Origin of the sequence: Spirosoma sp. KCTC 42546, assembly GCF_006965485.1 — a bacterium.
Taxonomy (GTDB): domain Bacteria; phylum Bacteroidota; class Bacteroidia; order Cytophagales; family Spirosomataceae; genus Spirosoma.
Window position 1 is genome coordinate 4,627,571 of sequence record NZ_CP041360.1, and the last position, 57,671, is coordinate 4,685,241.

A 57,671-nucleotide genomic window follows, 5' to 3' on the forward strand; every position below is an offset into this window, starting at 1 on the left:
GTAAATCGTCATCAGGTTAATGGCGTTTTTGTTGTTCTTTTTCTCATCCCAATTCCATTTTTCAGAACCGGGTGCCGGGCCATCGTAAATCCGAATTTCTTTTTGCTGTGCCTGGGCGACGCTCGACAAAAGGACTAAAAAGATGAGGGCTTTTTTCATGGATGGTTTGTTTTTGATAGTATTAAAAACTACCTAAAATTGGATTTCTGTTCGCTTGCCTCACCCCTAAATCCCCTAAAGAGCAGGGCTGTTAAGTTCTGAATTTTCTTTACTTAACCAGCCTCTTTTGTTAGCTTATTTTACCCCCCACCCCCTAAAGGGGGAGAAAATCCACTTCGGAGTACTCCCCCTTTAGGGGGTGGGGGGTAAAGACGATAGCACTTAACAGCCCTGCCCTTTAGGGGATTTAGGGGTGAATTAATGTGAATAAACCTCCCACCCCATGTAGTTCTCCATTGCTTCTTTCAGAATACCCGCGGTTTTCGAGGCATTCATCACCACATGGTGCTCGAAGCCATTCCGACACACATATTGCATCAGCCCCTGAAGATTATCGATCTGAGCAACAGCCCGGTTACCGAAGGTATTCAGGGCATCGTCGGTCAACGCGCCTTCGCCCACGTAGGCTTTTATGATGCCTTTGGGATCGTCGGTGCTGATGCGCCCGAAGGTAAGTGGAGACGCTGGCGTACGACCGGCTAATGCGCCATACGTATTCTCTTCACCCACCGAAGTTCCTAAAATCGGAGCTGTGCTGATTTCAATATCGGGTAAGAACGATTTAGCCCAGTTGCCGCAGTGGAACAGAACGCACTTGCTTTCGTCGTCGGCGTAGTTGTTGTTCCAGTCGACCAGTGCACTTGGCGAACCTGATGCCAATTGCATGGCGTACATGCTCAGGGTGCCCGTTACATCCACTTCGCAGGCGCTGGGGAGCATGTTCTCACTCATGATGCTCATGCTCGTGCAGACGTTACAGCCGTAATTTTGCTGAAGCGATGTCCAGCACTGAATGGCCGTAGCGTCCAGCGAATGCTCAGCCATAAAGTCATTCAGCACTACATCTAACTTGGCAATCTGAACGAGCTTATCATCCGGTGTCCGGCCCGTTGGCGTATACGCCTTGATGGCATCGAGCCGATCTTTTACCGATTGATCGGCTGCGGTCAGTTTATTGGCATTACCCAGAATCTGCGATAAATCGACGGTTACGACCGAAATCCCGTTACGCTGGAGGATTTTCTCACTGTAGCGAACCGTATTGAACCCGCCCGGACGAGCCCCGATTGCCCCAATCCGAACGTTCCGCAAGCCTTTCACAACACGGCAGGTGGCCATGAAGTTGAGCAGATCGGTATGGAAGCTCGGGTCTGACGGATGCACCACATGCTTGGTGGTCAGCGAGTACTTAATCCCGAACTGATAGAAGTTATTGCAAACCGAGATTTTGCCACACCACGCATCCCGCCGACGAGCCACATCCAGTCGATTCAAATCATCGGGATAGGCCTGAACAAGAACCGGTACATCCAGACGAGCCCATTTCAGCGTTTCGGCAATCCCCTTTTCATCTCCGAAGTTGGGTAGAACGACCAGAATGCCCATAATCTCATCGGCATGTTTCCGGAACAGTTCAGCGCATTTCTGGGCTTCCTGAAACGTTTCAACACCGCCGAGCTTGGTTGTCGATTCATCGAGCATAATGGGTTTAACACCCGCTTTCTGAAAGGCTTCCAGCAGATCGGCTCGGCACTCGCCAACTAATTTATCGGGAAAGAAGTCCCGGTTACCAATAATAACGCCTAAGGTAATGGGGGTACTTGGCTTTACGCTCATGGTTTAGAAGATCGCTATACGTCAATTCAATAGCTAGCTGAACAGAAGCTCATCTGGCTATCCAGACAAAGGTAAAAACAATAAATAGAAAACAAAAGAAAGAAAAAGTAAATATATAACGTTCATCCATTCCCTGTGAACGCTGAACTTTCGGAAAATTGACCAGATTGTATCGGGCAAATGTGGTACAAATCTAAGCTAAATACATTACGAATGAAGCCATTTTAGTGTTATACACAGCTCCAATTTAAAAATAACGCGAATACTTTCGTTTACTTTCTAAATGGTCGCTACTTTTGCGTTTTGGTATCATACTCCAACTCCTACACATGAAAAAAGCCTTTTCGTTCGTCTGCCTACTCTTCGTGTTTGTTTCGCCTGGCTTTGCCCAGAAACAGGCGACCTGGATCTGGTATCCGGGCGATTTTGAGATCTGGTTAGGCAACAACATGCAGAACCGACGCACGGAACGGGGTACGTTCCTCCCTCCTTTCTGGAAGCTGGACAGCCACTATAACCTGATCGATTTTCACAAGGACTTCGACCTGGCGCAAGCCGAGGAAGTTGACCTGTTTGTGGAAGGTAAGTACAATGTCAAGATCGATGGAAAGGCGTTTTCGGGTTATCCGAAGCGGATTACGGTACCGGCCGGAAAGCATAAAGTAAGCCTGAAAGTCTTCTGCCAGGATCGGGTTCCGTCTATTTATGTACGAGGCCAAAACGTGGTTTCAGACAATAGCTGGTTAGTGACATTTGAGGACAAAGAATGGATTGACGAAACCGGCAAAGCCTCCGATCAGTCGGGAACAACCTGGCTCAAAGCGGGTTCCTGGAATTTTACTGATCCGCAACTGCCTCCGTCCAAATTCAAACTGAATACCAAAGAGTTAGAAGCCGTAAAGGTGGACAAAAAAGCGGGCTCCCTCCTACTTGATTTCGGCAAAGAGACCTTTGGGTTTATCAGGCTGAAAGGCTTGTCGGGTAAGGGCAACGTCATGATTTACTACGGCGAATCGCAGGAAGAAGCGCTGGCCACGGCAACCTGCGAAACGACTGATAATCTGCAAATTGACCAGACGCAGAAGCGCGATTCGACCATGGAACTGACCAAAGCGTTTCGGTATGTGAATATCCAGTTCGATGGGAGTGTCTCGATGGATGGCGTTTCCATGCTGTACGAGTTTCTGCCCGTTGCCGATCGGGGCAGTTTCCGGTGTTCCGACGAGCAGATCAACAAAATATATGACGTTGCGGCTTATACGCTTCACCTGAATACCCGCGAGTTTTTCATCGACGGGATCAAACGCGACCGCTGGATATGGTCGGGCGATGCCGCGCAGAGTTACCTGATGAATTACTACCTGCTATTCGACTCGCCTTCGGTAACGCGGACGTTGTTGGCACTACGTGGCAAAGACCCCGTTACGAGCCATATCAATACCATTATGGACTATACTTTTTACTGGTTTATAGGCATTTACGACTACTACCAATACACGGGAGACAAAACCTTTATCCAGCAGTTTTACCCACGCATGCAAAGTCTGATGGACTACTGCCTGTCGCGTCGGAATAAAAATGGCCTGCTGGAAGGGCTCGCGGGCGACTGGGTATTTATCGACTGGGCGGATGGGCTGAGCAAGAAAGGCGAGGTCAGTTTTGAGCAGTTGCTGTTTGCCCGAAGTCTGGAAACAATGGCCCTCTGCGCCAACATTGTGAACGATACCCCCAACGCGACAAAGTACAATCAGTTAGCTACCGACGTAAAGGGGAAGCTCTTCAATGCTTATTGGAACGAGAGCAAACACGCGCTCGTACACAGCCGGATTGACGGCATGCCTACCGACAACGTAACGCGCTACGCCAACATGTTTGCTATCTTCTTCAATTACCTGGATGAATCTCAAAAACAGGCCGTTAAGCAACATGTTCTACTGAATCCCAACATTCCAAAAATAACCACCCCCTACATGCGTTTCTACGAGCTCGAAGCTCTCTGCGCCCTCGGTGAGCAAACGTATGTGACCAAAGAAATCAAGGATTACTGGGGCGGCATGCTTAATCTGGGAGCGACTTCCTTCTGGGAAGAATACAATCCCTCGAAAAAGGGCGCTGAACACTATGCGATGTACGGCCGCGACTTCGGGAAAAGCCTTTGCCACGCCTGGGGCGCCAGCCCCATTTATCTATTGGGCAAATACTACCTGGGCGTAAAACCAACCTCCCCCGCCTACGCGACCTATTTAATTGAGCCCCAGCTCGGTGGTCTACAATGGATTGACGGTAAAGTGCCGACTCCAGACGGTGACGTCAGCGTGTATTGCAGTGCTAAAGAAATCAAAGTAACGGGTGCTGCCGGCATTGGGACGCTCCGGTTTAAAAGCAAAACCAAACCCGTTTGCAAACAGGGTGACGTGCGGGCGGTGAGTGCCGGGCTGTATGAGCTGATGGTGGAGAAAGGGAAAAGTTACGTGGTGAGTTATCAGCTGTAACGCTATTACTTACTGGCAGCAAGTTTTTGTTGAATACCGTTTACAAATTCAACAGGAACACCCGCAATGTCAGCGATTTGCTCGGCACTCAACGATAGCTTTGTCAGTAAGTTTTTCACAATCCGTTCTTCTGCTTTCTCGGCTCCCCGTAAGTAGAGAACATCCCTTTCTTCGCTAATATATTTGGCAATACTGTCCATAGTGTCCTTTAATGTCAGTTCTAAGTTACGCAAAGGTCAGTAACATTATATCCAATTTTATGTCCCAGCCCAAAACAGATGAACGGAATCAAAAAACAGAGAGGACTTAGACGATATTATAAAAGTCTTGCGTCAGAAAATGATCTTGACAAAGCAAAGTGGCTTGACTTTGACAATCCTGAAACTTGGTTTGACAATTGGCATTTACACTTTGACTGGAAAGGCTATGGTAACGATAGCTTTAAAAGACGAAGACCACATTTAGATAAGCTGTTTAGGCACTTTGACTTACTCGTTGAAAAAACTAAAATACTAAAAAAGGGCTTTCAGTTATACGCTATAGTACTCGATTTTGATAGCCACAGCGACGCATTATTTTTACACACACCAAATCCCAATAACAGTCAATTCCCGTTCAAAGTCTCAGACCTTCAATTGACAACGACATTGACTAATAAACAACTGAATGACTATATAAATAATTTAGGCGGCTATGAAAAGCTATATGGGCAAGCTGGCGAAGCCTTCTGCTTATTATACAGAAAACATGCTGGACAATCTTTTTGAAGAAAAACCGGCTATATACGAATTTTATATCAGGCAGTTTGGCACGAAAATTACAAAGCCCATACCAGCCCTACCCTCCTAATACCTCCACTTACCAAAATAATTCTGTAGTAAACGACCGGCAAACGCAAAGAGTACTCCACTCAGGATTGAAGCAAGCACGACTATTCCCGGAGCGAGTTCGTCCTCAGGGGAGGTATGATCAAGGACGATTAGTTTAAACAGGAAGAGAAAGCCTGTTAGACCTACGACAAAACCAATCAGTATACCTGCTTTGCTTTTCATAGATGTTAACGTTTATGTTTTAACCTAACTTCCGGCAATTGGAGACCCGAAAATACCGACCGCCAGTTCTATCCAGATAAGGAGCAGGGCTACCAGAATAACTGCACACAGCGCGATGCGGTGCTTCGCGGTGGTTACTGTTCTCAAAACAAGCTCAATCAGGAGACCCGTGCCAAATAGCAGGACACCCGCAACGACAAAATCAGATAGTGTCCAGTTCACTTCATTCGTGAACTGCATCGCGATGAATGGAATGAGCAAAAGCGTTGCTATTGCTAACAAAATACCCGTAAGGCGTTGGTTCTTAATAGCCATGTCTGTTCTGTTTTATAGTATGCGAGCAAAATTACCAAAGAACTTTGTATTTCAAAGTGAATGAGCAAAAAAACTCAAAACTTTAGACTTCCTCTGCATTCTTTGCGCTTACCCTTGCGCCCTTTGCGGTTAAAAACAATGCTAACATCCTACAATCACCGGCGAAAATAGCATAGTTCAAAGGGGATTATTCCTATTAATTTTGATTTTTATGCTATTCACTTATCATGCCTCTTAGCCATATCCGAATTCGATACCCATTGCTGGCTTTTGCTCTTACCGCGCTTACAACAGCCTGGGGGCAAACAAACGCGCTGGTCAATACGTCGCAGAGCAAGTTTGCGAAGCTGGAAAGTACGGATCTGAACGCGGTGAAATGGACAACCGGATTCTGGGCAGATCGCTTTGCCGTTTGCCGGGATTCGATGGTGCCGCACTTGTGGAATACGTATACCGATGCCAACATCAGCCATGCGTTTCGGAATTTCGAGATAGCGGCTGGTCTGGAAACGGGCAATTTCAAAGGGCCTTCTTTTCACGATGGCGATTTCTACAAAACGCTGGAATCGGTGGCGAGTATGTACGCGCTTACCAAAGATAAAAAGCTGGACGCCCTGATGGACAAAGCCATTGCGGTCATCGGCAAAGCGCAGGCACCCGATGGCTACGTCTATACCAAAGCCATTATCCAGCAGAAGAAAACGGGCGAAACCAAGATGTTCGATGATAAGCTCAGTTTTGAGGCTTATAATTTCGGACACCTGATGACGGCCGCTTGCGTGCATTACCGGGCAACGGGCAAAACCTCCCTCCTGAACATCGCGAAAAAAGCCACCGATTTTCTGATCGGCTTTTATACCAATGCCAGTCCCGAGCAGGCCCGTAATGCCATCTGTCCGTCGCATTACATGGGCATCACCGAAATGTACCGCACCACCCGCGATCCGAAATACCTGGCCTTAGCGCAAAAGCTAATCGACATTCGGGGACTTTCAGAAGGAACCGATGACAACTCCGACCGGGTGCCGTTTCGGAAGATGAAAAAGGTAATCGGCCATGCTGTGCGGGCGAATTACCTGTTTGCCGGAGCCGCTGATGTGTTTGCCGAAACCGGCGATAGTACGCTACTTTCCACGCTGGACTTACTGTGGGACGATGTCGTCAATCATAAAATGTACGTTACCGGCGGTTGTGGTGCGCTCTACGATGGTGTCTCGCCCGAAGGAACCGCCTATAAACCCGATACGGTGCAGAAAATCCATCAGGCGTACGGCAAAGCGTATCAGTTACCGAATCATTCGGCCCACAACGAGACTTGTGCCAACATCGGCAACCTGCTCTGGAATTACCGGATGCTGCAAATCACGGGCGACGCCAAGTATGCCGACGTGATGGAATTGGCCCTGTACAATAGTATTCTGTCGGGGATCAGTCTGGATGGCAACAAGTTTTTCTACACCAATCCATTGAGTGCGTCGGATGATTATCCGTACCAGATGCGCTGGATGGGTGGCCGTCAGAATTACATTCGCTTATCAAACTGCTGCCCACCCAATACCGTCCGCACGATTTCGGAAGTGAGCAACTACGCCTACAGCATTTCAGATAAAGGACTGTGGCTGAATCTATTCGGTAGCAATCAGTTGAACACCACACTCAAAGATGGGTCGGCTATTCGACTGATCCAAACGACAAACTACCCCTGGGATGGCGCGATTAGTCTTCAACTGGAGCAAGCTCCCGCCAAGCCCTTTTCGGTCTTTGTCCGGATTCCCGGCTGGTGTCAGGGGGCAACGATCACCATAAACGGAAAGCCAGTAACGAGCCGTCTTCAGGCAGGCACCTACGCCGAACTCAACCGAACCTGGGCTGCTGGTGATAAAGTAGCGATCAATCTGCCGATGCCGGTTAAACTCATCGAAGCGAATCCATTGGTGGAAGAAAACCGTAATCAGGTAGCCGTCAAACGCGGTCCAATTGTGTATTGTGTAGAATCGGTAGACAATCAAACGACGAAACTGAACAACATCGCCTTATCAGCCAAAGTCAATCTTAAACCAACCCTCGTCAAGATCGATAACAGCGATGTGATGGCCTTGGAAGGCGACGCCAAGCTGATTAACGAAGGCAACTGGACGAATCAATTGTACCGTGAGGTATCCGACAAAGCACCCCAACCAACGCCCATTCGATTGATTCCGTACTACGCCTGGGCCAACCGCGGTCATTCCGAAATGGAAGTCTGGATTCCGCTGATTCGGTGAAATACTTGATCCGTTTGTCTTTTTTTGTCATTCCGACGCAGGAGGAATCTCAAGCCTACTAATCAGTCAAGCTTGAGATTCCTCCTGACGTCGGAATGACAAAAAAAGACAAACCCAATTGCCGGTAGTCTAAGACTACTCCCGTTCTCGCTTGGCTTTGCCGAGTGAGGACTATTTTTTAACGGCCTCTGGCCGGTGAATTACATCAAAAACGGACCAGAGGCCCTTGAAATAATAGCCCTCACTCGGCAAAGCCAAGCGAGAACGGTGAACGGCGTGACCAACTTCCCAACATGAGCCACTATAAACTCCTCTACTTCATCTTATTCATTTTCTCCGTTCAGCCATCAGCCGCGCAGGGGAAAAAGAATCCAGCCGTTACCATCGTCGTTCCGATAGCGACCCATACCCGAATTACCTTCGGAGCGGAGAAACTGAAACAGGCGTTAACAAAGGCGGGTTATCAAACAACGATAACACAGAATATAAAGGCACGAGACAAGCAGCAGATTGTGATTGGATTATGGACAGATAATACGATCAAACAGGTGGCTTCAATTTATGCGCTTACCATCCCTACCGATACGATCAAAGAAGGCTTTATGATCCGAAAAGATGGATCAAAACCGTTTCTCCTTGCCGGAACTGATCCATCTGGCGCGTTGTACGGCTGCCTGGAGCTGGCTACTCAGATCACCGAAACAGGCAAGCTTCCTGAACAAATCAGTCTGACTGATAAGCCCGAAATGGTGCTTCGGGGGACGTGTGTGGGTGTCCAGAAGCCTACGTATTTGCCCGGCCGGGATGTGTACGAGTACCCCTATACGCCCGAAACGTTTCCGTGGCTATATGACAAAGCGCTCTGGATTCGGTATCTGGATATGATGGTCGAAAATCGCTACAACTCGCTGTATTTGTGGAATGGGCATCCCTTTGCGTCGCTGGTTCGGCTGAAAGACTATCCCTATGCGGTTGAAGTGGACGATGCAACCTTCAAAAAGAACGAGGACATGTTCCGTTTTTTGACCGAAGAAGCCGACAAACGGGGCATCTGGGTCATTCAGATGTTCTACAATATCATCGTCTCGAAACCCTTTGCCGAACACCACCACATCAAAACCCAGGATCGAAACCGTCCGATCATTCCCCTCATCGCCGATTATACCCGCAAGTCAATTGCTGCCTTTGTTGAAAAATACCCCAATGTGGGGCTGCTCATTGCATTGGGCGAAGCCATGGAAGGCGTTGGGCAGGACGATGTGGACTGGTTTACGAAAACGATTATTCCGGGTGTAAAGGATGGATTGAAAGCTCTCGGCAAAACCACCGAACCGCCCATTGTACTCCGCGCCCACGACACCGATGCGCCCCGTGTCATGAAAGCCGCGTTGCCCTTATACAAGAATCTGTACACCGAAGCCAAATTCAACGGCGAAGCCCTGACCACCTATACGCCACGCGGCAAATGGGCCGAACTTCACCGGACATTGAGCAATATCGGTACGGTTCAAATTGAAAATGTGCACATCCTGGCGAATCTGGAACCGTTTCGCTACGGTTCCTCCGATTTTATTCAGAAGTCGGTGCAGGCGATGCATAGTGTGTACGGTGCCAACGGCTTGCATCTGTATCCGCAGGCGTCGTACTGGGATTGGCCGTACACGGCCGACAAAACAACCCCTCGCCTGCTCCAGCTCGACCGTGACTGGATCTGGTACAAAACCTGGGGGCGCTATGCCTGGAAATCAGGCCGAAACCGCCCGGCCGAGGTTACCTATTGGGGCAATCAACTGGCCGAGAAATACGGCTTACCGCTCGACAAAGGCAAAGACGTACTGGAAGCCTACGAACAAACGGGCGAGATTTCGCCGAAACTACTACGTCGATACGGCATCACCGATGGCAACCGCCAGACGTTGACGTTAGGCATGTTGATGACCCAGCTTATCAATCCGTTTCGCTACGGACTACTTACATTACTCTATGAATCAGAAGCTCCTGAAGGTGAGATGATTATCGACTACGCCGAGAAGGATTGGAAACACGAAAAACACATTGGCGAAACGCCCGTTCAGATAGCTGATGAGGTTATCGAGCATGGTAAAAAAGCTGTAGAAGCCATCGACAAAGCGGCTGGTGCAGTCACCAAAGACAAAGCCGAGTTTGACCGCCTGAAGAACGATGTCTATTGCCAAAACGCCATGGCGAATTTCTACGCTCAGAAAGCACGTGCGGCATTGTCCATTCTTCGATACAAGTATTCCAATGACGTTCGCGACCTCGACAAGGCACTGCCGCTATTGGAAAGCAGCGTCAATCACTACGCTGATTTAGTGAAGCTAACGAAAGACACTTATCTGTATGCCAACAGCATGCAGACGAAACAACGCAAAATTCCCATGCGGGGCGTCGATGCTACGTACATAACCTGGGAAGAAATGCTGCCGGTTTATCAGAAAGAGTTGGCCCATTTCAAACATTCCATTGATTCGCTGAAATCAACCAACAAAGCAGTCGTCAAAGCGCCCATTCTACTAAAACCAGTAACGGTTACGATACAAAGCCCTCAGGTTGAGACCTATTCCCTAGAAAAAGGCCAGCGCGTATTTACCGATACCGCTGCTACTATCAGTGGCTTTGCGCCAGAACTAAAGAACCTGAAAGGCCTTAAATTAGCCAAAGCGAAAATGCAATCGGAGCGAACCAGCCTGACCTTTACAGCCACAGAACCCGTGAAGCTTTTGGTAGGCTTTTTCAACGAAAAGAATCCCAACTACCTGCCAACGCCTGAACTCGAAACCGATGCCAGCGCCAATGATTACGGCCAATCGGAAATCAAGATCTCGAACGCGATTCTGGTCGATGGGCTCCCCCCCGTGAACGTTCACGCCTATTCCTTCAAAGCGGGTAAACACACCCTGAACCTGGGCAAAGGTGCTTGTTTACTACTGGGTTTTATGGACGGCAATCAGGAGATTCCAATTTTCGATGCGGCCGGGGTCGCGCCCGACCTTGCGGGGAATAAGAAGAACATCGATTGGCTATTTGAATAGGCCTTTTTTTGTGGCGTCGGTTATTAGTAACCGACGCCACATCAAACCGTTTCCCTGTTCAAGTAAACACCCTTTATGCGTGTTACGTTTTGGTTGTTACCTTGCGCCTTATTTGCAACAGGGTAAATCCAACGTATGACGACTGGCCCAAGCGCACATTTGCTACTGGTTGAAGATGAACCCAAGGTAGCCACGTTCATTAAAAAAGGGCTCCAAACCCAGGCCTACACTGTAGAGGTGGCCTTAACGGGAGAAGAAGGCAAACAACTCTTCGACACTACGGCGTTCGATCTGGTCATTCTGGACGTTAATCTGCCTGACATGAACGGCCTTGAACTGGCCGAATATATTCGCGGCAAGAACGCCAAGCTGCCTATTCTCATGTTGACCGCCCTGGATACAACGGCCGATAAACTGCTGGGTTTCGAAGCCGGAGCCGATGATTACTTGGCCAAACCGTTTGATTTTCTGGAATTACTGGCCCGACTGAAAGCCCTGCTCCGTCGGTCGGTTCCTGCCGAAGAAGTGGGTCGGGTTATGCGTGTTGCCGATCTGGAACTTGATCTTCACGAACGGGTAGCCCGCCGAAGAGGGCAAACCATCGAACTGACCGCCCGCGAATTTGCCCTGCTGGAATACCTGATGCGGAATGCCGGACGGGTTGTGTCTCGGGTGGATATAGCCGAGCAGGTTTGGGATATTGGTTTCGACACAGGGACGAACGTAATTGACGTTTACGTTAGTTATCTGCGCGCTAAAATCGATAAAGATTCGCCCACCAAACTGATTCACACGCTGATTGGGATGGGGTATGTGCTAAAAGAAAAATGAGCCTCCGTAACCGACTAACCCTTTTATTCACGGCTATTGTCTCGGTCTTACTGGCCCTGTTTTGTCTCCTCCTCTACGTGGTAGCCAGGCAGTATGTATCGAACGAATTTCAGACCCGGCTACAGTCAGAAGCACTAACGGCGGGTCATTTATTAGTCGGTCGCGAACCGGTTGGGCCTACGCTGTTCAAACTGATAGACAAAAACCAGTTGACGGTTTTACCCCAGGAAGAGATCATTATTTACGATGCAAAAAACAAGTTAGTTTACGAAAGCGGTACCGATTACCTAACCGTTACCCCCGGAATACTAAAGCGGGTTCGGCAAGTACGAACGCTCCACTGGCGCGATAACGAACGCGATGTAGTGGGTATTTTTTTTACTGAGAATCAAACTCCTTCGGTCATTTTTGCGTCGGCCGTCGATACGTTTGGGGGTCGTACGATCCAGAATCTAGCCTACATTCTGGCCATTGGCTGGTTTTTGATGACTGCCCTGATGGTAGTTGCCGGACGATTTTATGCGGGTCGAACACTGCAACCTATTAACCAGATCAATCGACGGATGGATGAGATTACCGCGTCGAATCTATCGCTACGATTACCCGAAGGAGCTAGCGGAGACGAACTAACCCAACTAGCCCAGCGATTCAACCGAATGCTGACCCGGCTGGAAGAAGCCTTTAGTCTACAGCGGTCGTTTGTATCGCATGCCTCGCACGAGTTACGCACCCCACTAACGGCCATTACGGGCCAGTTGGAAGTTTCGTTATTGGCAGAAGATGAGCCTGATGAACTTCGAGCTACCCTACACTCGGTACTGGACGATGTACGGGGGTTAAACCGAATGGTCAACGGATTGCTGTCGCTGGCTAAAGCGAACATGGACGAATCGTCGGTACCGATGGGGCGTGTGCAACTTGATACCCTTTTAGATCAGGTTCAGCTTGACTTCCAGCGTCTTCAGCCAAATTACATAATTCATGTACAGATTATCCCGCCCGATGCGCCTGATCACCTTTGGCAACTAACCGGCAATGAACCCTTACTACGAACGGCTTTTTTCAATCTGATTGACAACGGAGGCAAATTTTCGCCAGCTCATACAGTATCCGTAACCTTATCTTCGAACAGTAAATCTGTACAATTGAGCGTTCATAACGCCGGTTCAACCATTCCCGCCGACCAATTAACAGCCATCTTTATTCCCTTCCAGCGGGGTCGTAATGCCAGTGGGCAACCGGGTTATGGCATCGGCCTTCCGCTCGCCGAACGAATCATTCGGTTACACCAAGGCAGTATTCAGGTCGACTCATCGGCTACCTCAGGGACCACATTTACGGTCACCCTGCCTCGTTAATTTCCCCTCACCCCGGCCCCTCCCGCAACGGCGGACCGCCCAAAACCCCCGTTCTCGCTTGGCAAAGCCAAGCGAGAACGTTAAGGCTAAATACATTTCTAATGCCGTTCTAATGCGGCTCTAACACGAGCCTAACGCTGGGGTATGACCTTTGTAAAGTCAATCAGGCAGCGCTTTTCCAATGGCTTGCCTCTAGCATTGACGAATACTTAAACAACAAGAGAAATCATGAAAACATACCTGTTTATACTAGCCTTCAGTGGCCTTTCGATCCTGACAGCCTCCGCCCAGGACGATTCTAAATTACGGAAAGACGTTACCTATTCGGCCAACAATTACAAGCATCCGAATAAAGCCGCAACTGCCCGAAAATGGGAAACGAAACAGGGAATTGAAGTTAACGCGCCCGGTCTTACCACCGGTCCAATGACCAGCTATAAACAGCCAATTCCCAATGCCGTACCAGTTGGTGGCGTTGAGGTAGCTCATACACCTGATATGGACGTCGCCAAACATAATTATAAACATAACTATAAGATTCAGCGCGTTAGCATAGGCAATCCAGAAAATCAGTCTGCTTCGGAAGTTGCGAATAAGGTGCAAGCCAAATCCACAACGGAAGGCAATTAATGGGTGGTCATTCGTAGTCAATAAGGATGTTTATTTCAACTACCACGATTGGTCAAAACGCCTGGAGCAATAGCAGACCGCTTCTGGTTCATGGGTTGGTTTACGACCTCAAAACCGGTCTGCCTTATGAACTGATAACTTATGTACTCTCCCGATTTATCAATGAGCCTGGGCAGTATAGTCTATGCTTTGTCCAAATTAGATGGTCGCCTTCATAAACAGGAGCAGTGGGCAGTTCGGGAGCTCCTGGCAAAAGGGCCTTACGGTGATTTGGCTCTTTCCGCTTTCTTTTTACGCGAAAATACCGATCAACCAGGAGCCGATGCGTATGCATTTGGTATGCGTCGGCTCGTTGCGAAACGACTCGAGCTTACGGAACATATCAAGAAGCGGTTCGTTCGTATCCTATTACGCGTTGCTGGAGCACATAACGGTATCTCGCAACAGGAACGATTGTTCATCCAACAGTTTTGGCAGGAAATTCGGGTGCTTTGAAATCCTCAATCCACCCTACCCTTCTCGGCATCGGCGGCATTGTCGGTATGTCGGCGTTTACGCGCAAAGGTGTCCTTGCCAAACTGATACGTAAATGCCAGACCAATTCTACGGGTATCGGTTTCGTTGGTGTGAAACGCTTCGGCCTGTTTTAGGCTAACCGTTTGGTCGGTTGGTGTCCAGGAATGAAAAATATCTTCCAGCGTAAGCCGGAGACTCCCTTTATTCTGCAAGATTTTCTTCTGGACAGCGGCAGCCAGCCGAAAGCGCGGATTGGCAATGGTTTGCCCGGAAATGTTTTTACCTGAATAAAAACTGCTCAACTCACCAGCCCAGCCTTTCTCGAATTTGAATTGATTGAACACGTCCATTCGTACGCTGAACAAACCTGGGGTAAGCGTTTCAGAATAGGCAGTGCCATTCAGCGCCATCCGTCCCATCATTCCATTGGCGTTAATAGTCCACCATTTTGTCGGCGACACCGATACATTCGTAGCAAGCGCCAGAATATAACCACTGGCCACATTGTCGGGGCGGTAATAAAACACATCGCCAACGGCCTGGGTGAGCTGAAAAATTATATCCGAAAAACGACCATATTGGATTGAGACACCAATGTATTGTTTGTGCTGGTATTTGAGTTCGTACTGATAATTGTACTGGGGTTTCAAATACGGGTTACCAGTCGTAAAAGAATATTGATCCCGATAAAACAGAAAAGGGTTAAGTGACTGGTAATTAGGCCTGTTTATCCGCCGGGTAACGCTGGCAGTCAGGGTATTATTCCCGGCGCTATCGACTTTATAGCTCAAAAAAGCAGTTGGGAATAAGCTTGTATAAGTCCGACTGAACGACGTTTCAGAAACCTCAGGATTACCCAACTGGCGTCCGGCTATCTGGGTATGTTCGAGTCGAAAACCAGCCTGTGCCGCCAATCGCTTCCACTCTTTTCGGAGATTGGTATAGGCCGCATGAATGGTTTCGTGGTAGGTAAAGTGGTTGGATTTGCTGAAATCGGGTGTTTTGATCGCACCCAGTACGGTGTAATACTGCGAATTGTTGTCATTATTGACCACGCTCGATTTGATACCGGCTTCCAGTTTCGCCTTGTCACGTAGCGGGTGCACATAATCGGCTTTGGCCGAGTAAATCGTAATATCCGATGGTAAACTATACACGAACTGATTGCTGTTGACGAGCGTACCATCAGGCTGATTTACAGCCGTTTTCAGCACCTGATCGCCCGTCGAATTATAGGTGATATAATTCAGATCAGCACTTAACTCACGACCCGTATTTTTGAATTTATGCTGAACATTGGCATTGACGCTGGGATTCACCCACGGGTAATTACCGTTGGTACTGCCCGTCCCAATTGAATTGAGTTCCGAACGCAACCCATAGGTTTTGCTGACGTAATCGAGCCCATCCTGCCGGGATCGATTCTGAATGGCCAGGAGGAATCCATAGGTCGTATTCGCTGAAGCCGCATAATCCATACCCAGCCTGGCCATCACGCCGTGGCTGGAATAAGTATATTTATTCTGTAACTGCACCGACGAATTTAGGACTCCATTGGCGTCATAAAATGTCCGATCATACCCATCATTCGAATAGTTGCCGTCTTTGTTATAGCCGATACTCCCGAACAAATTGAGTTTTTTGTGATTGTAATTCAGGTTGATCACATCATTACTTCGACTTGTAACACCCTGGCTGTAAGCGCCCGAGACACTCCCCGTAAATCCCTGTACACGAGTCCGTTTCAATCGGATGTTAATGATCGAACTCCCGGCCGCGTCATATTTGGCGGGCGGGTTGGTCATTAGTTCCAGTTTATCCAGTGAGCCGCCCGGCAGGGATTTCAAATAAGCCGCCAAATCCTGTCCCGACATATAGGTAGGCCGACCATCGATCAGGACCAGTACACCCGTTTTTCCGTTCAGGCTGATTGATCCGTCGGTGTCTATCGTTACGCCGGGCGTTTTTTCCAGTACTTCCAGCGTATTGCTACCGGCGCTGCCAATCATCGCATCTACATTCACAATTGTTTTATCAATATCCTGCTCGATCATCGGACGTTTGGCCACTACAGTTACCTCTTTCAGTGTTGTTTTTGACGGACTTAGGATAAATACAGGCAAGTCGATAACCATATGCTGATCGTCAATGGTTATCGTTCCGCTTCGGTAGTCGTTATTCCCAACGCTTGTTATCTGTATCCGATAGTTGCTGTTTATGAGGTTTTTAAAGGAAAATTTCCCGCTGCTGTTGGTTAGCTCACCCAGTACCTGCGTCGAGTCAGTCAGGCTGATCAGGCGAACGGTGGCACCCGGCACGGGTTCATTCTGGAGATCTTTGACTAGCCCGTTGATGAGCTTAGTTTGTGCTTGGGCGGATAATGAAATCGCCACAATAAAGAAGAGAATAAGTAGCAAAACAGGTCGCATGGTGTAACGTTTAAGAGCCCGGCTCCATAAGATGATGAGCAAATATTGGCGGGTTGGGTGGGCTCAAAAACTAATTATGTTGAACAACAGGCTTGACCTGACAGAATAAGGATTTGGGATGTCGAACCGATTCGTAATCGTTTACCGGGATTTCGTCAGCTATTTTTACGTGTCCGTCCTGGACGTTTAGTGGTATCGATTTGTGTGCTCAGCTTTGTACCTCCCAATCCAGACAGTGATCGTGAAAAAACAACAAACCACCGGTATAAACGAGCTAACCGAATTACAGAAGCATGCGCTCATCTGGGTGCTTTCTGCTGTTCCAATCTATCTGATCATCAATTTGTATACCGAAACGGTGGTAGAGAGAGACGATGAAGAAGCGGCCCTGGCGGGCACATTTCTTTGCCTGATTGGCATTTACTTTGGTCGATACCTGGCGTACTTGTGGATACCCGCCAATAAAAAGGTTCCCAGTTGGCTATTAGTCTTTTTACCTCTACTTCTGACAGGCTTCGCGTTTGTGGTTGCGCAGTTTGCCAACAGTTTACGTAATCATTCGGACCAGTTAATGTTTGTCATCTTTCTGATCATACCGTTCTTTCTCTTTTGCGTGCTAAGCGGACTTTTCATTAAACTAATCCGAACCCGAATAAACAGTCAGTTATACGAAGCCAAAGCCCAGGCCGAACAAAGTCAGAGTGAACTCCATTTATTGCAATCGCAGTTGAGCCCTCATTTTCTGTTCAATACGTTGAATAATCTGTACGGTCTTTCGATTTCGCAACCGGATAAAACGCCAACGCTTTTATTGAAACTCGCCGACTTATTACGGTACTCTGTCTACGACGCCAAAGGTTTGTTCGTCTCTTTAACTGACGAACTGGCGTATATTAACAATTACATCGAATTTGAGAAAATACGCATTGGCAATCGGCTGGACTTAATAACGTCGATAGAAAATGGGATCGACCCGACTTTCAAGATTGCCCCAATGCTCTTGATCGTCTTTATTGAAAATGCGTTTAAGCATTCGAAGAATACGCTCGATCAGAAAATAATAGTTGATATTCAGGTAAAAGTATGGGCAAATTCAATTCTGTTTTCCGTAAAAAACTCATTTGGCCCTGCCGATACCAAACAGGATGCGCTGGAAAAAAGCAGTGGCCTTGGGCTTGCTAACGTGAAAAAGCGACTTGATCTATTATATCCCACTATGCATGACCTGACCATTCAGGAGAAGGATGGATTTTATACGGTGTTATTGCAACTTCAGGCAAAGTGATTTTTTTTGTCCACAGAGGCACAGAGAACACGGATTTATGCAAAAAAACTGATTTAACTCTGTGTTCTCTGTGCCTCTGTGGACAAAAAAATCTTTCACACTAATATGAAGACTGTCAACTGTTTAATTGTCGATGACGAGCCCATTGCGCGGGAAATTATACAAACGTATTGCAATCATCTGCCCATTCTGAACGTGGTTGCCTCCTGCGATAATGCCATAGCCGCCAAAGCTGAATTACAGAAGCAGCCCGTCGATATTCTATTTCTAGACATCAACATGCCCATTCTGAACGGCATCGCTTTTTTAAAAACGCTCAAAAATCAACCGCAGGTAATTTTCACGACTGCATACAAGGAATACGCACTAGACGCTTTCGACTTAGCCGCCTGTGATTATTTACTAAAACCCTTTTCGCTGGAGCGCTTTATTGTCGCCGTCGATAAGGCACTGGATCGTTTGCAAGCTAGTTCACCACCCAGTCCGGCAACTATTTCAGAGAAGTCCGAAGCCTACACATTTATTAAAACCGACGGCAAAATCTATAAACTAGTACATGAGGATTTACTATTTGCGGAAGCCAATGGGAATTACACAAAAATCAGTACCACGCAGACTACATTCATGCCAAGCATGACGTTTTCGAGTTTTGTCAATCTGCTTCCCAGTAGCCTGTTCCTTCGTGTACATCGCTCGTTTATCGTCAATAAATCAAAGATCACCCACATTGAAGGCAACCGAATTTTTATCGACAAAACCGAAATTCCGATTGGCAGTAATTATAGAGAGGAGTTTCTGAAGGAGCTGGGACTGTAGATGGACTCCCTTTTAACCGCAAAGGGCGCAAAGGTGAGCGCAAAGAACGCAGAGTTTTCATCTTTATACTTAGCGTTCTTTGCGTTCACCTTTGCGCCCTTTACGGTTAAAACTCTTAATTGGCGATGATCAACTCGATTTCGTTATCATGAAACACCTGCTTGTGCTTCTCCTCAATGCCCGCATCGGTGATGATGTAATCGATCAATGATAAAGCACCTAAACTGGCGAATGCGCTCTTGCCCATTTTGGTCGAATCGGCGACTAAATAAGTCGTGTCGGCGGCATCGATCATCGCTTTCTTAACAACTAAATCGCTGAGGCTTGGGTAGGTTAGACCAGCCTTGAGTGAAATCCCCGCCGTAGCCAGAAACAGCTTCTGCACGTTAATACCTTTAAAGAAATCGGCGGCTTTTTGACCGGTCAGCGATAAGGTTGGTGGTTTAAACTCACCACCGGTCACAATCAGCTCGATACCTGGCTCAGCCCCCAAAATCAGGGCAATGTTCAGCGCATTAGTAATAACCGTGAGGTTCTTGTAACCGCGGAGTTTCTTGGCTATTTCGGTTGTTGTCGAGCCCGAATCCAGAATGATACTATCACCGCTCTCAATGTATTCCAGGCACTTAGCGGCAATCAGCTCTTTTTTGTCGATATTTTCCTGGTTACCAAGGGATACCGTTCTAACCTGATCTTCAACGTTTTTCAGGTAGGCACCCCCATGTTCTTTGGTCACCAGCCCATCCTTTTCCAGTTTTTCGAGGTCCTGACGTATCGTCACTTCCGTTACCTTAAAGATTCTCGCCAAATCAACTACCTTGGCTGAGCCATCCTCCTTCAATAATTCGAGTATTTTATCCCGACGCTGATTCGGTAGCATACTATTTTTCTTTTCTGAATCAGCCAAAAGTAAGTAAAAGTATAATCTTCGTTGCTATAGATACTAAACGAAAGCAATCGATAAGAAGCAAAAATGGACTCGGTATCTGCTTAAGCCATTCAACTAAGTAGCTAATTCACTCAACATCAGCCAGCTCGAACAAGTGTAATTATATCCCAGAAAACTAATATCGCTAAGAGTGTGGGGTAAAATATCAAAACTTTGTCTTAGAATCAGCACATTTCAAAACGCACCCTATCCATCGATCAATTAGCAGCTAAACAGTTCTGAAACTACCTTGCCAATAGCGCAGTTTCGGACCAAACCAAGCTGGTAATTGTCTACTTAAGGCCCAATACGCTTACGTTAGTTCGGTTTTCATTTAGGTACAAAAAGCTTTAGCATCCGTAACAATGGTACATGAACAGGAAGAGAAAGACGAGTTTTCTTTCGAAAAAGAGCCCATAAGTATCTCAAAAGATCTGCCAGAAGCCAAAGTTTTTTCTGATGAGTATTTTATAAAGGCCTGTTTCACCAATTCACCCAAAGAAGGGTTTGAGCTACTTTTTCGAAAGTACTATACGAACCTGTGTAACCATGCTATCCGCTATGTCTATTCAAAAGAAATCGCCGAAGATATTGTCGCTGAAGTATTTACAAATTTCTGGAACAACAAAATCCATGAGAATATAACGACTTCCTTCAGATCATACTTATACATTTCAGTAAAAAACAGAGCGAATAATTATATAAAGCTGGAATTAAATCGTAACACAAATTTTGATAATTATTCGGTCGATAGTCAAACCAGCAACACGGTTCCTGTACTACAACCGGATGAAATTACCCATTTCCATGAGCTTAGTCAAAAATTGGACATAGCTATTCAACACCTTCCCCAACAAGCAAGGCGTGCTTTTCAATTAAACAGACTGGAAGGAAAAAAATATAGCGAAGTTGCAACAGAAATGGAACTCACAGTAAGCGCTGTAGAGCGGCTTATTAGTAGAGCTTTAGCAAAGATCCGAGAAGAATTAAAATCACAATATATATTAAATATTGTTTTAGTCTATTTATTTTATTAACGCACCAATCAACCTGAATTTTAAATAAGCTTATCATGAAACCAATCTTAACAAAAAAAATAATATTCGATTATTTTGATGGAAAGACAACATCCATACAGCATAAATTTATTGAAGAATGGCTTAGTGATCCAGAAAATAAAGAGTTATTTTTTCAATATTTAGATGAATGGGAACAGACGCACCCTCAGTACATTTTTAACATTGATAGCGGCTTAAAAAAAGTATATCAGAATATAGCAAATCCAGTAAACGAAACCAGAGAAGTTGATATACCTGCAAAAAGTAGGACCTTCTACGTCTATTTCCAATGGGTAGCGGCTGCAGCCATTGTCATGACGTTTATTTGGGTAGGTTGGTTACGGCTCAACAGGCCGGATTTTATTTCGTATAACCAGCTCGTAAAAAATACCAAAGCACAAACGGGTGAAATTTATGAAAAAGAAAATTTCACGGCTAAACCCATGCTGATCAACCTACCCGATAAGAGTTCAATAATTTTACAGCCAAAAAGTAAAATTTGCTACTCACCCAAACAGTATAATAAAACAAAACGAGAAGTTATTCTATCAGGCGAGGCATTTTTTGAGGTACAGAAAAATTCAAAGATTCCTTTTTTTGTATATGCTAATGAATTAATAACTAAAGTTTTAGGCACTAGCTTTTCGGTTAAAACGCAGCCTAAAACATCTGAAATCGAAGTAATTGTTAAGACGGGAAAAGTTGCCGTCTTCCTGCAATACGATCGGGATAAAGATCAAAAATTAGAAAGTAATACGCTCAATGGATTCATTCTGAATCCAAACGAAAAAGTAAAAGTAAATCGTAATAAGTATAAAATCGACAAACCAGTCATTGTCGATCAATCCCAGCTTGAACTTCCCATTCAACGGTTTACATTCAATTTCGATGATACACCAGCTATCGAAGTGTTGAAGGTGCTAGAAAAAGCCTATAGCATCGACATTGTTTATAACAAAGAAAAACTGGCTCATTGTCGGCTAACGGCGCACCTGTCGGATGAGCCTCTTTCAGAAAAATTAGAATTAATCTGCACGGCTTTAGAGGCAAGTTATCAGGAACTTGACAATCAAATAATTTTAAAATCAAATGGGTGCAGGTAAGTGCTCGAAGCCTGCATTATCCTTCCTCTTTTTTCCGCCAAAGCTTATATTTTCCTAAAGTTACTGTACTCACTCCTACTCCCACTTAAACAAAAAAGTACAAATCCATGAAAAACCCGCTACGGATTTTTAGGGCAAAAAGTAAATTTCTGCGAATCGTATTCTCGCAGCTTATGCTATCGATTATATTTTTTAGTATATCCATCGCGAGTGGTGGCTATGCCCAGGAATTACTCAATAAGCGAATTAGTTTAAAAGTAGAAAATCGATCAATTAAACAGGTATTGAATGAGATTGAAAAATCAGCTGAAATTCGGTTTATCTACAGTTCAAGCCTTATTCGGTCAGAGCGAAAAATAACCCTTTCGCTCGACAATTCAACACTCGGTGAAGTCCTGGAAAATATCCTAAAGCCGCTCCAATTAGAATATAAGGTATTAGGTAAACAGATCGTATTAAATCGGGCTGAAGTAAAGACAAGTTCAATCCAGCATCAGTCGACAGAATTAGTAGCCGAAATTCCGGCCGATATCCCCATTAAAGGTTCTGTAAAAGATGATAAAGGCGAGCCAATTATTGGTGCCAGTATTATCATTAAAGGCCTGACTAAGGGTACGACGACGGATGTTGATGGAAAATTTTCTCTTTCCGTTGGCAATCAAAACGCCGAGTTGATTTTCAGTTTTATCGGCTATGAATCTCAGAGCATCGTTATTGGCAATAGAACGGGCTTCGATATTGTGTTGAAGCCTGATTTAAAGCAACTGGACGAAATTGTTGTAGTAGGTTATGGCGAAATAAAAAAGACAGATTTAACGGGTGCGGTTGCCTCGATTCAGTCGAAAGATATCATCCGGGCAAATCCAGTTGTGGCTGCCAGGGCTATTCAGGGGCAAGTGGCAGGGGCTACGGTAACCAAATCGAGTAACAAACCAGGGGCGGGTTATAGCATTACCATCCGGGGTGAAAACACGATCAATAACTCAACCGAGCCGTTGATCGTGATTGATGGGCTGATTGGTGGAGACCTTAACAACCTGAATCCCAATGATATTCAGTCGATGGACGTATTGAAAGATGCTTCCTCAACCGCTATTTATGGAGCACGGGGCGCTAACGGTGTTGTGATTGTCACGACGAAAAAAGGACTTTCGGGCAAGCCGAGAGTGAGCTATGATAGCTACGTTGGCCTGAAAACACCGGCGCACATCCCCCGTTTAATGAATGCCCAGGAATTTTATAAGGCGACGTATACAGATAGGGTTCTGGAAGGTTCTACAGGAGCAACGTTTACGGCTGCTGAACTGGACGTCATAAATAGTGGGAAATCGACCGATTGGGTGGGCTTAATTACGCGACAGGCGCTTCAAATGAGCCATAATTTGAGCGTATCGGGCGGTAGTGATAAAACGACCTATCGATTCTCGGGTGGGTATTTAAATGAAAATGGCAATGTGCTCTCTACAGGCTTTAAGCGGTATAACTTAAATGCAGGTTTAGATAGCAAGTTGGGCAATCGCTTCAAAGTAGGCTTCACCTCTTATCTGACCTACAGCAACCAGGATGTGGGTTCTCAGGAATCACTACGGGGTGCTTACCGGGCCCGGCCAACGGGCGTGGCCTATTATAATGACCTCGCCAATCCATCCGAAAATGGAGATATCAACGTGGATGGACTTGCTTTCTGGATGGGGATAAACGACAAACAGGTGCCAAACCCATTGGCCGATGTTGATCCAAAAAACTCGAAGCTTCAAACGACCGTGATGACCGCTTTGGGCAATGCCTATGCCGAGGTTGCCTTAGTCAAAGGATTAACCTTTCGCACATCGCTTTCGGCGTCCTATAGTGCTACTAAAATTGGTGATTTTAGAGGGGCATGGACAAAATCGCAGATTGGCGCCAAGCCAAGAGCCCAATATGATAACAGAACCATGGGCAACTATACGATCGATAATATCCTGAACTATAATCTGGAATTAGGAAAGCATAAAATTACGGTAACGGGCTTGCAAAGTGCCTTTTATCAACGCAATGAAACCTATACGATAGCCGCCAAAGACTTGCCCTTTGCGTCTGATTGGTACGCGCTGTCGACAGGAACGGTTACGTCCTATGCCAGCTCGCTTACCGAAAAGTCGCTTCTGTCTTTTATGGGACGGGTTAATTATGGGTACAACGACAAATATCTGCTGACCCTAACGGGCCGTTCAGATGCGGCCTCGCAACTGGCAGAAGGCAACAAATGGGCATTTTTCCCGTCGGTTGCGCTAGCCTGGCGAATGGGCGATGAGCCATTTATCAGTAAGCTAAATGTGTTCTCCAACCTCAAAATGCGGCTTAGCTATGGCCAGGTGGGGAACTCAACCGTCAACCCATATAGTACCCAGGCAACGCTGCTGAACACAGGTTATGATTTTGATGGCACTGCTGCGTATGGATTTGCACCAGCCACGTTAGCCAACAAAGATTTGCGCTGGGAACGAAGTAAGGAATTTAACCTGGGGATCGACTTCGGCTTCTTTAAAAACCGGATTGCAGCCTCGCTCGAATTATACAATCGAAAAACGGTCGATTTGATTCTGAACCAGAAAATCCCAACCGTAACCGGCTTCAGCCAGGTGGTCGCCAATGTGGGTACTATTGAGAATAAGGGTATCGAACTTACGCTCAATACGGTTAACATTGCCAAGGACAATTTCTCCTGGAACAGTACGTTTGCCTTCACCCTAAATAGAAACAAACTACTATCCTTATACGGTGATGGTCAGACTGTTGACAAAGGAAACAAACTCTTTGTGGGCTCCCCGATCCGCTCGAACTTCGATTATCAGTTTGCGGGCATCTGGCAAACGGCCGACAAAGATTTAGCGGTTAAATACAAGCAGGAGCCCGGTTCGGTACGGGTAGTCGATCAGAACAACGATGGCCAGATTTCGTCGACCGACGCCATCGACGACCGGGTTGTGCTTGGCACCCAACTCCCCAACTGGATTTTGGGGGTTACCAACCGGTTCAAATACAAAAACCTGGACTTCTCCTTCTTTACGTACTACCGAAATGGCGTGCAATACAGCAACAATACGCTCGCGGGGACTTTCGGCGAAATGAACAGCACGCGGTATAATAAGCTAGCGTCGCTGGATTACTGGCGGAGTGATAACCCATCCAACACCTATTTTGGCGTTGTGGCGGCCAATCCCTATCGGAGCGCGATCAATTATCAGGATGCCAGCTTTCTACGAATTTCAGACATTACGCTGGGCTATACCTTGCCCAGAAAAGCGCTCGATGGCCTGAAAATTTCAAATGCACGTTTTTATACCCAGATCCTGAATCCGTTTGTGTTCACCAAATTCACCGGCTTCGACCCAGAATTCAATTCATCGATCTATCAGGATGATGTACCGTCGGCCGTGTACTCGTTGGGCGTAAACGTCAGCTTCTAACCTCGAACCCACTAACAGAACGACAATGAAATCAACACGATATATACGGTTTACTACATTCACCATTGCCCTGATAGGGATGGTTGTAGCCGGTTGTAAAGAGGATTTTCTAACTGAAAAACCACTGACTACCCTCACAACCGACGTTTATTATTCAACAGAGGCTGGCTTCGAGGATCTGGTCAGATCCTGTTATCCGTTGCTGCGAAATATTCACCAGGCTCGCACGCTTGTTTTAAATGGCACGGATATTTTCTCCCAGACTGGCTTTAGTGATCCCAAGTTTGCAACCCTATCAACCAGTGCGCTGGAACACTACGATGTTCGCCTGAATGCTACGTTACCCGATTTGCAAACCCTCTGGACGTTGCTCTATGCCGAAATTGCCCGCACGAATACCGTTGTCAGTCGCGCAGATGGGATCACAACCATGACGGCTGATGCCAAAGCGGTGCGCGTGTCTGAAGCCAAGTTTTTGCGGGCGTTAGCTTATTTCTACCTGGTTCAGCAATGGGGCGATGTGCCCATGCCGCTCACCGAAACAGTCAGCCCGAGCAAAGACGCAAAGCGGGTCGCTTCGGCCGATGTCTACAAACAGATTCTTGCCGACCTAGTCGACGCCGAAGCGAAACTGCCGGTTACGGCCAGTAACTACGGACGGGTCACCAAAGGCGCTGTTCAGTTTTTGCTATCTCGGGTCTATTTAACGCGTGGCTGGAATTTCAACAATGCGTTGGGTGGCTCGGCTGCCGATTTTGATCTGGCGCTTCAATATGCCGATAAAATTATCGATGCTTATCCGTTGGCAACCACCTACAGCGCCTTGTTTCCGACGCGTTCCGAAAATCCGTTGAAACAATACACGGGTGCTCAGAATGACAAAAACGCCGAAATCGTTTTTGCCGTCCAGTACAATTCCGATGTGTTGACCAACAAAACCGATATAGCGTTTACGCAGGATGCTGCTGGTGGGAACAATTTGCACTCTGTTTTCGGCGGAAGTGGCGATAGCTATCCGGGCACCAAAGGCCGTACGACGGATTACAACCGGTATCAACCCATTCACGTGACCAATCCGGCCATGTATCGCCTGTTCGACCCGGAAAATGATTCCCGTTACGATCTCAATTTTGTGGAAGTTGGGTATGCCTTATTGCCGGTAGCCGGTTTCAAACCGTTGCCCGTCGTGAACCCCAACCTTAAAATTGACATAAAAGCAGGCGATACGGTTGTCTATTTCCGTCCCTGGAACAAACCCGCCGTTGCACTAGCCGACCGGGGAATTGATCTGGGTGGCAAAAAGAATTACTCGGTTGTGAATGTTGAAGAGTATAGCGGTGGATACGGATTCGTCAACGGAAGCGCCGTAAACGTGAGCGGTTTCCCCGGCGACCAGCCTTTGATGTGGAAATTCTGGCAGCCCGGTATTGCCTATGGCGATGCATTCGGCACGTTCAACGAAGCGATTTTCCGATCAGCCGAAGCGTATTTAATTGCTGCCGAAGCCATTGTAAAAGGAGCCAAAGGCGGCAAACTAGGCGGTGCCGAAGTATATTATAACAAAGTGCTGGATCGGGCCTTGGTCAAAAAGGGAACTGATCCACAGTGCGCGAAGAGCCCGGAAAATGTTAAATCACTGGAAGCCGTATCGTATCGCGCCACATCGGCGAACATTACAATAGACCTGATTCTGGACGAACGTGCCCGCGAATTGATGGGAGAATACTCAAGATGGTTCGACCTGAAACGGACTGGCAAACTGGTTGAACGGGTAAAAAAATATAACCCCTGGGCTGCCAAAAGTGCTTCCATATCCGACAAACACAATCTGCGACCAATTCCACAAGGCGAGATCGACTTATCGTACCCCGCCATGCCGCAAAATCCTGGCTATTAAGATAATGGATAGCGCGAACGATAGATAGCGCGAACGTCTTCGTTCGTGCTGACTATTCCCCGGCCTCTGGCCGGTATAAACTAATAGCCAATCAGCCAGAGGCCGGAAAATAGATAGCACGAACGAAGACGTTCGCGCTATCCCACAACCCAACTTACAGAATGAAATTACTCATCTTACTTGCCTTCTTCTCTCTTACCATCAATGCCCAGGCCCAATGGAAAGACCTCTTTAATGGAACCGACTTAAAAGGCTGGGTGAAGCGCAACGGCAACGCCGACTACAAGATTGTCAATAAGGCTATTGTTGGCGTTTCGCAGATGAATACGCCCAATTCGTTCCTGTGTACCGAAGAAACCTATGGCGACTTTGTGCTGGAACTAGAGGTAAAAGTTGATCCGGGCTTAAACTCGGGCATTCAAATCAGAAGTATAAGCGACCCTGCCATTATGAATGGGCGTGTACACGGCTATCAGGTTGAAATCGATCCCGGCGACCGGGCCTGGAGTGGCGGCATTTTCGATGAATCCCGAATGGGCTGGCTGTATCCGCTATCCATCAATCCTCAGGGCCAGAAAGCGTTCCATGTTGGGCAATGGAACACGTATCATATTGAAGCCATTGGTCCCCGATTTAGAACCTGGATCAACGGAATCCCCTGCGCGAATTTACTTGACTCACAAACAGCTCGTGGGATAATTGCCCTACAGGTTCATCAAATCAAAAAGGAAGAACAAAAAGGACTTACCGTTCAGTGGCGGAACATCCGAATTGCCACCGATAACCTGAAAGATGCCGTTTGGCCAGGTGGTGATGCCATCGAAGAAGTAAACTACCTCCCCAATCAACTCTCCGACAATGAGAAGCGAAAAGGCTGGCGGTTGCTTTGGGATGGCAAAACATCCGCAGGCTGGCGAGTAGCCAACGGCGATGCCTTTCCTAAAGAAGGCTGGGCGATGCGGGATGGCGAATTGATCGTCCTGGGTTCTAAAAAAGATAGCCTGCGAAAAGGTGGAGATATTGTCACGGATCAGGCCTTCACAAACTTTGAATTAGAACTCGATTTTAAGGTATCAACGAAGGGCAACAGTGGTGTAAAATATTTCGTGGTTGAAGACCGGACCAAAAAGCCGGGCACTGGCGCAGGGCCGGAGTTCCAGATTCTGGATGACAAGGAGCACCCCGATGCCAAAGAAGGTGTAAACGGTAACCGGACAACCGGCTCGCTCTATGACCTCATCACCGCCGAAAACCTCTCGGAAGGCACGATGGCCAGACGAATGAACCCGCCGGGAAAATGGAACAAACTGCGGATTGTTGTGAAAGGTGGGCATGTTGAACATTGGCTCAATAACCTCAAAGCGGTAGAATACGACCGATATTCACAGATATTCCGCAATCTGGTATCCAAAAGCAAATACAAAACGTATCCCAATTTTGCCCAGGCACCGTCCGGCCATATCCTGTTTCAGGATCACGGCGATGAGGTAGCTTTCAGGAGTATTAAGATTCGGGAGTTTTAGTTAGGTATTGAGTATGTTTTTTTGTTTTTGTCATTCCGACGAAAGGAGGAATCTCAACGTTCACAATAGTCAAGCTTGACCAGGCCACTGAAGCAGATTCCTCGCTGTTTTCGCTTGGCGATGCCGAGTGAAGGCTATTATTTCAAGGGCGTCCCACCCGTATCGATTAGTTAAACTCTGGCCAGAGGCCTTTGAAGTAATAGTCTTCACTCGGCATAGCCAAGCGAAAACGAGAGAGGGGTAGAGATGCTTTTATATAAACTTTCCCAAAAATGAACAGACGGAATTTTGTAACACTCAGCGCAACCTCTCTTTGCTTGCTTCCAACACTGGGATTTAAAGGTTTTGCCAACATAGCCCCTTCCAAACCCGAATGGCTGCTTGAGTGGATAAAAATCAATGACCAGCAGTTGGCCAATTACAAACCCATCAAGGTCACGGACCCGGCCAACAAGTTTATGGGTGGCTACATGAACGATATGGATATGCCGAATCCGCACTCCACAAGCGGGTTCATTATGCGGGCCAGCACGCTCATTGCCTGCCCGGAATCGACTCACTATCAATCGAAAGGAGTACTAAAAGAAGTCGAAGCCGCGGCCAGGGCATTGCTGAAGATGCAGCATGAGGATGGCACGATTGACCTACTGGACACCAACTTTCATTCAACGCCCGACACGGCGTTCCTGCTGGAGAATATCGTTCCGGCCTATAAATTCATCAAGCAAGCCAATGTTAACGGTTCAGAAACAACCCTCGATTTACTAAAGTCATTTTTGAAAAAAGCGGGTGATGCTCTGAGAGTAGGGGGTATTCACACCCCAAACCATCGCTGGGTTGTATCGGCGGCACTGACAAAACTAAACGAAGTGTTTCCCGATCCCCGATACACCAAACGCATCGACCAATGGCTCGCCGAACATATTGACTTAGACCCCGATGGGCAATTCAATGAAAAGAGCACCAACACCTACTCGCCCATCGTCGATCGGTCGTTGATCATCATGGCCCGAGGGCTGAAAAAGCCGGAGCTGTTTGAGCCGGTGCGCAAAAACCTGATGATGACGCTTTACTACGTTCATCCCAACGGCGAGGTCGTCACGGAGGCATCGAACCGGCAGGACAAGGGCACCATTGGCAACATGGCCAAGTATTATTATTGCTATCGCTACATGGCCCTGCTCGACAAAAACGGCGAAATGGCTGCCATGTGTCGGTTAATCGAGAAAACGTGTCCGAAAGAGCAACTGGCGGGCTACCTCGATTATTTTCTGGAAGACCCCACACTCTGGAACGAACTCCCCGCCAGCAAACCCTTACCAACCAACTATGCCAAAGCGTTTCCGTACTCGGGTGTCGTGCGAATCCGGCGGGATAACTGGGACGCGACCCTACTATCGAACAATGCCAGTTGGCTCACATTTCACAAAGGAAATGCCGTTTTACAGGGCATGCGGGTGGCGGCTTCGTTCTTCGGGAAAGGGCAATTTCAAACCGACAAGATCGAGCAGCAGGGTATTAGCTGGGTGATGCACAAAGCGCTGGAAGGGCCTTATTATCAGCCAATCGCTAAAGATCAAATCGACCCGAATGGTGATTGGGACAAAATGCTCCGGGCCAATCGTCCACAAAGCGAGGTGCAAAAGCTCGACACGACCGTGAAGGTTACCGAGGCAACGAAGGGTCTGAAAGTAGACATCGACATTACCGGTACTGAGGGTGTGCCGGTAACGTTGGAGTTAATTTTTCGGCCCGGCGGCACGCTGGCAGGTGTCAAAAAACATCCTAAGAAAGAAAACGCCTACCTCCTATCGGGCGAATCGGGCTCGTATTCGGTTGGTGCAGACACCATCCAGTTTGGGCCAGGAAAGTCCGAACACACAGGCGTGCAACTACGGGGGGCCTTACCGGCAATGGATGCCCCAACAGTATACATTACAGGCTTTACACCTTTTAAACATAGCCTTTTGATAGGCTAATTCATGTTCGTCCAAAGCCGAGAAAAGCCGTGCCACGGTTTATTTCAGCGTCACGTAAGAACCGTGGCACGGCTTTTCTCGGCTTTGGCGAATGCCCTGATAAAAACAAAGGAGTAAACTCGAAACTCAATGAAATCCATTAACCTGAAATACAGCGTACTTGCTTTCGCTGTCGTCATTTATGCCTGCTCCGTTAAAGTAGCGACAAAAAGCCCCGTTGCCACAACGGTCGCTGCGACTTCGCCCAGTCAGACTTCCCAGCCAACGGACAGTTTGCCAACGGTTGCCCCGTTTATATTAACGCCCCTCACGCCCGAACAAAGTCAGGCAAAATTCATCATTCCTGAGGGGTATCATATGGAATTGGTGGCGAGTGAGCCGATGATTACCGAACCCGTAGCCATTGCCTGGGATGGTAATGCCAAGATGTACGTGGCGCAAATGGAAACGTATACGCAGGATGCGGATGGCACAGGCACTAAAGATAAAATCAGCCGGGTTATGCTGCTGGAAGACACCGACAATGACGGTAAAATGGACAAAAGTTCGGTGTTTATCAAAGAAATGGTGTTGCCCCGCATGCTGCTTTGCGTAAACCACGAACTGCTGGTCAACGAAACCGATACCTATGATATTTACAGTTACAAAGACACGAATGGCGACGGGGTATCGGATGTAAAAAAGGCGGTTTATACCGTAGGCAAAGTGGCTCCGGGCAATCTGGAACACCAGCGAAGTGGGTTGGTCTGGAACCTCGACAATTACATCTATCAAACCGTCGACCCGATCCGGTTTCGGTACGTAAATGGTATGCTTCGACCAGATTCGCTGCACAGTGGCTCAAATGGGCAGTGGGGTTTAACGTTCGATAACTACGGGCGCTTATTCTTTAGCCGGGGAGGTGGCGAAAATGCAGGATCGGGTTTTCAGATCAATCCAAAATATGGCCAGTTAGAGTTTGCCGATGCGTACAGCGAAGAAACCTTCAGCCCGGTTTGGTCGAGTATTCAGAACCCCGATGTACAGGGAGGTTTGCCCCGCGTACGTCCAGACAGCACCCTGAACCATTTCACCTCGGCCAATGGTCAATCCATTTTTCGGGGAGACCGTCTCCCGGCCGATCTGGTGGGTGATTATATCATCAATGAACCCGTTGCACGGATCATCCGGCGGGCCAAAGTTGTCAATCGGGACGGTAAAACGTACCTGGAGAATGTGTATAACCACAAAGAGTTTATTGCCAGTACCGATGCTTTTTTCAGACCCGTTAATACCTACTCAGGGCCCGATGGCTGCCTGTACATTATCGATATGAACCGGGGAATCATTCAGGAATCCAACTGGACCCAGAAAGGAAGTTATCTGCGAAAAAAAATTGATTATTACGGACTGGCCAAGGTGAATCAACGCGGCAGAATCTGGCGATTGGTGCATGATGGCTATAAGCGTGGCCACAAACCTGCCTTACTCGATGTTCCGGCGGCTAGTCTGCTTACGTATTTAGACCATCCAAACGGCTGGTGGCGCGATAACGCCCAAAAGCAGATCATCGTTTTAGGCGACAAATCGGTTGTGCCTGACTTGAAATTGATGGCGACGGGCAAGAAAAATGCATCTGCTCTGGGGCGATTACATGCTTTATGGACACTCGAAGGCTTGACCGAACTCAATAAAGAAGTCCTTGATGTTGCACTCAACGATACCGATCCACAAATCCGGCGGGCAGCTATCTGGATGAGCGAGCCGTATATCAAACAGAATGATAATCAATGGATTGAGAAGCTAGGCAAACTAACCGCCGATGCGAATTACGATGTAAAAACGCAACTGCTGTTATCGCTGGGATCAAGTAAGAACGAATCAGCCAAGGCGATTGCACAGGGAATTTTAGCACAGAACCCAACCAATCAAATGCTGGCGAGTGTGAAAAAGAGCATCGATAAAAATGAAGATGCCAAAATCTACGGGGCGAAACTGGCGGGCTTCACCCCTGCCGAACGGAAACTGATTACGAACGGGAGCGAAATTTATAAGTCCATGTGTTCGCCCTGTCACGGTGGCGATGGCAACGGACTTCCTACCAAGGCAGCCCCCGCACTGCGTGGAGCAAGACACGTAAACGCCGATAAAGAGATCGCGATCCGAATCCTATTGCACGGATTGAAAGGCCCCATCGACGGCAAAACGTATCCGAGCGAAATGGCTTCCATGAAAGATAACTCCGATGAATGGATCGCTTCAGTGCTGAGCTACATCCGGTATGAATTTGTGGGCACGTCGATGCGGGTCGGCAAAGGCCGTCAATCGGCAGTGGTGCAACCAGCCGATGTAAAAGCATTTCGAGATCAGTATTCAGCCGTCAATACGGCCTGGACAATCGATGCGTTTGACAGCCTGCTTCCTGCTCCCCCTAAAAATTAATGCAATCAGGTAAAGTGCAGGAGTAGTATTTTTGACCGGATTACAGGATTAACAGGATGATTATGAGGCTATTTAAACTTCCTCCAATTGCTATTAATTGGGGATCGAATTTGTCATTCCGACGATAGGAGGAATCTCCAACTTGACTAACACTGAAGTTTGAGATTCCTCCTATCGTCGGAATGACAAATTCACATTGATTTTTAATCGAAAAACAAAAGTTTAAACAGGTTCTATGATTAAAAAACCCTGTCAATCCTGTCAAAAAAAGAAAGCACAATCTGTGCTCATAATCATTTAGTTAAGTACATGAAAACCGCTTTCTTCTCATCAATCATTTTAGCCGTAATCGGGATTACTTCTCAGGTTGTTTTAGCACAGTCCGCGCTGAAACAACCCGTCGATCTGGTGAACCCACTGGTCGATGCGGCCAACTCGCGCTGGTTCTTTTTCAACTCAGCGACCCGCCCATTTGGCATGGTCAATTTAAGCCCCGATAACGCGATCGATGCAGACTGGAATGCGGGCTATCGGTACGAAAAAGACAGTATAAAGTGTTTCAGCCATGTTCACGGCTGGCAACTGTCGGGCATTCCGGTATTGCCTACAACTGGCGAGTTCAAGGGTCATTTGGGGTCAAATCAGTACGGTTCCAGATTCAGTCATGCCAAAGAAGTAATTAAAGCGGGCTACCATAAAGTTGTTTTGGATGCGTACGACATAACGGCTGAATTAACCTCGACCACCCGCGTTGGTTTTCACAAATACACCTTCCCGAAGTCGGACAAAAGCCAAATTCTGTTTGATTTTTCGACCTTTTTAGGGCCATCGGATACGGAGAAAGGCCACGTAAAAAAAGTGAGCAATCGAGAGCTGGAGGGCTACGCCATTATGGCGCCAACGGTTCGTCGGCCCAAAACCCTGACAGTCTATTTCGTGGCTGCGTTCGATAAACCATTCGAGTCATTCAACGGCTGGCGAAAAGGCAAACTGGAAGAACTCACGAATGAAATTGATGGTGCGCGTACCGGCGCTTACGTCAGTTTCAAAACCAAAGCGGGCGACGTACGAAAAATGAAAGTGGCCATTTCGTACGTTAGTGCGGAGCAGGCACGACTCAATCTCAACACCGAATTACCACACTGGGATTTTGAGCGCACCGTTCAGGAAAGCCGGACGGACTGGAACAACTGGTTGAGTCGCATTGAAGTAGAAGGCGGCAACGAAACCGAACAGAGTCGTTTCTATACCGACTTATGGCATGCCCTCCAGGGACGACGTATAGTGTCGGACGTTAACGGAAAATACTCTGATATGACAGGCCCGAAACAGCGCATCGGCCAGATACCGCTTGACGCTAATGGAAAGCCTAAATTCAATCATCACAATTCGGATTCGTTCTGGGGTGCACAGTGGACCATCAATACGCTTTGGCATCTGGTATATCCCGAAATCACCGAATCATTCGTCAATTCGATGGTGATGATGTACCAGGATGGCGGGCTTATTCCACGAGGCCCGGCGGGTGGCAATTATACCTACGTCATGACCGGCGCGGCTACAACCCCATTCATTGTCAGCGCTTACCTCAAGGGAATCAAGGGGTTCGATATTGCCAAAGCGTACGAAGGTCTGCGAAAAAATCATTTCCCCGGCGGCATGATGAGCAAGGCGGGTTATGAACACAATACATTCAAAGGGGGTGGTATCGAATACTACATAGAGCGGGGCTATGTGCCGCATCCGTTGAGCAAAACCCGCTATGGCTTCCATCAGGACGGTTCAACCCAAACGCTGGAGTATACCTATCAGGATTATACGCTGGCGCAGATGGCCAAAATGCTGGGCAAGGCCGACGATTACGCCCTGTTTATGAAGCGGGCCGAAAACTACAAAAACATCTGGAACCCGGAAATAGGCTGGATGTGGAACCGAACCCTGGACGGGAAATGGGCCGAACCCGTCGATATTTTACGGTACGACAACGGCTGGGAAGAAGGCAATGCCGCCCAGTTTACGTGGTTTGTCCCCCATGATATTCAGGGCTTGATCAACTTGATGGGCGGTCGGGAAGCGTTCACAACCAAGCTAAACGGTTCGCTTGAGAAAGCCCAGCAGCACGATTTCGTGTCAGGGAAATCGCACGACAAAGAGACACTGGAAGAATTACGACGGGTGTACATCAACTATGGTAATCAGCCGAGCATTCAGACGGCCTTTTTGTTCAACTATTCGGGAGCGCCCTGGCTCACCCAATATTGGTCGCGGCAAGTGGTTGAGAAAGTATACAGCGGCATTTCGCCCAAGTACGGCTATAGCGGAGACGAAGACCAGGGGCTTATGGGCAGCTTGTCAGTTTTAATGAAAACAGGCATTTTCTCGACCAATGGCGGCACAACAGCGAAACCATTTTATGAAATCAGCAGCCCCATTTTCAACAAGATCACCATTCACCTAAACCCTGCCTATTACAAAGGGAAGCAGTTTGTGATCGATGCCAGAAACAACTCGCCCCAGAACCTATACATCCAGTCGGCGCAATTGAATGGCAAGGCTCTCAACCAACCGTGGGTGTCGCACGAAACCGTCGTCAACGGGGGAACACTAACCCTGCAAATGGGCGACAAACCAAACAAATCGTGGGGTAGCAAGCCCGAAGATGCTCCTGAGTCGATGTCGTCGAAGTAGGGCTTGTAGCACGGCTGGGCTGACGCGCTAGTGGTAACTGGCGATTATAAAATCAGACAATCCCGTGCGCCCCCTACAGGGTCGAATGTTTATAGCAGAATTATATTTCTATAAACATTCGACCCTGTAGGGGGCGCACAAGAAATCAAATTTATAGAGTATGATTAAGTTGAGAGGGCTTCTATTTGCATTGATTTGCGGCATAGGTGCAAAGACGTACGCCCAAAAGACTACGGCGATCTGGCTGGACGATCTGACGATTAAATCGTTTTCGGAGGGTATTCCAGCGGTGCTGGGCAAGACAAATGCTGCTGGTGATTCGATGCTCATGAACCGACAGTATTTTAACCACGGCGTGGGCGTAAATGCCACCAGCATACTTGCGTTTTATCTGGATGGGAAAGCCGCCGGATTTACCGCTCTGGTAGGCGTCGATGATAAGGGAAATAAGGAGTTACCCCATACATTTTACGTAATCGGCGACCGGAAAATTCTGTTCGACAGTGGGGAAATGAAGCTGGGCGATACACCAAAAAAAGTGAGTATCGATCTGACGGGCATCAAGCGGTTAGGGCTTTTAGTAAAGGTGAATGACGAAGGCCGAACTAAAGTTTATTCCAACTGGGCCAACGCGCAGTTCGTTATGCTGGACAATCATCGGCCCACCACCATTCCTAACTCAGATGAGAAGTATATTCTGACGCCAACTTCGCCCAAAACACCAAGAATTAACTCGGCCACCATTTTTGGCGCTACGCCCAACAATCCCTTTCTATACACCATCGCAACAACGGGCGAGCGTCCGATGCAATTTTCAGCCAGCGGGCTTCCGAAAGGGCTTTCGCTGGACGAAAAAACGGGTATCATTTCGGGGAAGGTAGCGCAACGAGGTACGTATGTGGCAACGTTGAACGCTAAAAATGCACTGGGAGAAGCTACTAAAAAACTAACGATTAAGATTGGTGATACCATTGCCCTTACGCCCCCAATCGGGTGGAATGGCTGGAACTCCTGGGCTCGAAACATCGATCAGGAAAAAGTAATTGCCTCGGCCGATGCCATGGTGAAAATGGGCTTACGCGACCACGGCTGGACCTACATCAACATCGACGACGCCTGGCAGGGCAAACGGGGTGGTAAATTCAACGCCATTCAACCCAACGAAAAGTTTCCGAAGTTCGGAGACATGGTGGCTTATATTCAAGGCCTGGGTTTGAAAGTCGGGGTTTACTCAACGCCTATGATTACGAGTTACGCGGGTTATATCGGTGGCTCGTCTAATTTCGAAAACGGCCAGTTAACCGATTCCATTGTGGCCAACAAACGTGCGTTTCGCTACGTTGGGAAATACCGTTTTGAAACCAACGACGCTCGTCAACTAGCCGATTGGGGTATCGACTACCTCAAATACGATTGGCGAATCGAGGTTCCGTCAGCCGAGCGTATGTCGGTAGCGTTGAAGCAATCGGGGCGCGATATATTATACAGTATTTCCAACTCGGCCCCGTTTGCCAACGTTAAAGACTGGGCACGGCTAACCAATTCGTACCGCACCGGCCCCGACATTCGAGACAGTTGGAACAGCCTGTTCGTCTCTGCTTTTACGCTCGATAAATGGGCACCCTACGGCGGTCCCGGTCACTGGAACGATCCCGACATGATGATTGTGGGCAACGTTACTACCGGCACCCAACTTCACCCCACCCGACTAACCCCCGATGAGCAATACAGCCACGTAAGCCTGTTCAGTCTGTTAGCCGCACCCTTGCTCATTGGTTGCCCTATTGAACAACTCGACCCGTTCACCCTGAATTTGCTCACCAACGACGAAGTGATTGCTATCGATCAGGACCCGCTAGGCAAATCGGCACGGCTCGTAATGGACGAAAAGGGTATTCAAATCTGGCTTAAACCACTGGAAGACGGATCGTATGCCGTAGGGCTATTCAACGTAGGTGATTTCGGCAAAACACCGGAATCGTATTTTCGGTGGGGCGACGAAGCAACAAAATCGTTCACTTTTAACTTTACCAAAATCGGTTTGTCAGGCAAATACAGGCTTCGCGATGTGTGGCGGCAGAAAGACGTTGGTACCTTTACAGGCTCATTCAAAACGGACATACGGCATCACGGCGTTGTACTACTGCGGATGTTTCCGGGAAAACAACCTAAAATCAGTCAGAAACATGACTAAGAAAAGACCCTTTAAACTAGCATTTGCCTCATTAGTAGTGCTTTCCATCTTCATGGTAGGCTTCAGAATCATCTCCTATGAAGAACCCAAAATTTCGCTCGAAAACTATACGATAGAAGACGGATTCGACTTAAAATTGATTGCGTCTGAGTCATTGTTGAAAGCCCCCGTCAGTATGGATTTTGACGATAAAGGCCGAATGTGGGTGGTTGAAATGATTAGTTATATGCCCAATCTGGAAGGTATCGGCGAAGAAGAACCTACCGGAAAGATTTCCATTTTAGAAGATCTGAATAAAGATGGCGTGGCCGATCATGCCAAGGTATTTCTGGATAAGCTCGTTCTGCCAAGAGGGTTGGCGCATGTGTATGGTGGGTTATTGTATATCGACGGCCCCAAACTATGGTTTGTCGAAATAAAAAACGACAAGCCCGGCAAAAAAACGCTGGTCGATCCTGTCTATGCCGAAGGTGGCAATGTAGAGCATTCGTCCAACGGCCTGATGATGAACATCGACAACTGGATTTATAACGCCAATTACAATTTCAGGTACCAGCTAAAGAATGGTAAATGGATCAAAGAACCCACTACAGCGCGTGGTCAGTGGGGCATAACGAAAGACAATTTTGGTCGGCTGTATTACAATAACAACTCCACCAATTTACAGGGAGATTTTGTGCTGCCCAACAAACTGATCAGGAACAAATACTTTAAACCGACTATTGCAGAAGGCAAACGATTAGCCAGTAATCGGGTATATCCTATTCATAAAACCTCCGTCAATCGGGGCTATCAGGATGGCGTTTTGGATGAAAAAGGCTATTTAAAAGACGTTACGGCGGCTTGTGGTCCCCTCGTATACAGAGGTGGTGCGTTCTCGGAAGCCTATACTCAAAATGCGTTTGTCTGCGTACCCGAAGCCAATCTGATCAAGCGGAATGTGCTACAGTTTAATGGCCTCCAAACAACGGCGAGTCAGGCAATTGAAGGGAAAGAATTCATAGCGTCCACCGACGAAGGTTTCCGCCCGGTCAATTTGTTTACGGGTCCTGATGGCGCGATGTATATAGTCGATATGCACCGGGGCATCATCCAGCACAAGGCCTACATTTCGCAATACCTGGCCGAACAACTAGCCGCTAAAAAGCTGGATACGCTACAGAATGCAGGGCGTATTTTAAAAGTGACCAGCAAAACAATAAAGCCCAACTCCGTACCTGATTTATCGAAGGCTTCCAGCGCCCAATTGGTGGCATTGCTTAGCCATCCAAATGGCTGGTTAAGGGATCGCGCTCAACAATTGTTGATTCAGAAGAAAGACCTCTCGGTTGTTAGCCAGCTCACCAAGTTGACGAAGCTAACCAATTCATTTTCAACCGACATTCATGCACTTTATGTACTAGAGGGGTTAAACGCCCTTTCGTTTGAAAGCCTGACTGCGCTTGTCAGCCAATCAAAAAATCCAGAAACCATTGCCCATGCGTTAGGTCTGCTGGAGCGATTTGCCACAGCGCCACGCGCTGCTAAAATGAAGGCGCTCAGCACGCAATTACTGGCTCAGAATAATGAAACAATCGACCTGTATCTGTCGACGTCGCTAGCTCCCTGGCTCATCGTATCGGACGCTACATTTTTACCCTTTCTGGCAGAAATAGACAAAAAACATGTAAGCCAGGGCATCTTCCAGGAAGCAATAACGAGTAGCATTAGCGGTAAAGAAGAGGTGTACCTGGCCTCGATGAATCCAACCGATCTGCTGAAAAAGGATTTAACCGTAGCAAGTACGAACCGGCAGAAAAAAGAGATGAATTCCATTTTCGTCGCTGAAAAAAATGCCGTCGATCCCCGTACCAAAGGCTTAAAACTATTCAGAAGCATTTGCGCGACTTGCCACGGTGCCGACGGCAAAGGCATTCAGGATCTGGCTCCTCCCCTCAAAGATTCGGAATACATCAATGGCTCGATGAAACGACTGGCGGCTATCATTCTGCACGGGGTTAGTGGCCCGATTCACGTAAACGGCAAGTTGTACCAACTAAATAACGAGATGCCCGCGCTGATCAATAATAAGGAAGTTAGCGATCAGGACATTGCCGATATTATTCGGTTTACCCAGAATGCCTTCGCGAAAGATGGAAAAGGGATTACTACTGAAGACGTCAAAAAAATGAGGGATAAAAAGCCTTCTGGAAGCGGCATTTTCAACGAAAAACAATTGCTGGAAGGTGACTTTGACAAATGACAATAAACCCTGATTAGCCTCAACAAACAGGCATCTTTTCAAGAACAGTTTTTAACAATTTCGGAGCTTTTATAAAAAAGCACCACAGTTCCTTTGTGCCCTTTCAATACACTATTAGACAGCCAACCCCGACTAACCTAAAATGACTAAATTCGTTCCATTCCTGTTCTTATTCATCGCAAATGGCACTTACGCTCAAAAGGTAACGCCTGTCTGGCTGGACGATTTGCCTATTCAAACCTTTTCGGAAGGCATTCGTCCGGTTCAGGCGAAGAGTAATTACAGTCACGATACGCTCCGTATAAATGGTGTAACGTATTCAAGAGGGCTGGGTGCCCAATCGCCTTGTGTACTGGCGTTTGCCCTTACGAAGCAGGCCAAACGGTTTTCGGCGCTGATCGGTGTAGATGATCTGGGCAATAAAGACATTCCCCTTACTTTTTATGTACTGGGCGATGGCAAGGTGCTGTTTGAGAGCAAAGCCATGCGCATCGGCGATGCCCCTGTTCCCATCAATGTTGACCTGACAGGAATCAGCCAGTTGGGACTTTTGGTAACGGATAAGGTAGGCGGTATTGCGAACAAAAAAACCTACTGCAATTGGATCAATGCACAAGTAGACATGATTGGAAATGGGCTGCCTGAGCACGTGCAAAATCCAGACAAACCATACAGTTTAACACCCCCCTCCTCTCTAAAACCAAGGATCAATTCGGCGAAGGTAGTTGGGGCAACGCCCAATAATCCGTTCCTGTATACCATTGCCGCAACGGGCCAAAGGCCTATGACTTTTTCGGCAAAAGGCCTTCCCAAAGGGCTTTTGCTCGGCAAAAAAACAGGCATTCTCACAGGAAAAATTGCCGAAAGAGGTACGTATACAACTACACTCACAGCAAAAAATGCAGTTGGTGAGGCCACTAAGCAATTGACCATTAAAATTGGTGATGCCATTGCGCTTACCCCACCCATTGGCTGGAACGGCTGGAATGCCTGGGAAGCTAACATTGATCGCGAAAAGGTCATTGCTTCTGCCGATGCAATGGTAAAAACGGGCTTACGTGACCACGGCTGGACGTATATCAACATCGACGATGCCTGGCAGGGTGTACGAGGTGGGCCACTAACTGCCCTTCAACCGAATGAGAAGTTTCCGAAGTTTAAGGAAATGGTGGATTACATTCACTCACTTGGATTGAAAGCGGGCTTGTATTCCACGCCTTACATATCCAGTTACGGGGGCTATGCGGGTGCTTCGTCTGATTTTGAAAAAGGCGGTGAAAGCCACGAGTCAATCAAAGAGAATCGGCGGGCGTTTAACCGCATTGCCAGATATCGTTTTGAAACTAACGATGCCCGGCAAATGGCTGAATGGGGCATTGATTTCCTGAAATACGACTGGCGAATTGATGTCAACTCGACCGAACGGATGTCTACCGCACTCAAGCAATCGGGCCGGGATATTGTGTTCAGCTTATCCAACAATGCCCCGTTTGATAAAGTAACAGATTGGGCCCGTTTGTCAAACATGTATCGAACCGGGCCCGATATCAAAGATAGCTGGACCAGTCTGTACCTGACGTCCTTTTCACTGGATAAATGGAGTGAGTTTTCAGGGCCTGGCCATTGGGCCGACCCCGATATGATGATTGTAGGGAAAGTTTCCATTGGGCCCATCCTGCACGATACCCGCCTGACACCCGACGAGCAGTACAGCCACGTTAGTATGTTCAGTCTGTTGGCCGCTCCATTATTGATAGGTTGCCCCATTGAACAATTGGACGCTTTCACCCTGAATCTATTGGCAAATGATGAAGTCATTGAGATCAATCAGGACCCACTGGGCAAAGCGGCAAGACTTGTCAGGGATGAAGATGGTGTCCAGATCTGGCTTAAACCGTTAGAAGATGGCTCGTATGCAGTCGGCCTGTTCAACACAGCCGACTTTGGCAAAACACCTCAATCGTACTTCCATTGGGGCACAGAGGTCCCGAAATCATTCACGTTTGATTTCGCTAAAATTGGTCTGAAAGGCAACTATAAACTGCGTGATGTCTGGCGGCAAAAGGATCTGGGTACGTTTAACGGATCGTTCAAAACCGACATTCGGCATCACGGTGTGGTGATGTTGAAGCTGGTGTCAAGCAAATAATTTCAACGGGTTAATTGACAGCGTTATGGAAAAATCGTACCGCAAGTTTATTAGCCCACCGCTTTAGCTGTGGGTTTAGGGGAATTTCGGGATTGTTAGTAACCGTTTCAACGGTTTTTATGGATCACAAAACCGTTGAAACGGTTACTAGAGAAACAAATTATACTATAGATATCCCACAGCTAAAGCGGTGGGCTAATAACTTGCCCAAAACTCATGAAAAACGTACTCATTCTCATTACCATTTATTTTCTAAAGGCCGCTTTCGTTTTTGGTCAATCGAATGCATCGCGTGATGCTATTTATACCAAAACCTACACGTATCAAACCCTGTCGACGTATCAAAAGCAGTTATTCGAAGACTTTCTGTCGGATGAAATTCCAGCCGGCAAAAAAGTAGCCGACGTGTTGACCAATCACACCAGTCTGCGAAACAAAACGCGGTTGGCCGAGGCTCTTTTGTTTCGCAACAAACCGGGCGACAAGGAAAATGCGGCTGAGATTCTGACCTGGATTTTGAAAAACCAGCATCGCGACGAGAACACGAAAATCTACGGAATCTGGAAAACGACCGTGGAGGGCGACAAGTTTGACCAGAACTGGCGGGAGTTCATCGGTTGCGATTTGATTATTATCCGTCAGAAATACCGCCATCTGTTACCAGCCGATATTCTGAAAGAACTTGAAACTGGTCTGGTTCATGCCGCTCGTGGTGCCCTGAAACGAAACGTCGCTCCTGATTATACGAATATCTCTATCATGAGTTCATTTTTGATGGATTTCGTCGGCACTGAGTTCAGGATAGACGAATTAAAAACGGCCGGATTGCAGAAGGCCCGTGCCATTTTCAAGCTTTACCAATCGCACAAAACGTTCAGCGAATACAACTCACCAACGTATTACGGGGTCACGCTAATTGCGCTTGCCTTCTGGCGCGAGCTGGCGTTTTCACCAGAGATGAAGCAAATGGGGCAAACACTCGAACAGGAATTCTGGCATGAGGCCGCCACCTTCTACAATCCCAATCTCAAAAATATGCCTGGCCCCTATTTCCGGGGCTACGGCATGGACATGCAGAAATATTTTTCGATCATGGGCATCTGGATTGCCATTGCCGCTGATAATGCAAAGCAGGCACCAATACCTGCGACAACAGATGGGCCGAAATATGGCGAAATGAGTAACCTGGCTCCTATTTTCAACCTGGGGCTGGCCATTCCAAAAGCAGATTTAGCAACTCTTAAAGGCTTTTCAGATCCACGGTTTATCAGCCGAACGGTTCCCAACACCTATGCCGGTGACAGTCTGAAGCAGGTAACAGCCACGATTTATAAAGACTGGATGATGGGCGGTGTATGGGGCAATCGACGCGTGTGGAATCAAATCAAAACGGGCGCTATTCACTGGAAAACAGCCGATGGCGATGTAAGCTGGTTGCTGGTACCCGGCAATGGAAAGACGAACATAAAAGTCAGCAAAACGGCGATGAATCTTTATTTGGCAGATGTCAAAGCGACGACTGTTGAACTATATGTATGCGCCCAAAATGCGGTAACCGACTCATTCAAAGACAACCTATGGACATTACCATCAATGACGATGAACGTAAATACACCGTTGAAACGCACACAGACCGAGAAGGTCGATTCGGCACTTTTTGCGAAAGAATGGGAAGTTTCGGGCTCCTGCCCCAACGTTATCAAAGTTGTTTACGAAATTCCCGCTTCCTGGGATACCGCGACGCCGTTACTGGAAATCACGCCTAAACAATAAAACACGTCTTTAACTCTTCATCATGCAACCCCAGACACTATACAGGTTCCTGATTCGCTCGTTCCTTCTGACGCTGGGCATGCTGGCTATTTGGGTGGGCTTAGACACAATTTTCAATGGTTCGGTTTGGGACGGCATGGTTGTCAGCAAATCGGCGCTAACGGTCGAGTACTGCGAGTTCAACAATGTGGCCCGCTTTTTCCACCAGCGGATGAATACGTATTCCAATCTGGCGTATTTCTTCTTTGGGGTACTGATCCTACAAGTTGCTTACGACGATTATAAAAACGAAGGCATAAAGAACCAGAATCGATTAGAATCGTTTCCAATGCTGTCGGCATTAATGGGCATCTGCTTTATTTATCTGGGCTTTGGCAGCGCTTTTTTTCACGCATCGCTCACCTACCTTGGCCAACGCGTCGATATGAATGGTACATATGGCATCACACTGGTGCTGGTCAGTATCGGGCTGTATCACGTTCTGCATAAAGTCAGGTTCACGCAACCTGTCAAAACCATCTGGGCCGTTTCGCTGCTGATTCTGATTATCCTGTTTTTAAAAATCGCGTTACTGATTCCAAGCTCCAAATTATTGCCCGGCCTGATTCTGGCGCTACTGATCTTTATCGCTATCAATTATGTCCAGTTTAGAAAAGAGCGGTCGGGGCTATTAGCCATTGCAAGCCTCGTGCTGATGGTAGTTGCCGTCCGGTTTCGCACGTTGGATGTGCAGAAAATAGGCTGTGATCCTCACTCGCTTATCCAAGGACATTCCATCTGGCATTTGCTGACGGCACTCAGTAGCGTTTGTAGCTATTCCTTTTTTCGATTCGCAGGTCTTAAACACAGTTAAATCTTATTCCTGATTTTTTAAACACAGAGGCACAGAGAACACAGAAAAATCAATACAGACTTAATGAATTTTCTCTGTGTTCTCTGTGCCTCTGTGTTTAAATAAATAACATGATTAGAAGCTGTCTCATTTTATTACTCTTCCTTTTTGCCTACTACGCCAAAAGCCAACAACTACCTCCACCCATCAACCTGCGGTGTGATTTATTGCTGCACACGAATGCTGTCAGTAAAAATGGAGTAGCGGTAAGTAGTACACTAGAGTCAGCCAGTAAGCAACCGGATCACTATCAGTTTGTTACGATTACCAGCCAACAACCGACGTTTAGTTGGGAGGTTGATACAGCCATAAAGGGGATTTCGGCTTACCGCATTTTAGTGGCTTCATCGTCACAATCGCTGTCGAACAACAAAGCCGATTATTGGGATTCCGGCAAAGTAAAATCAACACAGAGTAAAGCTACCTACACAGGTAAACCATTAGAAACCCGCAATGTATACTATTGGCAAGTTCAGGTCTGGAATGAGAAAGGAATAAAGACGACTTTCTCAAAACCAGCTTCTTTTTATCATGGTGAACAGAATCCATCAGAGTTGTTTACCCACTATCCGCTGACTATTGATACACAAAAGCCGACAGCTATAAAACAAACAGAATCAAACGCTTACTTTTTGGATTTCGGGAAAGATGCACTTGCCCAATTGACACTCCATCTAATAAGCGATGTTACCGATACTATCTGGATTGAAGTAGGTGAAGCGATTGAAAAACCGTACACGATTCACAAAAATCCGGGACGTAATATTCGCTATCTCAGAAAGCCGTTGCTCCTTGAAAAAGGCACTCATGACTATACCATTCAGTGGCCGGTTGATGCCAAACGAAATAGCCGGAATCCGATTCTGATGCCCGATTATATTGGTGAAGTATACCCGTTTCGATACCTATCAATTACGGGTTATACAGGCAAGCTTGACAAGGAATCCGTTCAGCGACGCATGGTTTATTATCCATTCAATGAACAGGCGTCCAGCTTTACGTCGAGCGATACCATTCTGAATCAGATATGGGAGTTATGCAGGTATTCGATCAAGGCAACCAGTTTCACCGGCTATTACGTGGACGGCGACCGGGAGCGGATTCCGTACGAAGCCGATGCGCTGATTAATCAGCTTTCGCACTATGCGGTCGATACCGAATACAGTATGGCCCGTCGTACGATGACGTATTTACTCTATCACCCGACCTGGCCAACCGAATGGAGTTTGCAAAATGTACTGATTGCCTGGAACGACTATCTATACACCGGTGATGAGCGACTTCTTAAGATGTACTATTCTGAATTACAGAAGAAAATACTCATGCCTTTGGCGGATGATACTAGCCTAATCAGTACCCGAACCAACAAGCAAACCGATGCTTTTTTAGCTTCGATCCACATGAACAAACCCTTTGATGGCCGACGGGGTCTGCACGACAATGTCGATTGGCCACAAACCAGCGATTACATCGGTCCCGAAAAAGAATACAAAGGCGAAACGGATGGCTTTGTCTACCGACCCTACAACGCCGTCGTCAATGCCTATTACTACCGAAATTTGGTCTTAATGACGCAGATTGCCAATGTCTTAAACAAGCCCGAAGATGCCGCCTTATATCTCCGAAAAAGCCGTGAGGTTTACAATGCCTTTAGGTTTGTATTTCGCGACAGCAAAACGGGCTTGATTCACGATGGCGATAGCACGACGCATTCCTCGCTCCACGCCAATATGTTTGCTCTGGCATTTGGGCTGATTCCTGCTGATGATCTGGCATCCGTGAAGCAATTTATCAAGAGTCGCCGGATGGCTTGCAGTGTATATGGTGCCCAGTTTTTACTGGATGCTTTGTACGATTACGACATGGGCGATTACGCACTCGAACTCCTGACCGCTACCACACAACGGAGCTGGTATAACATGATTCGAACCGGCTCGACCATCACACTGGAAGCCTGGGACAAAGTATACAAACCCAATCTGGACTTAAACCACGCCTGGGGAGCAGCGCCCGCCAACCTGATTGTCAGAAAGTTAATGGGCATCGAGCCACTTACGCCCGGTTTCGACACGTTTCAGATAAAGCCTCAACTTGGTAGCCTAACCTACGCAAGTTTAAAAGCGCCAACGATAAAGGGCAATATATCCGTAACGTTTACAAAACAGATCACCCAGGATACAATGGACATTGTTATTCCCGGCGGCACTACAGCCTATGTGTATATGCCCAATGCATCGGGCAGGCGCAATTTATTTTTAGATGGAAAACCCATTAGGAATGAACCTAGAAATGGCTTTTCACTCCTACAAAATGTGCGTTCAGGAAAACACACTATAGTATTGAATTAACTCATCTGTCAACAACCCTTAATTCAGGTTAATAATGAACGAGGAACAATCAATTAATCGTCGGGAATTCGTTGGGAAAGCAGCCACCGCCGTGGCCGGTTTCATGATTGTCCCCCGTTTTGTGTTGGGCGGAAAACGCCCCGATGGTACAAAATATCTGGCCCCCAGCGATGTCATTTCATTGGGCTTCATCGGTAGCGGCAAGCAGGGCAAAGGCCTGATCAATTCGTTTCTGGGAACCAACGAAGCCAAAATTGTGGCCATTAGCGAGGTATACAAAGCTAAATCGCAATTGGCCCTTGATCGGATTAAAACCCATTACGAAAAGAACCCACAATCAGGCTCGTATTCCGATGTTCCGGTCTATACGGACTTCCGGGAGTTACTAGCCCGCAAAGACGTTGACGCTGTTGTGATTGCCACTCCCGATCACTGGCACGCAGCCATGGCCGTTCGGGCAGCCGAAGCCGGAAAGGATATTTATTGCGAAAAACCCCTGGCTCTGACCGTTAAAGAAGGCCGGGCGATGGTGAATGCGGCCCGAAAATACAACCGTGTATTTCAAACGGGCAGTATGCAACGATCCTGGCCAGAGTTCCGGCAAACGGCCGAGTTGATTCGGAACGGGTATATCGGTGATATTAAGAGTATTAAAGTGAATGTTGGCCCTCCACCTACCCCATACGACCTCCCCGCTGAGCCCATTCCTGATGGATTGGACTGGAGCAAATGGCTCGGCCCGAACGCGCCTGTGGCCTTCAATTCGGAGTTAGCGCCCCCCATCTCAAAAGACGTATTCCCCAACTGGCGAAATTACCGGGAGTTCGGTGGCGGTATGGTGACCGACTGGGGTGCGCACATGTTTGACATTGTGCAATGGTCCTTAGATATGGACAATAGTGGTCCCGTGGAAGTAATTGCTCCCGACGGCAAGGAACACCCATTCCTGACGTACAAATACGACAACGGGATTGTGATGACGCACGAAAAATGGGACTGGAGTAATGCCATTCTCTTCACCGGAACCGAAGGCGAACTCCGGGTTCAGCGCCGGAAACTGGAAACAACACCGGCATCACTAGCCACAAAAGTCATCGGCGAATCTGAAAAACATGTTTATCACAGCGATAACCATTACAAAGACTTTTTCGATGCCATGCGGAAACGCAGCAAGCCCATTTGTGATGTAGAAATCGGCCATCGTACAGCGTCGGTTTGCAACATTGGCAACATCGCTTATCGACTGAAACGGCCCTTGCAATGGAATCCGAAGAAAGAACAATTCAAAAATGACGACGAAGCCAACGCCCTGCTCGGTCGCCCGATGACTAATGAATGGGGGATTAAGATTTAGATTCCTAACTAATACACAGATTATCAACCCAATAATAAGTACAACAAAACATTCTATAGTCCCACGTTCTCGCTTGGCTACGCCGAGTGAAGATTATTAGTTCAAGGGCCTCTGGCCCGTGTTTGGTAATTGGCAATACTCCGGCCAGAGGCCGTAAAAAAATAGTCTTCACTCGGCGTAGCCAAGCGAGAACAGGAGGAATCCCTATTGAGATTAAAGATTACCCCCCTCTCCCAAAACGGGAGAGGGCATAAAGGACGATCTGACGTCCCTAAACGCCTTTTATAAAAATGAACAGATTTATCAAATTAGGTGCCGTCGCACTGGTCGTCGGTGGTGGGATTCTTTGCCTTAGCATGGCAAATCAAAAGCAGCAATCACCAAACATTGTGTATATTCTGGCAGATGATTTAGGCTATGGCGATGTATCGGTCTATAATCCGAACGGTCAAATTTCGACACCTAATATTGATAAGCTGGCCTCGCAGGGCATGCGTTTTACGGATGCCCATTCCCCGTCGTCCGTCTGTACCCCTACCCGATATTCACTTTTGACAGGTCGCTATCCCTGGCGAAGTCGTTTGCCCGTTGGTGTATTGCGGGGCTATAGCCGCACCCTCATTGAAGCCGACCGAGCGACGGTAGCTTCGTTTTTAAAAAGTAATGGTTATCAAACTGGTGTAATTGGCAAATGGCATTTGGGACTGGATTGGGAGGTAAAAAAGGGGAATGAAACGCTACTGACAACCACCGATTACGGAATTAATACCGAGATGGACACAGCAGTCATTGATTTTTCCAGAAAGCCAGCGCAAGGCCCGAATACGGTTGGATTTGACTATTCGTACATCTTGCCTGCCTCGCTGGATATGCCCCCCTATTGCTACCTGGAGAATCAGAAACTAACCGAATTGCCCACGGGCTATACCGACGGGAATAAGTTACAAACGGGCTATACGGGTCCATTCTGGCGGGCGGGGAAAATGTCGCCCTCCTTCGACTTCTATGGTGTATTGCCCACGTTCGTTACCAAGGCCACCGATTTCCTGAAAAAGCAGACCCGTAAGCAGCCATTCTTCCTGTACCTGCCTTTAGCGGCACCGCATACCCCCTGGGTGCCGTCTAAAAATTACACGGGCAAGTCGAAAGCGGGTGAGTATGGCGATTTTGTCCAGCAGGTAGATGCCGCCGTTGGCGAAGTACTCCGAACGCTGGAACAGTCGGGTCTGGCCGATAATACCCTTGTTATTTTTGCGAGTGATAATGGGCCTTACTGGCGGGAGAATTTTGTCAAGCAATTTAACCACAGAGCCGCCGGAGAATTCCGGGGGATGAAAGGCGATGCCTTTGAAGGTGGGCATCGTATACCGTTTATCGTTCGCTGGCCGGGTAAGGTAAAAGCTGGTTCGGTGAGTAACGCGACCACTACCTTAGCGAACCTAACGGCAACCTGTAAAGAGATTCTTGGCAACAAAACACCCAACCCCGAAGACAGCTATAGTATTCTGCCCGTACTGCTGGGCAAAGCCAAACTGGTTGCCAATCAACCAGCTGTCGTCCATAGTTCATCGATTGGTTATTTTGCCATTCGGAAAGGAGATTGGAAACTCATACAGGGCCTGGGGTCGGGTGGTTTCACGGAGCCACGAGACGTAAAACCAAAGGCTGGCGAACCCATCGGGCAGTTGTATAACCTGGCAACCGATCAGCTCGAAACTACCAATCTATACCAGAAAAATCCAGAGAAAGTCAAGGAGTTAACCGCGTTATTAGACCAAATCAGGCAAGGCAAAACGAGGTAGATTCCGGTAAAAGCCGACTTGTGTTCGATCAATCATTCACGGTAAGTACCGCTTCCGAGTGAATCGGATCGCCTTTACTGGTCACGCCCTCTACAACCACGCGATACGTGCCTGCCTGATCGGAGGTGAAAAAGAAAAGTGCTACGGGAGGTTGTGTCGATGTAAGGTTTACAAGTGGGTTCCAGTATAAGGTAGATCGAAAATCGTCTGCACCGGAATTTGTTGTTGGACGATCATAATCCGGCGATCGAAAGGGTACGTCATGATCAAACCCACGAACGTTCACCACAGACAACGGTTTCGAAATTTGTTCAGAAGTTCGTTTGGTAAATACGTTAATCAATCCATTCGAGCCGCTTGCCCCCTGATTGGCTGTAATCATGCCATTGACTTCAATATGGTCGATCATCGTTGGGCTTAGCTGCATCATTCGGTTACCAGCCGTTTCCCCTACTACCTGTACATTATTGATATACAGATTGGGTTCATGGGAAGCCAGGTCACCGTTGCCCGATGGCTCTTTGCCGTTGGGCGCTTTGGCACTTAGATCTCTACTGTTGGGAACACTACTTCTGGCCCAGATGAGGTACCAGGTCGCCTGGTCATTCACTAATCGAAAAGAAGGCAATTGGGCCGCTATGGCGTCTGCTACTGTAGCATAGCCCTCTATACTTTCTCCTTTAATAGACACGTCCGGCTGGGCGTACGAGTTTTCATACGTCACTCGTTTCTTCGCCCTTACGTTTACGGTTTGAAGGATCCTGGCCTGGAGTGTGTCTCCCGTATACACCCGATACGGAGTTCTTGTGGTTTTCAAATGCAGCTTAACATCCGGCAATTTTTCTGGTAGGTTGGGGCGGTCTTTATTGATCACAACAACGGCGCCTTCCGATGGCTGAACAACAAATTTGGTACTATCATAAATTGTCAGATTCGTTAGCAAAAATTCTCCACTCTTATGGGTAGAGGTGCGGTAAATGCCACCCAGATTTTCAGGGACCAGGGTTAATTCGGCCTTCTTCCCTTTCCCTTTTTTGTCTTTATACAGACCATCAATCGTGATTCCTTTTTCGATAGGATAGCTGAATGGGGTACGTGATTCGGTGGCAGGCTCAAAAAAGGATAGCGCTGTTTTGATCGTCATTGGCGCGGCTATCGGCAGTACGAGTGTTTCATCAATGACCGAAACCGAAAAACTCCCGTCGATACGCTCGCCTAGCCCAGTCGTATCGAGCCTAAGAAGCATTTTCACTTTGGCTCGTTTTTTATACTCGGGCTGATCAAAAGCAATGGCCAATTCCTTATCCGTAAGAGGCTTAGGAGCCACACCATCGACCCGATCAATGAGGTTCAACACCTGGACTGGCTTATAAAAAAAATGGTCGATGCCATAATTCCGCATCCACTGGGTGTAGGCCCGTACTATATACACACCCGGTTTCAACTCCGCAGGCAATGAAAAGACGCCTGCTGCTCTACCCGTATCAATGGGGAGAATCCGGGTTTGGGACACTTGCCGATCGGCGTCGATTAAGTCGACATACAAGACTTTACTAAGCGTATCCATCAGACCCGGAATCCGGTAAGTCATGTAGGCGCTGAACCAGATATTGTCGCCGGGATAGTAATAAGCTCTATCCGTATGCAGATACACCTGCTCCTGAAGCCGCTTGGCAGCAAGGTTATTTCGGGCGTGCGTGACAAGTTGGGTTCCGGGTTTATAATCGAGTGGCAACATACCCGACACGCGAGACTCGGCCATACTTCCCGAAACGGCCACATCGGTTGGATTGAGTATAGTACCTTCTTTATTGACCTGAACAAACCCACCCCTAACCTCAAGCCAGCTAACGGGATAACCGACATCTTTATAAAAACTATTCGAGATAAACTCATTGGTGTACTGTACCTCCACCTTCTCGGGAAAGGCAATTCGATAGTCATTAACCGCTGCCCCTTTCGTCACCAGCGAAGTCGTATCCCTTGGCGCGAGATTATACTCAAGTTCAGCGCTGAAATTTCGGCTACGCGGTTTTCCTTTTACTTTTTCTCTGTAGAGCAGAAAGCCCTGACCATTAAGTTGGTGATCCAGAATCGACTTCATGAGGTGCTTTGCGGACCCTCGATAGGCTCGTTCCCGATTTTTGGTCCAGGTACGTGCTACCGATGCATCGGCGGTTTCCAGTTCCTCAAATCGGATAGTCCCAACAATGGAGTAGTCCGTTGCGGAGTAGCCAACGTTTTTCAACTGAAAAAAGAGCCTATAGCCGAGCGCTTTATTTTCAATCTCTACCGGAATCAACGCTGTTGCAATCGTCCTGCCTTTCTCCTCAATCAGATCAATTACCCACGGATTCACGATCCGGCAATTGGCCGTATTTCCCAGAAACACACGCTCGAATCGTTTTACCTGTTTCTCCCACAGCTTATCCCGGCTTGCTTTTACGCTTACTTCCGATACTTGCCGGGTATCGGGCTGCAATTGAATGCTGATTGACTTCGTATCGACCTCTACGAGTAGTCTTAGCTGCTGTGGCGTATAGCCAATAAATGAAAAGACAATTTCCGAAGCACCCAACGGCAGTTGTTGGAGCATAAATTCACCGCTGTCGTTCGTTGTTGTCCCAATTGTTGTATTGTTCACATAGACATTGGCAAACGGTAACGGTTTCTGCGTGCTGGCATCGATAACACGGCCGGAAATTTTACCGGTTTGGGCCTGCAAACTACTGATTTTCAGTAGTAGCAGAACAGCGCAAAGAAAGTGCTTCATATCAGTATCAGGGCATTCAAATCACTAGCTAGATGCAGGAAGTAGTATTTAACCTCATGGTCAATTTTACACCTAATAAACCGAGTAAATTTACCTTTTTCAAAATGGTTCTTACTCCTCCGTATCAGCTTGCGTTAAGTCATTTGCGTTCTTTTCTTCCTAAGTATTAATTAAAATCCGCACACATACCGAAGCTATTACATAATCAAAGAGAAAACAAAAACTTAGATAGTCTATGATCAGCTTTTGAGGGCTTTTTTCTAATAAAATCGATTAAAAAGAAAATAAAAGAAAAAATTCGAAATAAAAAGCAGGACAGTACAGGAGAGTACATGCAGGGTAGCCACCTACCTTCACATATATTTTTTGGCAATTTTCAATGATTGAATTGACTATTTTACCGATAAATCTATGAACATGAACTCTATTCCAACACTACGAAGCGTTTGGTTAGTCAGCCTAATTTTCGTTTTTCTTTTCTTTTCTTTGGCTCCTGGATTTGGCCAAACAAAGGCTATCACCATCACAGGCAAAATCACGGACGAAACCGGCAAACCCCTCCCAGGGGCGTCAATCCTGATAAAATCGTCCAAGACCGGTACGATCTCGAATCAGGACGGTGCCTATTCGATTGCCGCCGATGAGAATGCGGTGTTAGTGGTTAGCTCCATCAGCTATGAATCGCAGGAAATTCAGATCAGCAATCGGTCGGTGATTGACGTAGCGATGCAGGCATCCAATAAGACGCTTAATGAGGTAGTTGTGGTTGGTTACGGTACGCAAAGCAAACGGGCCATCACGGGGGCTGTGGCCTCCGTTGGATTCAATGAGTTTAAAGACCGCTCGTTTAGTAATGTTACGCAATCGCTGGCGGGTAAAATTGCGGGGGTAAATATCACCCAGTCGCAGGGAGCGCCGGGCGTTGCCCCTATCATTCGGATACGGGGCATTAGTTCAATTACGGCGGGCACGAATCCACTGTTTGTGGTGGATGGGGTTCCACTCGAAAACTTCAACCTCAACCTGATCAACCCTCAGGATATTGAGTCGGTCGATGTGCTGAAAGATGCGTCGTCGGCGGCTATTTATGGATCGAGGGGAGCCAGTGGGGTTATTTTGATTACGACAAAACTGGGTAAACCGGGCAAAACTAACATTAGCGCAGGCTACGAATATGGCACGCAACAGGTGATCCGGAAGGTAAACATGATGAATGCCCAGCAGTGGATCAGCTACTATAATGATGCCCACAACAATGCCTGGGTCGATCTGAATCCGGGTGTTAATAAAGCAACAGACCCCAACAGTGCCCGCCCGGTTACCTACCGCATTCCCGATGATTTCATTACGAATCCACAGCAGTTTGGCAACGGTACCGACTGGCAGGATGTGATGTTTCGGGTGGCCCCTTCGCATAACGCGCAGCTTTCCGTATCGGGTGGTACCGAAAAAACACAGTTTCTGTTTTCGGGCGCTTATTTAGATCAACAGGCCATTCTGGATCAGAACTACTACAAACGCCTGGCCATCCGCTCGAATATCAAACACAAACTCTCCGACCGATTTACAATTGGATTGAATCTGGGAGCCACAACTATTTTCGATCGGACGGATGGAACGCAGGGGAAAAGTGATGTAGTGAGTCTGGCCTTGCAAAGTGATCCTATTTTTCCGGTATTCAACGAAAACGGGAATCTGGGTTATCGTGACCCAAACTCAGTCTGGAATAAATACCTGCCTTACAACGACTTGAATTTATGGCACCCCTACTCGTTGACGCGTTATATCGACAAACAGAACAAGTCATTCAACACGCTTGGTACGGCTTTCGGCGAGTACTACATCACGGATAACCTCAAATTCCGGTCGAGCATCAGCGGTAATCTCTTCAATACGCGCTATAATTCCTATCGATTCAAGAACCAGGGCTATGGGTATTCCAGCCTGCTGGCTGCCGAAGGAAACTCCCAAACGAGCTATTCGCTGAACTGGCTGTCAGAAAATACACTGACCTACGATAACCGCTTTGGTGATCACAACCTGAATGTGCTGGCCGGGTATAGCGTTCAGAAACAACGCGATGAGTTCGCTAGCGTTACCTCGGGCAGTTTCCCGAACGACCTGGTTGAAACCCTGAATGCCGGGGTCGTAACGAGTGGTTCAACAAGTGCTACCGAATGGTCGATCATCTCCTATCTGGCGAGGGCTCAGTACAATTTCCAGAATAAATACTTCCTGACAGGCGCTATTCGGCGGGATGGTAGCTCACGCTTCGGAACGGCCACGCGCTGGGGTTATTTCCCATCGGTTTCGGCAGGCTGGCTGATTTCTGACGAGCAATTCATGCAGAACCTGAAAGCGGTTAATCTGCTAAAATTGCGCGTAAGTTATGGCGTTGCGGGTAACAATCAGATCCCTAACTACGGATCGATCAGCTTATTAGGCACATCGAACTATGCATCGGGCACGAACCTGGCATCGGGCCTGGCCATTGGTAATATTGCCAATACCAACCTAAAATGGGAACGAACCAATCAGCTGAACATTGGTCTGGACCTTCGCCTATTCAACGACCGGATTGGCGTGTCGGCGGAGTTTTATAACTCCATTACAAAAGACATGCTGCTCAACGTCCCCATTCCCGACATTTCAGGGTTCTCAAACCAGTTGACCAACATTGGTCAGATGCAGAATCGGGGGATTGAACTGAACCTCAATACCAAGAATGTTGTCGGCAAATTTACCTGGACCACCGATTTCAACATCAGCCGAAATCGCAATAAAGTGCTGCAACTCGGCAACGGAAATGCGCCGATCATCTATACTGATTTTCTGGTAGCGGTTAAAACCGAAGTAGGTCAGCCGATTTCTAACTTTTACGGCTATCAGACCGATGGCATTTTCCAGAATCAGGCCGCTATCGACGCAGCTCCGCACTACAGCACCACCAAACCCGGCGATCCGATCATCCGGGATGTAAACGGCGACGGAAAAATCACGGCCGACGACCGCACCACGCTGGGCAATTATCAGCCTAAATTCACGGCGGGTCTGACCAATAATTTCTCCTTTAAAGGCTTCGATGTCTCGTTCATGTTCCAGGGCTCCTTCGGCGGAAAAATCGTGAACCAGAGCTATCGGTACTCTGGCTTCTGGAACAACGGCCGGAATATGTATGCCTTTGTCGACAACCGCTGGCGTTCGGAGTCTAGCCCTGGCGATGGCATCCATCCACGCGCTACGTTGAACCTGACAGGTTTACAGGATCAGTTTACGAGTCTGTGGGTTGAAGATGCTTCGTTTGTTCGGCTGAAAAACATTCGGGTTTCGTATACAATCCCAGCGTCGTTGCTGGCAAAAACGCCCCTGAAGACAACCCGCGTGTATGTGAACGCCGACAACGTTTACCTCTGGAGCAAATACTCCAACTACGACCCCGAGAACACGACCTATAACGCCACCAGTTATTCGGCGGGCAGCAATGGATTGAATGCGTCTGGCAATGCGCCCAACGGTGCCTTCATCGGCGTAGATTATGGCTCCTACCCCATTCCAAGGGTCATCACCATAGGTCTTAAAACTGATTTTTAAGGTAAGAACCCCCAACCCCTAAAGGGGGCTTTGGTCGAGTATAAGCCCCCTTTAGGGGGTTGGGGGTAGTTTTAATCAACATTCGGGAAGTTAAACCCAACTCACATGAAAACGATCAAACATATACTAACCATCGTCTGTATCTGCCTGGCGGCTACAGGCTGTAAAGAGTCGTTTCTGGAACTCAAACCGATTTCCAACCCAACGGCCGATAACTTCAAAACAACGGATGATTTTGAACTGGCCGTTAACGCGGCTTACTCCTCGCTGTACACGATTTATCACCCTGAGGGCGCTATGTCGTACGTGAACGAGCAGATGAGCGACAACGCTATTGTGTATAATATTGCGGGAATTCAGGCCGATAAATGGCAGTTTAAAGACCTGGCCCTGTCGACGACCAACACCGTCGTGTATCAATTCTGGCAGGACTATTATAAGGCGTTGTTCAACGCGAATATTGTCCTGAACAAGATTGAAGGAGCCAGCCTGGATGCTACCTATAAAGATGGTGTGAAAGCCCAGATGATGTTTTTGCGCGCGCTTTATTACTTCAACATGGTGCAAACCTGGGGCGATTTACCGATCGTGACAACTCCACTTACGGGCGAGGAAAGCTATAACGTATTA

At 47.5% G+C, this 57,671-nt stretch carries 36 protein-coding genes (2 of these 36 running past the window's edge); 28 read left to right on the forward strand and 8 right to left on the reverse strand.

The window, feature by feature from the left end; all coding sequences use genetic code 11:
* Together EXU85_RS19020 and EXU85_RS19025 are read right to left on the reverse strand one after the other, a co-directional pair.
* Positions 1–159, reverse strand: partial view of an alpha/beta hydrolase gene (locus tag EXU85_RS19020; protein WP_142773603.1) — the 5' end (the start) only. It extends 729 nt beyond the left edge of the window; 159 of the gene's 888 nt are visible here — the first part of the coding sequence; it begins with the start codon at positions 157–159; its stop codon lies beyond the left edge, outside the window.
* Between the two features lie 258 nt (positions 160–417).
* Positions 418–1,836 carry an L-fucose/L-arabinose isomerase family protein gene (locus EXU85_RS19025; RefSeq protein WP_142773604.1) on the reverse strand — a complete coding sequence of 473 codons (1,419 nt, stop codon included), beginning with the start codon at positions 1,834–1,836 and terminating at the stop codon, positions 418–420.
* Positions 1,837–2,165: 329 nt separating this feature from the next.
* Between EXU85_RS19025 and EXU85_RS19030 the strand changes: the two genes are divergently transcribed.
* A complete protein-coding gene (locus tag EXU85_RS19030; RefSeq protein ID WP_210422385.1) occupies positions 2,166–4,328 on the forward strand; it encodes an alpha-rhamnosidase in 2,163 nt (720 codons plus the stop codon).
* A 5-nt stretch (positions 4,329–4,333) separates the two neighbouring features.
* Here EXU85_RS19030 and EXU85_RS19035 read toward each other — a convergent pair whose 3' ends face one another.
* Complete coding sequence (locus EXU85_RS19035) at positions 4,334–4,528, reverse strand: hypothetical protein (protein WP_142773605.1); 195 nt, start codon at positions 4,526–4,528, stop codon at positions 4,334–4,336.
* A 78-nt stretch (positions 4,529–4,606) separates the two neighbouring features.
* Between EXU85_RS19035 and EXU85_RS19040 the strand changes: the two genes are divergently transcribed.
* On the forward strand, positions 4,607–5,095 hold the full coding sequence (locus EXU85_RS19040; protein WP_142773606.1) for a hypothetical protein: 489 nt from the start codon (positions 4,607–4,609) through the stop codon (positions 5,093–5,095).
* Between the two features lie 78 nt (positions 5,096–5,173).
* Here the strand turns inward: EXU85_RS19040 and EXU85_RS19045 are convergent, their stop codons facing one another.
* Positions 5,174–5,380 carry a hypothetical protein gene (locus EXU85_RS19045; protein WP_142773607.1) on the reverse strand — a complete coding sequence of 69 codons (207 nt, stop codon included), beginning with the start codon at positions 5,378–5,380 and terminating at the stop codon, positions 5,174–5,176.
* Between the two features lie 24 nt (positions 5,381–5,404).
* Positions 5,405–5,695, reverse strand: a complete 291-nt coding sequence (locus EXU85_RS19050) for a hypothetical protein (RefSeq protein WP_142773608.1) — start codon at positions 5,693–5,695, stop codon at positions 5,405–5,407.
* Between the two features lie 227 nt (positions 5,696–5,922).
* Here EXU85_RS19050 and EXU85_RS19055 point away from each other — a divergent pair, with 227 nt between their 5' ends.
* The 6 genes from EXU85_RS19055 to EXU85_RS19080 all read left to right on the forward strand — a co-directional run bounded on the left by EXU85_RS19055 (position 5,923) and on the right by EXU85_RS19080 (position 14,326).
* The gene (locus EXU85_RS19055; protein WP_142773609.1) at positions 5,923–7,959 is read left to right on the forward strand and encodes a glycoside hydrolase family 127 protein; all 2,037 of its coding nucleotides are present in this window, start codon (positions 5,923–5,925) and stop codon (positions 7,957–7,959) included.
* 293 nt (positions 7,960–8,252) lie between these two features.
* On the forward strand, positions 8,253–11,012 hold the full coding sequence (locus EXU85_RS19060; RefSeq protein WP_142773610.1) for a hypothetical protein: 2,760 nt from the start codon (positions 8,253–8,255) through the stop codon (positions 11,010–11,012).
* 135 nt (positions 11,013–11,147) lie between these two features.
* Positions 11,148–11,843 carry a response regulator transcription factor gene (locus tag EXU85_RS19065; RefSeq protein WP_142773611.1) on the forward strand — a complete coding sequence of 232 codons (696 nt, stop codon included), beginning with the start codon at positions 11,148–11,150 and terminating at the stop codon, positions 11,841–11,843.
* Complete coding sequence (locus EXU85_RS19070) at positions 11,840–13,201, forward strand: HAMP domain-containing sensor histidine kinase (RefSeq protein WP_142773612.1); 1,362 nt, start codon at positions 11,840–11,842, stop codon at positions 13,199–13,201. The genes EXU85_RS19065 and EXU85_RS19070 overlap by 4 nt, the downstream gene beginning before the upstream one ends.
* Before the next feature lie 228 nt (positions 13,202–13,429).
* On the forward strand, positions 13,430–13,831 hold the full coding sequence (locus EXU85_RS19075) for a hypothetical protein (protein ID WP_142773613.1): 402 nt from the start codon (positions 13,430–13,432) through the stop codon (positions 13,829–13,831).
* Between the two features lie 141 nt (positions 13,832–13,972).
* Positions 13,973–14,326, forward strand: a complete 354-nt coding sequence (locus tag EXU85_RS19080) for a TerB family tellurite resistance protein (RefSeq protein ID WP_142773614.1) — start codon at positions 13,973–13,975, stop codon at positions 14,324–14,326.
* A 5-nt stretch (positions 14,327–14,331) separates the two neighbouring features.
* On the opposite strand, the gene EXU85_RS19085 is transcribed toward EXU85_RS19080, so the two are convergent.
* Positions 14,332–16,776, reverse strand: coding sequence for an outer membrane beta-barrel protein (locus EXU85_RS19085; RefSeq protein WP_142773615.1), 2,445 nt, complete (start codon positions 16,774–16,776; stop codon positions 14,332–14,334).
* Positions 16,777–17,017: 241 nt separating this feature from the next.
* Here EXU85_RS19085 and EXU85_RS19090 point away from each other — a divergent pair, with 241 nt between their 5' ends.
* Together EXU85_RS19090 and EXU85_RS19095 are read left to right on the forward strand one after the other, a co-directional pair.
* Positions 17,018–18,061, forward strand: a complete 1,044-nt coding sequence (locus EXU85_RS19090) for a sensor histidine kinase (RefSeq protein WP_142773616.1) — start codon at positions 17,018–17,020, stop codon at positions 18,059–18,061.
* 105 nt (positions 18,062–18,166) lie between these two features.
* Entirely contained in the window at positions 18,167–18,877 is a 711-nt protein-coding gene (locus EXU85_RS19095; RefSeq protein ID WP_142773617.1) for a LytTR family DNA-binding domain-containing protein, read from the forward strand.
* Positions 18,878–18,992: 115 nt separating this feature from the next.
* Here the strand turns inward: EXU85_RS19095 and EXU85_RS19100 are convergent, their stop codons facing one another.
* On the reverse strand, positions 18,993–19,757 hold the full coding sequence (locus EXU85_RS19100; RefSeq protein ID WP_142773618.1) for a DeoR/GlpR family DNA-binding transcription regulator: 765 nt from the start codon (positions 19,755–19,757) through the stop codon (positions 18,993–18,995).
* A 413-nt stretch (positions 19,758–20,170) separates the two neighbouring features.
* On the opposite strand from EXU85_RS19100, the gene EXU85_RS19105 reads away from it, so the two are divergent.
* The 16 genes from EXU85_RS19105 to EXU85_RS19180 all read left to right on the forward strand — a co-directional run bounded on the left by EXU85_RS19105 (position 20,171) and on the right by EXU85_RS19180 (position 50,677).
* Complete coding sequence (locus EXU85_RS19105) at positions 20,171–20,842, forward strand: RNA polymerase sigma-70 factor (protein ID WP_142773619.1); 672 nt, start codon at positions 20,171–20,173, stop codon at positions 20,840–20,842.
* A 35-nt stretch (positions 20,843–20,877) separates the two neighbouring features.
* Positions 20,878–21,966, forward strand: coding sequence for a FecR family protein (locus EXU85_RS19110; protein ID WP_142773620.1), 1,089 nt, complete (start codon positions 20,878–20,880; stop codon positions 21,964–21,966).
* A 107-nt stretch (positions 21,967–22,073) separates the two neighbouring features.
* Complete coding sequence (locus tag EXU85_RS19115; protein WP_142773621.1) at positions 22,074–25,415, forward strand: TonB-dependent receptor; 3,342 nt, start codon at positions 22,074–22,076, stop codon at positions 25,413–25,415.
* Positions 25,416–25,440: 25 nt separating this feature from the next.
* Positions 25,441–27,312: a RagB/SusD family nutrient uptake outer membrane protein gene (locus EXU85_RS19120; protein ID WP_142773622.1), complete on the forward strand. Its 1,872-nt coding sequence runs from the start codon at positions 25,441–25,443 to the stop codon at positions 27,310–27,312.
* 161 nt (positions 27,313–27,473) lie between these two features.
* Entirely contained in the window at positions 27,474–28,835 is a 1,362-nt protein-coding gene (locus EXU85_RS19125; protein WP_142773623.1) for a DUF1080 domain-containing protein, read from the forward strand.
* A gap of 272 nt (positions 28,836–29,107) precedes the next feature.
* A complete protein-coding gene (locus EXU85_RS19130) occupies positions 29,108–30,814 on the forward strand; it encodes a hypothetical protein (RefSeq protein WP_142773624.1) in 1,707 nt (568 codons plus the stop codon).
* A gap of 129 nt (positions 30,815–30,943) precedes the next feature.
* Positions 30,944–33,235, forward strand: coding sequence for a c-type cytochrome (locus tag EXU85_RS19135; RefSeq protein ID WP_142773625.1), 2,292 nt, complete (start codon positions 30,944–30,946; stop codon positions 33,233–33,235).
* A 309-nt stretch (positions 33,236–33,544) separates the two neighbouring features.
* Positions 33,545–35,923: a GH92 family glycosyl hydrolase gene (locus tag EXU85_RS19140; RefSeq protein WP_142773626.1), complete on the forward strand. Its 2,379-nt coding sequence runs from the start codon at positions 33,545–33,547 to the stop codon at positions 35,921–35,923.
* A 160-nt stretch (positions 35,924–36,083) separates the two neighbouring features.
* Entirely contained in the window at positions 36,084–38,117 is a 2,034-nt protein-coding gene (locus EXU85_RS19145) for an NPCBM/NEW2 domain-containing protein (protein WP_142773627.1), read from the forward strand.
* A complete protein-coding gene (locus EXU85_RS19150; protein WP_142773628.1) occupies positions 38,110–40,359 on the forward strand; it encodes a c-type cytochrome in 2,250 nt (749 codons plus the stop codon). Before EXU85_RS19145 ends, EXU85_RS19150 begins: the two co-directional genes overlap by 8 nt.
* 142 nt (positions 40,360–40,501) lie before the next feature.
* Positions 40,502–42,508, forward strand: a complete 2,007-nt coding sequence (locus tag EXU85_RS19155) for an NPCBM/NEW2 domain-containing protein (protein ID WP_142773629.1) — start codon at positions 40,502–40,504, stop codon at positions 42,506–42,508.
* 216 nt (positions 42,509–42,724) lie between these two features.
* Positions 42,725–44,281 carry a hypothetical protein gene (locus EXU85_RS19160; protein WP_142773630.1) on the forward strand — a complete coding sequence of 519 codons (1,557 nt, stop codon included), beginning with the start codon at positions 42,725–42,727 and terminating at the stop codon, positions 44,279–44,281.
* A gap of 22 nt (positions 44,282–44,303) precedes the next feature.
* Complete coding sequence (locus EXU85_RS19165; RefSeq protein ID WP_142773631.1) at positions 44,304–45,134, forward strand: ceramidase domain-containing protein; 831 nt, start codon at positions 44,304–44,306, stop codon at positions 45,132–45,134.
* A gap of 110 nt (positions 45,135–45,244) precedes the next feature.
* Positions 45,245–47,521, forward strand: a complete 2,277-nt coding sequence (locus tag EXU85_RS19170) for an alpha-L-rhamnosidase C-terminal domain-containing protein (protein WP_142773632.1) — start codon at positions 45,245–45,247, stop codon at positions 47,519–47,521.
* 34 nt (positions 47,522–47,555) lie between these two features.
* Complete coding sequence (locus EXU85_RS19175; protein WP_142773633.1) at positions 47,556–48,875, forward strand: Gfo/Idh/MocA family protein; 1,320 nt, start codon at positions 47,556–47,558, stop codon at positions 48,873–48,875.
* 290 nt (positions 48,876–49,165) lie between these two features.
* A complete protein-coding gene (locus tag EXU85_RS19180) occupies positions 49,166–50,677 on the forward strand; it encodes an arylsulfatase (protein ID WP_142773634.1) in 1,512 nt (503 codons plus the stop codon).
* A 28-nt stretch (positions 50,678–50,705) separates the two neighbouring features.
* On the opposite strand, the gene EXU85_RS19185 is transcribed toward EXU85_RS19180, so the two are convergent.
* Positions 50,706–53,450, reverse strand: a complete 2,745-nt coding sequence (locus tag EXU85_RS19185; protein WP_142773635.1) for a carboxypeptidase-like regulatory domain-containing protein — start codon at positions 53,448–53,450, stop codon at positions 50,706–50,708.
* A 411-nt stretch (positions 53,451–53,861) separates the two neighbouring features.
* Here EXU85_RS19185 and EXU85_RS19190 point away from each other — a divergent pair, with 411 nt between their 5' ends.
* On the forward strand, positions 53,862–57,041 hold the full coding sequence (locus tag EXU85_RS19190; RefSeq protein ID WP_246859155.1) for a TonB-dependent receptor: 3,180 nt from the start codon (positions 53,862–53,864) through the stop codon (positions 57,039–57,041).
* Between the two features lie 105 nt (positions 57,042–57,146).
* A protein-coding gene (locus EXU85_RS19195; protein ID WP_142773636.1) for a RagB/SusD family nutrient uptake outer membrane protein crosses the window boundary here: on the forward strand, positions 57,147–57,671 show its 5' end (the start). It continues 891 nt past the right edge of the window; only the first 525 of its 1,416 coding nucleotides appear in the window; the start codon lies at positions 57,147–57,149; its stop codon lies beyond the right edge, outside the window.

Bases quoted from the DNA above. Each gene is read 5' to 3' on its own strand.
- EXU85_RS19025 (WP_142773604.1), bottom strand. From the start codon at position 1,836: ATGAGCGTAAAGCCAAGTACCCCCATTACCTTAGGCGTTATTATTGGT.
- EXU85_RS19030 (WP_210422385.1), top strand. From the start codon at position 2,166: ATGAAAAAAGCCTTTTCGTTCGTCTGCCTACTCTTCGTGTTTGTTTCG.
- EXU85_RS19035 (WP_142773605.1), bottom strand. From the start codon at position 4,528: ATGGACAGTATTGCCAAATATATTAGCGAAGAAAGGGATGTTCTCTAC.
- EXU85_RS19040 (WP_142773606.1), top strand. From the start codon at position 4,607: ATGAACGGAATCAAAAAACAGAGAGGACTTAGACGATATTATAAAAGT.
- EXU85_RS19045 (WP_142773607.1), bottom strand. From the start codon at position 5,380: ATGAAAAGCAAAGCAGGTATACTGATTGGTTTTGTCGTAGGTCTAACA.
- EXU85_RS19050 (WP_142773608.1), bottom strand. From the start codon at position 5,695: ATGGCTATTAAGAACCAACGCCTTACGGGTATTTTGTTAGCAATAGCA.
- EXU85_RS19055 (WP_142773609.1), top strand. From the start codon at position 5,923: ATGCCTCTTAGCCATATCCGAATTCGATACCCATTGCTGGCTTTTGCT.
- EXU85_RS19060 (WP_142773610.1), top strand. From the start codon at position 8,253: ATGAGCCACTATAAACTCCTCTACTTCATCTTATTCATTTTCTCCGTT.
- EXU85_RS19065 (WP_142773611.1), top strand. From the start codon at position 11,148: ATGACGACTGGCCCAAGCGCACATTTGCTACTGGTTGAAGATGAACCC.
- EXU85_RS19070 (WP_142773612.1), top strand. From the start codon at position 11,840: ATGAGCCTCCGTAACCGACTAACCCTTTTATTCACGGCTATTGTCTCG.
- EXU85_RS19075 (WP_142773613.1), top strand. From the start codon at position 13,430: ATGAAAACATACCTGTTTATACTAGCCTTCAGTGGCCTTTCGATCCTG.
- EXU85_RS19080 (WP_142773614.1), top strand. From the start codon at position 13,973: ATGTACTCTCCCGATTTATCAATGAGCCTGGGCAGTATAGTCTATGCT.
- EXU85_RS19085 (WP_142773615.1), bottom strand. From the start codon at position 16,776: ATGCGACCTGTTTTGCTACTTATTCTCTTCTTTATTGTGGCGATTTCA.
- EXU85_RS19095 (WP_142773617.1), top strand. From the start codon at position 18,167: ATGAAGACTGTCAACTGTTTAATTGTCGATGACGAGCCCATTGCGCGG.
- EXU85_RS19100 (WP_142773618.1), bottom strand. From the start codon at position 19,757: ATGCTACCGAATCAGCGTCGGGATAAAATACTCGAATTATTGAAGGAG.
- EXU85_RS19105 (WP_142773619.1), top strand. From the start codon at position 20,171: ATGGTACATGAACAGGAAGAGAAAGACGAGTTTTCTTTCGAAAAAGAG.
- EXU85_RS19110 (WP_142773620.1), top strand. From the start codon at position 20,878: ATGAAACCAATCTTAACAAAAAAAATAATATTCGATTATTTTGATGGA.
- EXU85_RS19115 (WP_142773621.1), top strand. From the start codon at position 22,074: ATGAAAAACCCGCTACGGATTTTTAGGGCAAAAAGTAAATTTCTGCGA.
- EXU85_RS19120 (WP_142773622.1), top strand. From the start codon at position 25,441: ATGAAATCAACACGATATATACGGTTTACTACATTCACCATTGCCCTG.
- EXU85_RS19125 (WP_142773623.1), top strand. From the start codon at position 27,474: ATGAAATTACTCATCTTACTTGCCTTCTTCTCTCTTACCATCAATGCC.
- EXU85_RS19130 (WP_142773624.1), top strand. From the start codon at position 29,108: ATGAACAGACGGAATTTTGTAACACTCAGCGCAACCTCTCTTTGCTTG.
- EXU85_RS19135 (WP_142773625.1), top strand. From the start codon at position 30,944: ATGAAATCCATTAACCTGAAATACAGCGTACTTGCTTTCGCTGTCGTC.
- EXU85_RS19140 (WP_142773626.1), top strand. From the start codon at position 33,545: ATGAAAACCGCTTTCTTCTCATCAATCATTTTAGCCGTAATCGGGATT.
- EXU85_RS19145 (WP_142773627.1), top strand. From the start codon at position 36,084: ATGATTAAGTTGAGAGGGCTTCTATTTGCATTGATTTGCGGCATAGGT.
- EXU85_RS19150 (WP_142773628.1), top strand. From the start codon at position 38,110: ATGACTAAGAAAAGACCCTTTAAACTAGCATTTGCCTCATTAGTAGTG.
- EXU85_RS19155 (WP_142773629.1), top strand. From the start codon at position 40,502: ATGACTAAATTCGTTCCATTCCTGTTCTTATTCATCGCAAATGGCACT.
- EXU85_RS19160 (WP_142773630.1), top strand. From the start codon at position 42,725: ATGAAAAACGTACTCATTCTCATTACCATTTATTTTCTAAAGGCCGCT.
- EXU85_RS19165 (WP_142773631.1), top strand. From the start codon at position 44,304: ATGCAACCCCAGACACTATACAGGTTCCTGATTCGCTCGTTCCTTCTG.
- EXU85_RS19170 (WP_142773632.1), top strand. From the start codon at position 45,245: ATGATTAGAAGCTGTCTCATTTTATTACTCTTCCTTTTTGCCTACTAC.
- EXU85_RS19175 (WP_142773633.1), top strand. From the start codon at position 47,556: ATGAACGAGGAACAATCAATTAATCGTCGGGAATTCGTTGGGAAAGCA.
- EXU85_RS19180 (WP_142773634.1), top strand. From the start codon at position 49,166: ATGAACAGATTTATCAAATTAGGTGCCGTCGCACTGGTCGTCGGTGGT.
- EXU85_RS19185 (WP_142773635.1), bottom strand. From the start codon at position 53,450: ATGAAGCACTTTCTTTGCGCTGTTCTGCTACTACTGAAAATCAGTAGT.
- EXU85_RS19190 (WP_246859155.1), top strand. From the start codon at position 53,862: ATGAACATGAACTCTATTCCAACACTACGAAGCGTTTGGTTAGTCAGC.